Genomic DNA, 51,905 nt, shown 5'->3' on the forward strand with positions numbered 1-51,905 from the left:
CCCCAAGGCCGGTGTCAGGCGCCGTCGGTGGGCTTGGTCAGCCAGTGGGCGGCGGCCGCGAGGAGGGTCGTCACGCCGATCTCCAGGGTCGGCTCCGGTACGGGCGCGAAGTACGGGGAGTGGTTGGCCGGGACGGTGTCCGGGATGCCGTTCTCCAGCACGGTCGCGGGGTCGATGTCCCGGTAGAGGGCCGGGTCGGCGCCGCCGAAGTGCCAGAAGACGGAGGGCACGTCGAGCGCCGTGCCGAAGGTGCCGAAGTCCTCGCTGCCGGTGACGGGCTGCGGCAGCGTGCCGACCATGGTCGTCTATCGCGCCTGCGTCCCGTACGCGCATCTGGAGGCGACCGGGAACGCGTTGGCGCGGATGGACCAGGTCCGGATGTGCGTCTCGGTGAGCGGGCCGCACAACCTCCTGGTCCTGGTGTGGCTGCGCGGCCTCGACGCGATCGACCCCTTCGAGGCCCTGCTCGCGGAGCGTTTCCCGGCGCTGGAGGTCAAGGACCGGACCGTCGCGCTCCACACTCCCAAGCGCATGGGCCGGCTCCTCGACGCGCAGGGCCGCGCGATCGGCCGCGTGCCGCTGGGGATGACCTGGGGCGGGACGCCGCCGGACGAGCGGCCCGGGTCAGGCCGTCACGCCGAGAACGGCTCCGGGGCACCCGCCGGTTCGAAGTAGCGGGCGACGGCCTCGTCCGTGACCTCGGCGAGCGTGGGCGGGGACCAGTGGGGGTCGCGGTCCTTGTCGACGACCTGTGCGCGGATGCCCTCGACGAGGTCCGCGGAGGACAGGGCGGCGCAGGAGAGCCGGAACTCCATGTTCAGGACCGCTTCCAGGGAGCCGAGGTGCCGGGCGCGTCGGAGCGCCGCAAGGGTCGTCTTGAGGGCGACGGGCGAGCGGCCGAGGAGTGTGGTGGCCGTCTCCTTCGCCTCGGGGACGCCGGAGTCGATCAGCCGGTCGATGACGGCCTCGACGGTCTCCGCCGCGTAGCAGGCGTCGATCCACTCGCGCCGGGCGGCCAGTTCGCCGGGCGGGGCCGGCTGGGCGAACCGCCGCACGGCCTCGTGAGCGGGGGCCCGCGTGAGCTCCTCGGCCAGCCGGGGCAGTTCGTGCGACGGTACGAAGTGGTCGGCGAGCCCGGTCAGGAGCGCGTCGGCGGCGCCGGCCTGGGCGCCGGTCAGGGCGAGATGGGTACCCAGCTCGCCGGGCGCCCGGCTGAGCAGATACGTACCGCCGACGTCGGGCACGAAGCCGATGCCGGTCTCGGGCATCGCCAGCCGCGAGCGTTCCGTGACGAGGCGGACCGAGCCGTGGGCGGAGACACCGATGCCGCCGCCCATGACGATGCCGTCCATGAACGCGACATAGGGCTTGGGGTAGCGGGCGATACGGGCGTTGAGCCGGTACTCGTCGCGCCAGAAGTCGATTGTGGCGCGGCCGCCGGCGCGGGCGTCGTCGTGGATCGCCCGGATGTCGCCGCCGGCGCACAGCCCCCGCTCACCGGCGCCCTGGATGACGACGGTCTCGATCGCCGGATCGCCCTCCCACGCGGTCAGGGCCTCGTCGATGCGGCGCACCATGGCGTGGGTGAGCGCGTTGATGGCCTTGGGCCGGTTCAGCGTGAGGAACCCGGCCCGCCCTTCGTTACGCACCAGGACGTGCGGGCTGTCGGTCGCGGTCATCGCAGGGGCTCCGCGGGGCCGGGGGCCGCCAAGAGTCGCATGATCCCGTCACTTCCCTCCAGGACGATCTTCCGACCACCGTATCCGGTGCGAGCTGCCGGGCGAAGCGCTGGGCTGAGGTGCCCGCGGCGGTTTCCTGCCCGCCGTAAGCCGAGCCGTCCGCGGAGGGTTCACGGCTGCCCTGGGCTGAGCCCCCGCGGCGGTTCCCGCCCGCCCGAGCCGAGCCGCCCGTGGCGGATTCCGCGCCGCCCCGGACCGCGTCTCCCCACCAGCCAACAGGGGCTTTCCCTCACGGGAGATGAGTACGCGCACTCAGGACGCCCGCCGCGATCCGCTCGTAGCCTCCGTGGCATGGAAAGTCATGATGCCGTCGCCGACGGCTCCCTCCGTGTCGGGATCACCGGGACCGGCTCCTGCCTGCCCGAGCAGGTGGTGGACTCGGAGCAGCTGCGGCAGCGGGTGGTCGCCGGCAGTGGGTTCACGCTGCCGGACGGGGTGTTCGAGCGGGCCACCGGGATCCTCACCCGTCGGGTCGCCCGGCCCGACGAGTACGCCTCCACCCTCGCGGTCGGGGCCGCCCGCCAGGCGCTGGCGCGGGCCGGCCTCGGGCCCGCCGACATCGACCTGCTGGTGTTCGCGTCCGCCACGCGCGACATGGTGGAGCCTGCCACCGCGCACATCGTGCAGGCCGAACTCGGCTCCCGGGCGCACGCCCTGGACGTCACCAACGCCTGCAACAGCTTCGTCAACGGCATCGACCTCGCCCGCACCATGGTCCTCGCGGGGCGCGCCCGGCGGGCCCTCGTCGTCACCGGTGAGACGCCGAGCCGGGCCGTACGGCACGACCCGGCCGATCTGGCCCAGTTCCGCGACGGCTTCGCCGGCTACACCTTCGGCGACGCGGGCGCGGCGGTGGTCCTCGAATCGGTGGACCGCGGCGGGATCCTCGACGTGGACAGCGAGACCCACTCCGAGCACTGGCGCGTCGGCGGGATATTCGGCGGCGGTTCACGCCATCCGCGCGGCGACGAGCACACGTACTTCCACGGCGACGGCAGCGAGTTGCGCGAGGTGTTCGAGAAGGTCGGCACGTCGGTGATCGACCGGGTCCGGCATCGTACGGGTCTCGAGTGGCGTCACTTCCGGTACGTCCTGGTCCATCAGGTCACCATGCCGTACCTGGAGCGCTTCGTGGAGATCACCGGCGTCCCCAGGGACCGGCTCGTGGTCACCGTCCCCGAGCTCGGGAACATCGCCAGCGCGAGCCTGGGCGTGCAACTCGACCGGATACACGACGGGTTGCGCCCGGGAGACCGCGTTCTGTTCGTCGGTCTCGGCGGTGGCGTCAGCATCATGACGATGGTCTGGGAGAAGGCGTGAGCGCGCTGTGGGTGGTGGTGCCCGCGCATCAGGAGGCCGCGCGCATCGGTGACACGCTGGCGGCGCTCGCCGCGCAGACGGACCGGGACTTCCAGCTGGTCGTGGTGGACAACGCCTCCGAGGACGACACCGCGGCGATCGCCCGCGCCTTCGCCGAGCGGGCCCCGTTCCCCGTGCACGTGCTCGACGAGCGGGACAAGGGGGTGGGCTGCGCCGTCGACACCGGGTTCCGGTACGCGATCGGGCGCGGGGCCACGCTGCTCGCGCGCACGGACGCCGACTGTCTGCCGCACCCCGGCTGGACGGCGGCGGCCCGGGGCGCGCTGCGGAGCGGCGCCGGCCTGGTGTGCGGACGGATCGACGCCCGCAGGGACGAGCACGGCCCCCTGGGCCGCGCCGTGTTCCGTACGCTCGTGCGGGTCGCGGCGTTCTTCGGCCGGGTGCGCCCCGCGCACCGGCGAGGGAACGGCTATCTGGCGCCGTACCGGATGCATGCCGGCAACAACATGGCCATCACCGCGCGCCTGTACGAGGCCGTCGGCGGGATGCCCCGCCGCCCCTCCCCCACCGACCGGCTCTTCCTGAACCGGGTGCGGCGCCGGACGACCGCCATCGTCCACGCCCGCGACATGGTGGTGGAGAACTCCACCCGGCGCCTGCGCGCCTACGGAGTCGTCGGAACCGCCCGCTGGTACCTGGACAAGGGCCCGGGCCGTCACGGGGAGGACCCGCGCTGATGCTGGAGGCTCTCGCCCACACCCTGCGGTCGCGCCCCGACCGGCCGGCCGTTCTCGGCACCTCGCGCACCGGCGCCGTCCGCACGAAGGCCAGCTGCGGGGAGCTCGCCGATCTCGCCGACGCGTACGCCGCCGCCCTGCATGCGCGCGGAATCGCGCGCGGCGGCACGGTCGGTGTCGCGGTGCGGCCCGGGCCGCGCGCGCTGGCCGTGATGCTCGCCGTACACCGGCTGGGGCTGCGCGCCGCGGTCCTCGACCCCTCGGCGGGGCCGGACGTCCTGCGCGCCCGGCTCGCGCTGGCCCGCCCGGACGTGGTCCTCGCCGACGCGACGGCACAGGCGGTGGCCGGATGGGCGAGGCCGCTGGCGCGCCGGGCCCGTCTCGCGCTGCCGGACCTCGCCGAGCTCGGACCGGTGGCCACGGTCGGCCCGCGGCTGCCGGGCAGCGCCCCCGCACTGCGCACCGGCGTCGGTACGGCGGTGCTGCCGCGCCCGGTGGACGGGGACGGCGACGCGGTGATCGTCTTCACCTCGGGCACCACTTCGCGGCCCCGCGCGGTGGTCCACACCCGTTCCTCGCTGGCCGCCGGCATGGCCACCGTGACCGACCTCGTGGCGCCCGAGCCCGGTCGCCCGGTCCTCGGCGGTACGTTCTTCGTCCTCGTACCGTCGCTGGCGAGCGGTGCGCCGGTCGCGCTGCCCGCCCGGTCGCCTGGCGTCCTGGCGCGGCAGATGCGCCGACTGGCGCCGCAGGCCACCTATCTGACACCTCCTCAGCTCCGGGCGGCGCTGGCCGAGGAGGCACGGTTCACGGGGCGGGTGTGGACCGGCTCCGCGCCGGCGAGCGCCGAGCTGCTCACGCGGGTGAAGGGGGCGGGAGCGGACGAGGCCTGGGGTGTGTACGCGCTCACGGAACTGTTCCCGGCGGCCGCCGTCGAGCAGGCGGACAAGGCCGCGTTCGGCGGCGAGGGCGATCTGGTGGGCGCGCCGCTGCCGGGGGTCGAGGCCAAGACCGGGCCGACCGGGGAGTTGTTGCTGTCCGGTCCGGCCGCCCGGGATCGGTACCTCGGCGAGGAGCCGGCGCCCTGGGTCGACACCGGCGACCGGGCACGGCTCGGCGCGGACGGCCGGATCGTGCTCGAGGGCCGCTGCAAGGACATGATCCTGCGGCGGGCGGAGAACATCTACCCGGGTCTCTACGAGCCCGCGCTGCACGTGGCCGGTGTCGAGCTGGCCGTGCTGGTGGGCGTTCCGGCCGGGGACGGGGACGAGCGTCTCGTCGCCGTCGTCCAGCCTCGCCGGGCGGCGGACCACGGCCGGGTGCGTGCCGCGCTGGCCGGGCCGCTGGAGCGGATGGGCGCGGCGCGCCCGGACGCGCTGCTGCTCGCCGACATCCCGCTGTCCGGCCGCTCGTCGAAGCCCGACCGGGCGGCGACGGCGCGACTGGCGGCCGCCCGCACCAGTGGTGCCGCCCGATGACGGCGGCACCGGAGGCGGCTCTGTGGGCGGTGGTGCCCGCCTTCGACGAGGAGGCCTCGCTCGGCGCGACGCTCGCCGCGCTCGCGGCGCAGTCCGACACCCGGTTCACCCTCGTCGTCGTCGACAACGCCTCCACCGATGGGACCCCCGGGATCGTCCGGCGCTTCGCCGCCGCCGCGCCCTTCCCCGTCCATCTCGTCGAGGAGCGCGAACCGGGCGCGGGCGCTGCCGCCGACACCGGGTTCCGGTACGCCATCGCCCGGGGCGCCGCGCTGTTGGTGCGTACGGACGCCGACTGTCTGCCGGCCCGCGACTGGATCGCCGCGGCGAAGGCGGCGTTCGCCGGGGGCGCGGAGATGGCCTGCGGACGCAGCGTCCCGCGCCCCGACGAGTCCCCGTCCGTCGCGGAGCGGTACGTCCTGCCGATGGTGGTCCGGGTGACGGCGGTCTACGGGCGCCTGCGCAAGGAGCACCGGGATCCGCGCTACCGCACCCCGTACGTCCTGTGCCACGGGCACAACATCGCCGTCACCGCCGATCTGTACGTACGGTGCGGCGGCGCGCCGAGGGTCCCGCTGGAGGGGCCGCCCGAGGACGTCGTGCTGCTCAACCGGGCGCGCCTGCACAGCGATCGGATCGCGCGGGCCGAACGGATGGTGGTGCGGGCGAGCCTGCGCAGGCTGCGGGCGTGGGGCGCCCGTCGGACCCTGCTGTGGTCCTGGGACCGCCGCTACCGGCCGAGCGACCCGCGGAAGGTGCACGTCCGGTGACCGGCTTCCCGACGACGTCCGCCGTCCGCGCGGCGCGGCGCCGCGACCGGCGGGTGTACACGCGCTCACACCCGCTGCTGTTCGCCCTGCTCGCGGCGGTCCGGCGCAGGCCCGTGGTCCGCGTGGGCCGGGCCGTGCTGGTGAGCGGCGCGGAGCCGTACCGTCAGGCCCTCACCCGGATCCCGCTGGACCGCGCGGCGGCCGGCACCACCGGGGGCGCGGCACGTGAACTGTCCCGGGGCGGGCTGCTGTTCGACCAGGACGGCGCGGGGCACCGCGACACCCGGCGGGCCGTGGCCGGAGGTCTGGGCGCGGACGGTGTGGCGCGGCTGCGGCCGGTCTGGCAGGCCGTCCTGGCGCGTCGGCTCGCCCCGCTCGGTGCGGGTGTCGCGGTCGATCTCGTCCCGCTGGCGCGCGAGTTGTCCGGTGCGACGGTCCGTGCCCTGCTGGACACCACCGCCGACCCGTCGTCCATTGCCTATGCAGCCGACGACTCGGCGGCGGCCGCGGTCAGGGACCATCTGCCGGGCCCTCGGCTGCCGGGCGCCGCCCGTGCGGCGGCCGGGGCGACGGCCCGTCTGGAGGCGTTGCTCGCGGGCGGGGAGGACGACGACGCGGGGCTGCGGGCGATGCTCGCCGTCGCCGCCGTCAACACGACCGTCGCCGCGCTGCCGCGCGCGGTCGCGTGGTGTGCGGACGGTGGGCTGTGGGAGCAGGCCGGCGACGAACGTCTGCGGCCGGCCCTGGTGACCGAGCTGCTCCGGGTCGTCGCGCCCTCCCCGCTGCTGCCGCGCGTGGCGGCGGCCGACGCCACGCTCGGCGGGTGCCCGGTCCGGGCCGGGGACCGGCTGGTGCTGGTGGCGCGCAACGCCGTGGGCGCGCACAGCACTCCGCCGGACGCCCACCACCCCGCGCCGCCCGCCGTCGCCCAGCTCGTCTTCGGCGCCGGCTCCCACGCCTGCCCGGGCGCCCGCCTGGCCCGCGCGCAGCTGGACGACCTCCTGGCCGCGCTCGCCCCGCACCGACCGTCCGTCGTCCGCGCCCGGGTCGACCGCCGGGCGGCACTCCCCGGCTGGCGCGAGCTGACGATCCGCGCGACGACGGCGGACGTCCGTAGGGAGACCCGAGCATGACGACGGACACCGTCACGGGCGTCGGCAATGCCGGCGTCCACGTCGCGCGAGTCCGCACCAGGGGTGGGCCGACGGGTCAGACGGGGCCGGCCATCCACGCGCGACCACCGGCCCCGGTACAGAGACCCGAGCATGACCACGATCGCCGTCGGCAGCACCGATTGCCTCGTCGCGCGAGCCCGCACCAGGGGCGGGCCGACGGGTCGGGCGGGGCCGGCCATCCACGCGCGGCCACCGGCCTCGGTACAGAGACGCGAGCATGACGACGAACGCAGGCCGACGGTGCCGCTGACCAGCAACGGGACCGCCGACCACGCACACCCGGAGAACCGAACATGACCACGATCGCCGTCACCGGAGCCAGTGGCTTCTGTGGCTCCCATGTCGCCGCCCTCGCCGCCACGCGCGGGGCCGACGTGCTGTGTGTGGGGCGGCGGCCCGGACCCGTCGGCCGGCATGTGCGCTGGGACGCCGAGAGCGGGCCGCCCGACCTGGGCGGCGCCGATCTCGTCGTGCACTGCGCCGCGGCCGTCGGCGACCCGGTGCCCGGTTCGCCGGCCGAGGCCACGATGCGGGCCGTGAACGTCGACGGCACCGCCCGCCTCCTGGCGGCGGCCGCCGGGCGGCCGGTGGTCTGGGTGAGCAGCGCCAGCGTGTACGCCCCCGGGCCCGGGCGGGCCCGGATCACGGAGGACCATCCCGTGCGCGGTCAGTTGAACGCCTACGGCCGTACGAAGGCCGCCGGCGAGGCCCTCGCGCTCGCGGCCGGGGCGGTGGTGCTCCGACCCCGCGCGGTCTACGGCCCCGGCGACCCCCATCTCGTGCCGCGCCTGCTGGCCCGCGTCCGTGCCGGGCTGCTGCTCCTGCCCGGCCGCGACGTGCTCCTGAGCCTGACGGCCGTGGAGAACCTCGCCGACGCGTGTCTCTCAGCCGCCGACTGGCCGCCGGGCGCGTACAACATCGCCGACCCGGTGCCGTACCACCGCGACGAGGCGGTACGGACCGTCCTGCGCGCCCATGGCGTACACGCGCGGATCGGCCGGCTCCCCCTGCCCCTGGCGCGCGCCGCGGCCGCCACCGCGGAGTCCCTGTCCCGTCTTCGGCCGCGCACCGAGCCCCCGCTGACCCGGTACGCCGTGGACCAGCTGGCCCACACGGTCGTCCTCGACGTCTCCAGGGCCGAGGGCCAGGGCTGGCGGGCCCAACGCACCCTCGCCGACTTCACGGCGGCCGTGTCCCGAGGCTGACGCGGAACGGCGCGCATCGGCCGGCACCTGCCGCGAACCGCCTCCGACCTCACCGATCGCCCGACGGCGTCCCCCGCATGCCCGGAAGAGCGCCGCGCCGGAATGCCCGGCAACAGGACATGCCCCACCACCTGCGGTATGCCTTTTCCATGGATCCCCGGCCGCGAGGCATCTCTCCCCGCCTCTCCCGGCGCGGTGGGCGGCTGCTTCTGGTTGCTCCCTTCGCGCTGATCGCGACGGTCACGGTGGTGGACATCCTGTTGCCGCCGGAGGTCCATCTCGGGCCGTTCCTGATCGCCGCGCCTGCGGTGACGGCGTCGTTCGCGGGACCTCGGATGACGGCCTTCGTGGGCGCGGTCGCGGTCCTCGCGCAGGCCGTGGTGGCGATCGTGCGGACGAGCCTGACGGACCTCAACCACACGTATCAGATCGCCGCTCTGATCCTGATCTCGATCATCGTCACCTTCTTCGCCTACCTGCGCGAGGCCCACGAGCGCAAAGTGACTCAACTGCGCTCCATCGCGCAGGCCGCGCAGAGCGTCGTCCTGCGTCCGCTCCCCAGCCGGTCGGGTCCGCTGCGGATCGCCTCGATCTATCTGGCGGCGGAGGAGGAGGCGCAGATGGGCGGCGATCTGTACGCGGCCGCCCGTACGGAGTCGGGGACGCGGCTGCTGATCGGCGACGCGCGTGGCAAGGGGCTCGACGCGATCAGCGAGGCCTCGCTCGTGCTCGGCGCCTTCCGCGTCACCGCCCGCCGGGAGCGGGAGCTTCCCGAGCTGATCAGGCACCTGGAGGCCGGTGTCGGTTCGGCCGAGGGGGACGAGCGCGGGGACCAGGTCGGGATGTCCGTGGTCGACGAGGAGGCCCAGGAGGCGTTCGTCACCGCGCTGGTCCTGGACATCCCCGATGACGAGCCGGTCGTCCGCCTCGTCAACTGCGGGCATCCCCCGCCGCTGCTCCTTCGGAAGGGACAGATCGTCGCTCTCGACAGCGCCGAACCGAGCCCGCCTCTGGGGCTCGCGGACGTGCTCTCCCCCATGGTGGCCGTGGAGTCCTTCCCCTTCGGCGTCGGGGACGTGCTGCTGCTCTACACCGACGGTGTCGTCGAGGCGCGCGGCCACGACCGGGTCTTCTACCCCTTGGTCGAGCGGCTCGCGGCATGGGCGGGGGACGACCCGCAGACCTTGCTCGGCCATCTCCGGGACGACCTCCACGCGTACGCGGGCGGCCACCTCGGCGACGACGCGGCACTGGTCGCGGTCGAGCGGCTGGCACCGGAGCCGTAGGGCCTCGATGCCCCCTAGGGGGCGGGGGCCAGTGCCCGGGCCAGCGCCGTGAGGAGGGCGGCGCCGTCGTGGGTCGCGATCGCGAGGCGTTCGCCCCGGCACGTGCTGACGACCACGCTGTCCATGCCCATCGGCACGGCCCAGCCGCCTCCCACCAGCCGCGGCGCGCCGTGGTCGGCCGCCTGCAGGCCGGAGAGGGGGCTCTGCACCGCACCGGCCGTCGCCGCGTACCGCCGGGCCGGGCGGGGCTTCACGAGCCGCAGCGCCGCGTGGACGGAGGCCGGGTCCACCTCGGCGAGGGGGATGCGCTCGCGGCCGACGCGGAGCAGGCCGCTGCCCGGGTCGACGCGGACGCGGTGGTAGATCGCCTTCGAGATCGGGACCGCGATGCAGGGCACCAGAACGAGCAGGTAGGCCGCCGACACGAGCAGCCAGACACCGGTGTCCTCGGGCAGCGCGTCCACTGCCAGCCGGACGACCATCGCCAGATAGACGGCGACACAGAAGACGGTCCAGGTCTTGGGCAGCTTCTCGACGTACATGCGGGTTCCTCGATCTTCGACGGCTCGGTCCCATCCTCGGCACTCCACGGGCCGCCGTCCTGAGTACCCGTACTCACTTCGCGGAGGTCGACGGCCGGGCGGCGCATGGCCGGGGGCCGGGCGGGCACGCGCGGGGCAGGAGCCCCTTCGGGAGGGAGTGCGCCATGCCCGCGGACGCGCACATCGGTACCTCGTACTGGATGCACGGCACGCCTTCTCCCGACCGCCCCGCCCTCGCCGACGACCTGACGGCCGACGTCGTCGTCATCGGGGGCGGGATCGCCGGTCTGTGTACGGCACACGAGCTGGTCCGCGCAGGACGTGAGGTCGTGCTGCTGGAGGCCGAGCGGGTCGCCGGCGGGGTCTCCGGCCACACCACGGGCAAGCTCACCGCCCTGCACGGCCTCACCTACGCGCGGCTGCGCGACACCCACGGCCTCCTCGCCGCCGGCCGGTACGCCCGTGCGCAGCAGGAGGCGCTCGATCACGTGGTGAGCCTGTGCGCGGAGCTGGGCATCGACGCCGAGCTGGAGCGGGCGCCGGCCTTCACCTACGTCACGGACGAGGAACGGGCCGGGGAGATCCGTGCGGAGGCGGCCGCGGCACTGGAGGCCGGGCTCGACGCCGCGTACGTGACGGAGACCGACCTGCCCTTCCCGGTGGCGGCCGCCGTCCGGCTGGACGGCCAGCTCCTCTTCCACCCGCGCAGGTTCGTGCTGGGTCTCGCCGACGATCTGGTCGCCCGGGGCGGCGTCGTGCACGAGCACACCCGGGTCACCGAACTGCGGGAGCTCGCGGAGTGCAGGCTGGTCACGGAGGGCGGCGCTACCGTCCACGCCGAGGACGTGGTCGTGGCGACGAACTTCCCGCTGATCGTGCACACTTCGCTGATCACCAGACTGACGGTCCGCCGGGAACTGGTGGTCGCCGCCCCTGTCCCCGCGGCGACGGCGCCCGAGGGCATGTACCTGACGCCCGAGGACCGCACCCGGTCGGTGCGCACCGCCCCGTACGACGACGGCCGCCGGCTGCTCATCGTCACCGGCGAAGCGTTCGAGCCCGGTACCAATCACGCGGGCGACCGGCTCGAGCGGCTGACCGCGTGGGCCCGCCGGACCTTCCCGGCCTTCGGCGAGTCCCGGACCGTCTTCCGGTGGGCCGCGCAGGACGTGCGGTCCGCGGACCGTCTTCCGTACGTGGGTCATGAGCACCCGGACACACAGCATGTCTTCATCGCCACCGGGTTCGGCGGCTGGGGCATGAGCAACGGGGTGATGGCCGGCCGTCTGCTGGCCGCCCATGTGACGGGCGCGCCGCGCCCCGACTGGACCGAGCTCTTCGATCCGCGCCGTCATCTGCCCCTGCGGGAGTTCCCGGACGTGGTGCGGGCGCAGGCGTCCGTGGCCCGGCACTACCTGATCGCGCGGGCACCGCGCTGCACCCACATGGGCTGCGAGCTCGGCTTCAACGAGCTGGAGGACGCCTGGGAGTGCCCCTGCCACGGTTCGCGCTTCGCGGCGGCCGACGGGCGGGTGCTTCAGGGGCCCGCGACCCGCCCCCTGGAGGAGGCGGGTCCGGCCCTGGAGGGTGTGGGCGGGGTCAGCGGCGCAGCGGACCCTCACACGTGAAGCCGGCCGTTCCGGCCCGGCCGCCGGTCCAGATCTCCACCGGGCCGAAGGAGCAGTTCATGTCGTTGAAGTTGTCTCCGCCGCTCCGGCTCCGGTCGAGGACGAAGTAGTCGACGGTCTCGGACATGTCCTTGAAGACCTGGTCGGGGTCGGTGGCGTCGGCGAGGTTGGCGGTGATCCTGCCGTTGCACACGAAGCGCGGCAGCAGGGGGTCGCCGGTTCCGGTGCAGCCGGGCGTGTTGCCGGTGGCGGCCGCGAAGGCGGACCGTATCTGGTCGGGCGTGGCGTGCCGCAGGCCGGCGGTCGGCTCGTGGGTGGTGTCGGGCACGAACAGCTCGTCGACCCGGGCGATCTGCCGGTCGAGGAAGGCGTCGTAGGCGGCTTGTGTCCCCGGGTCCTTGCCGACGGTGTCGCGCCAGGTGTCGTAGCCCCGGACGTCTCCCGCGCGGAGGTAGCCGTACATGGCGCGCAGCAGCGCGGGGCGCTCGGTCCACAGGTACTCGAAGAACGTGCCCGCGTAGCTGTAGAAGCGGAAGCCGTCGCCGTCGTAGGTGGCATGCAGGATCTGGTCGACGGTCATGCGCGGGCCGCCCGAGGCGGTGTCCCTGATGACGCTCTCGACGAGTGACTTGCGGACGGCGATGCCGTCGTCGCGGGTGGCGCCGTCGAAGAACTCCGCGGTGCCCTCGTCCATGGCGGTGGTGCGGTCGTTCTCGTACCACGGTCCCTCGCCGAAGAAGCCGGGGACGGCGTAGCGGCCGTTGAGGTAGTGGACGTACTCGTGCCGGAAGAGTTCTTCGAGCGTGAGGCTGGAGTCCTGCGGCACCCGCCGCTGGTACGTGTAGAAGGTCGCGCCGCGCTCGATGTAGATGCCGCCGTTCTCGGTGCCCATCCCGGTGAGGATCGGGTGGTACGTCTCGTAGTCCTGGCGCGAGGCGTAGAGCACGATGTTCAGGGCGGTGTTCGGGTCTCCGGCGAGCGGCTGCTCCGTGCCGAGCACCCGGTGGAACTGGGCTTTGACCTGCTTGCTCGCGTAGTAGAGCTGGTCGACGGTGGCGCGGTCGAGGCCGGTGCGGACCTTGATCGCCCCGTTGTCGTAGCGGTACGTGTGCGGGAAGATCCGCGCCTCGATGTCGGCCTTGCAGACCTTGTACGGGGCGCAGGCGTCGTAGAAGTTGAGCCAGCCGACGAGCGAGGCCCAGGGGGCGCTTCCCATGCCGAAACCGGTCTCGACCGGGCCGAGGAGCCCGCCGAGGTCGGCGACGATCCTGGTCTTGAGGCTGTCGATCTGGCCGAAGCGGCCGTACTCGCCGAGGGCGTCGCGGACGACCCAGGCGTTGGCGGTGTTCTTGAGGTGCGTGTGGGTGGAGAAGTCCTTGAACGCCGCCCGGTAGCCCGCGTTCTGGGCGATGGCGGCACGGAACGCGGTGTCCTGGTTGCCGGGGTAGACGCCGAGGTAGTTGACCGAGAGCGCGGCGAGGGCCGCGCCGCCCCAGCCGGGGTCGCCGGAGGTCTGCGGGTGGCCGGCGCCCATGCGGGCGAGGACCTGGGCGATCAGACCGAGTTGGTGCTGTCGCAGGCCGGGGGCGCTGCCGGTGTAGAGGGCCTCGCGGAGCGTCTGGGCGTTCTCCGGGGTGACGTCGAAGGTGTGCGAGGCGTAGGCGTAGGCCGCGGTGGCCGCGCGCATGGTCTCGACGGTGGGGGCGTCGGTGATGTCTATCTCGGACCGGCTGAAGTCGTGGTAGGCCACCGCGTGGAGGTAGGTGAACATCTCCAGGAGATGGGTGGAGTTCGTTCCGTCGTGGTCGGGGCTGAGGCCCTTGATCCGCTGGGCGACGGCCTGCACGTGCGCGTCCGACATCACGGGGGCGAGGCGGGCGTCCCAGGTCCAGATCAGTCCGCGCAGGCAGCCGTCGGCCTCGACGGCGGGATCGGCGAGGAAGTCGGCGAGCTGGGCGGGGGTCAGTCCGGTGATGCCGTCGAGCGTGCAGGGCACGCCGGCCAGGGTGTTCGCCGCTCGTGCGGTGCGGTCCCGGTCCTGGAGGCTCGGGCCGCTCTGCGGACCGGGGACCCGTCCGGCGGTGACGCCGCGGGGTGCGGCGGCGGGTCCCGTCTTCGCCGCGGGCGCCTCGGCGAGGCGGTCGACCTCGTCGTGCGGGTTCGGGGCGTAGGCCGCCGGGGCGGTCGGGCCGGTGTTCCGGGGCGCGAAGGTGGCCGGTGTCGGGGCGGCGGCCTGGGCCGCGTACGCGAGCGGGGCGGTGAGGCCGGTCGCGAGCACTGCGGCGAGAAGGGTCGTGCGCACGGCTCTGTGCTGGGACACGAAGTCTCCTGTGATGGGGGGGTGAACTTCCCTTGGGGGCAGGGCCGTTGAGATGACGCTGCCCTGAACATGACATGTAACATAGCAATGTGAAATTGCACTGAGAAGCCTTGTGCGTCGTCAGTTTCCGTGGCCTGCGGGCCACTTGAGGGCCGAGCGAACGAAAGCGCAGGACCGAGTCGCATGCGAAAGCCGTTGCAGACAGGGCGTGTTGGTCCTCTTGGCAAGCTCAGTGGCGTGTGAAATATTACTGCCGTGCCCACGAGACACCTCTCCGCGGCGACCGACGTCATCATCGTCGGCGCCGGAATGATCGGCGCGGCCTGCGCGTACTACGCCGTACGCGCGGGCCTCTCCGTCACCGTCCTGGACCGCGGCCCCGTCGCGGGCGGCACGACAGGCGCCGGTGAGGGCAACCTCCTGGTCTCCGACAAGGAGCCGGGGCCCGAGCTGGACCTCGCGCTCCTCTCGAACCGCCTGTGGCGCGAACTCACCCCCGCTCTGCGGACGGAGGCCGAGTTCGAGCCCAAGGGCGGCCTGGTGGTCGCCTCGGACGAGAGCGGCCTGGACGCCCTGCGTCGGTTCGCGAAGGCGCAGGGCGCGGCGGGCGTCGAGGCGTACGAGATCCCCGGTGACGGGCTCCACGACCTGGAGCCCCATCTCGCACCGGGCCTCGCGGGCGCGTTCCACTACCCCCAGGACGCGCAGGTGCAACCGGCGCTGGCGGCGTCCCGGCTGCTGCGCGCCACCTGCGCCACCGTCCGCACCGGCACGGAGGTCACCTCCGTCCTCACCGGTGCGGACGGTTCCGTGCGCGGGGTACGGACCTCCGGCGGCGGCGCGCTGTACGCCCCGTACGTGGTGAACGCGGCCGGGAGCTGGGGCGGCGCACTCGCCCGACTGGCCGGCACGGAGCTGCCGGTCCTTCCCCGCCGCGGCTTCGTGCTGGTCACCGAACCGCTGCCGCGCGTGGTGCGGCACAAGGTGTACGCGGCGGACTACGTCGCCGACGTCGCGAGCGACTCCGCCGCTCTGCAGACCTCGCCGGTCGTCGAGGGAACTCCGGCGGGGCCGGTCCTGATCGGCGCGAGCCGGGAGCGCGTCGGCTTCGACCGTACGCTCTCCACACCGGCCCTGAGCCGGCTGGCCCGGGGCGCCGCGCGGTTGTTCCCGGTGCTCGCCGGCGTGCGGGTGACGCGGGCGTACGCGGGCTTCCGCCCGTATCTGCCGGACCATCTTCCGGCGATCGGCCCGGACCCACGCGTTCCCGGGCTCCTGCATGCCTGCGGACACGAAGGCGCCGGGATCGGACTGGCCCCGGCGACGGGCCTGTTGATCTCCCGCTTCCTGACCGGGACCGCGCCGCCGATGGACGCCCGCCCCTTCCGCCCGGAGCGGTTCTCCGACGCGGCGGGGCGCGCCGGCCGGCCGGCCGGGGAGGCGACATGACCCGGGACGACCCGTCCACCGTTCCCCTTCGGCTGGGAGTGCGCATGATCCGTCGCTTCAGGCACCGCGTGAGCCGTGCCCGTACCCCGCGTTCGCTCGTCGGCGCCCGGCCCGGGCCGGAGATCACGTTCACGTTCGACGGGCGGCCCGTCACCGCGCTGCCGGGGCAGTCGCTCGCCGCCGCGCTGTGGGCGGCGGGGATCCTCTCCTGGCGGACGACGCGCGTCGGCGGGAAGCCGCGCGGGGTGTTCTGCGGGATCGGCCAGTGCTTCGACTGTCTGGTCACGGTCGACGGCCGCCCGAATCGGCGTGCCTGTCTCGTGCCGGCCGGTCCGGGCGACGTCGTCACCACCCAGGAGGGACACGGCCGTGCCGAACTCGACGCCCGCTAGCGGCCACCCGGACCTGCCGACCGCATCGGGGACGTACGACGTGGTGGTCGTCGGTGCCGGGCCCGCCGGGCTCGCGGGGGCCGTCGCCACCGCCGAGCGCGGTCTGTCGGTGGCGCTGCTCGACGGTGACGACGGGCTCGGCGGCCAGTTCTACCGGCAGCCCGCGGCCTCGCTGGGGGCCGCCCGGCCGGAGGCGCTGCACCACGACTGGGCGGCGTTCGACACGTTGCGCCGGCGGTGGGAGGCGAGCGGCGGCGTCCATCTCCCCCGGCACCACGTCTGGACCGTGGCCTCGGAGCGGACCGCCTCTCCGGGGGCGGGCGCGGACGGCGCTTCCTGGGCCGTGCATGCCGTCACCGGACCCGACGGGGACGGCGACCGGCCCGCGCTGGTGCGGGGCCGCGCCGTCCTGCTGGCGACCGGTGCGGCCGAGCGCCAACTGCCCTTCCCCGGCTGGACCCTGCCGGGCGTGATCGGAGCGGGCGGTGCGCAGGCGATGCTCAAGTCCGGGCTCGTGCTGCCCGGCGGCCGGGTCGTGGTCGCGGGCAGTGGCCCGCTGCTGCTCGCCGTGGCCTCCTCCCTGGTGGCGGCGGGAGCCCGGGTACCCGCCGTGGTCGAGGCGTCGGGCTACCTCGGCTACGCCCGGCGGCCCGGTGTACTGGCCGCGGGTCCGGGCAAGTTGGCGGAGGCCGTCGGGCACGTGGCGCCGCTGGCGCTGAGCGGTGTGCGTCCCTACGCACGGCATGCCGTCGTCCGCGCGCACGGCGCCGAGCGGGTGGAGGCGGTGACCGTCGCCCGCCTGGACGGCGACTGGCGTCCGGTGCCCGGCACCGAGCGGCGGATCGCCTGCGACGCGGTTGCCGTCGGCCACGGTCTCGTTCCCCGGATCGACCTGGGCACGGCCCTCGGCTGCGCCACCCGCACCACGCCGGACGGCGCGACGGCCCTCGTGGTCGACGCCGGGCAGCGGACCACGGTCGCGGGCCTGTGGTCGGCGGGCGAGACGGCCGGCGTCGGCGGCGCCCGACTGGCGATGGTCGAGGGCGAGTTGGCCGGTGCGGCGATCGCCGCCCGCCTGCGCGGAGCGTCCGCCGGGGGGCCGTCGGCGCGGACGCGGTCGCTGCTGCGCGCACGTGCCCGGCTGCGGGCCTTCGCCTCGCTGATGGCCGCCGCGCACGCACCGGGCGACGGCTGGTACGGCCCGGGCGGCTGGCTCGACGACGACACGGAGGTGTGCCGTTGCGAGGAGGTCGACGCGGGGCGCGTCCGCGAAGCGGTCGACCGCCTGGGCGCGGGCGACGCCCGTACGGTGAAGCTGCTGACCCGGGCGGGCATGGGCTGGTGCCAGGGGCGGGTGTGCGGACCCGCCGTCGCCTGCCTCGCGCGCGGAGGGCCGGCGCGGGACGCCTCACTCCCCGCCTCCGCCGAACGCCGGCCGTTGGCCGTCCCGGTGACGCTCGGCGCGCTCGCGGCGCTCGAACACGACCCGGACCGCACACGGGACGGCGACTGAACCCGTACCGACAGAGACGTAACTGACGATCCATCAGTACCATGTCACATCTCACTGACGAAGGGCTCCACGTGACCGTCACCCCCGCCCCCGCCGACTGGACCACCACCCGCCCCTGGCGCGGCATCATGGTCGCCACCGCCCTCCCCTTCCGTGACGACGACCTCACCGTCGACCACGACGCCTACGCCGCGCACGTCCGATGGCTCCTCGACAACGGCTGCGACGGCGTCGTCCCGAACGGTTCGCTCGGCGAGTACCAGACCCTCACCGACGAGGAGCGCGCCCGGGTCGTCCGTACGGCCGTGGAGGCGGCCGGTGACGGGGCGCGGGTGATGCCCGGGGTCGCGGCCTACGGCAGCGCCGAGGCGCGCCGCTGGACCGAACAGGCCGCCGAGGCGGGCTGCGGATCAGTCCTGCTGCTCCCGCCCAACGCCTACAGGTGTGACGCCCCCGCCGTGCGCGCCCACTACGCCGAGGCCGCCGGTGTCGGACTGCCGGTCGTCGCGTACAACAATCCGCACGACACCAAGGTGGACCTGACCCCCGAGCTGCTCGCCACGCTGCATGCGGACGGCCACATCGTCGCGGTGAAGGAGTTCAGCGGCGATGTCCGCCGGGCGTACGAGATCGCCGAACGCGCCCCGGAGCTCGACCTGTTGATCGGCGCTGACGACGTCCTGCTCGAACTGGCCGTCGCGGGTGCGGTCGGCTGGGTCGCCGGATACCCCAACGCCTTCCCGGCCTCCTGCGCGGAGCTGTACCGCGCCGCCGTCGCCGGCGATCTCGAGCGCGCCCTGCCGCTCTACCGCGCGCTGCACCCGCTGCTGCGCTGGGACTCGAAGACGGAGTTCGTCCAGTCGATCAAGCTGTCCATGGACATCGCGGGCCGGCGCGGCGGCCCTTGCCGCCCGCCGCGCTCGCCGCTCGCCGGCATCACCGAGGCCGAGGTCCGCGCCGCCACCGAGAAGGCCGTCGCCGACGGCCGGCACTGAGAGGAGCCCCGTCGTGCGCACCCGTCATGTGTTCCACGCCGTCGACTCGCACACCGAGGGAATGCCCACCCGTGTCATCACCGGCGGGGTCGCGCCGATCCCCGGCGCCACCATGGCCGAACGCCGGCTCCACTTCATCGAGCACATGGACCGTCTCCGTACGCTGCTGATGTACGAACCCCGCGGTCACGCCTCCATGAGCGGGGCGATCCTGCAGCCGCCGACCAGGCCGGACGCCGATGTCGGCGTCCTGTTCATCGAGGTGTCCGGCCTGCTGCCGATGTGCGGGCACGGCACGATCGGGGTGGCGACCGTGCTGGTGGAGACCGGGATGGTGCCGGTGGTCGAACCGGTGACCACCGTCCGCCTCGACACCCCCGCCGGCCTGGTGCGTGCGGAGGTACGGGTCGAGGGCGGCGCCGCGAAGTCGGTGACGCTGACCAACGTGCCCGCGTTCTGCGCCGCCCTGGACCGGGAGGTGAAGGTGCCCGGCTTCGGCACGGTCCCCTACGACCTGGCCTTCGGCGGCAACTTCTACGCGTTCGTCGATCTGGACGCGCTCGGGCTGCCGTTCGACCGGGACCGCAAGGACGAGCTGCTCAGGGCCGGGCTCGCGATCATGGAGGCGATCAACGCCGACGACCGGCCCGTCCACCCGGTCCGGCCGGAGATCGGCGGCGTCAAGCACGTCCATCTCACCGCGCCCGGCTCGGACGCGCGCCACTCGCGCCACGCCATGGCCATCCATCCCGGCTGGTTCGACCGCTCCCCCTGCGGCACGGGAACCTCCGCGCGCATGGCGCAACTCCATGCCCGCGGGGAGCTCCCGCTGCACCAGGACTTCGTCAACGAGTCCTTCATCGGCACCCGGTTCACCGGTCGGCTGGTCGAGGAGACCGAGGTGGGTGGCGTGCCCGCGGTGGTGCCGACCATCACGGGGCGCGCGTGGCTCACGGGCACCGCGCAGTACTTCCTCGACCCGGAGGACCCGTTCCCCGGCGGGTTCCTGCTGTGAGCTGTCACGCGCCGTGAAAACGTGAAATTGTACGGTGGTGCGGCGCCACGCCCCGGCGGCCGGACGGCGCGACAAGCGGAAGTCGGAGAACGGCACATGGGCCATCTGAAGCAGAGTCATCTGATCACCACCCGGGAGCGCCTGCGCGACCAGGTGGCCCACGCTCTGCGGGCGGCGCTGATCTCCGGCGAGCTCAAGCCCGGCGAGGTGTACTCGGCGCCGGGTCTGGCCGAGGACTTCGGGATCTCGGCGACGCCGGTACGGGAGGCGAGGCTCGACCTGGCCCGTGAGGGCCTGGTCGAGCCGGTGCGCAACAAGGGCTTCCGGGTCACCGAGGTCAATGAACGCGACCTCGACCAGTACACGGACATCCGGCTGCTCATCGAGGTGCCGACGGTGGGCCGGGTGACGCTGACGGCGGACCGCGACGAGCTCCGGGCGCTGCGGCCGATCGCCGAGGAGATCGTGGCGGCGGCCCGCGCCCACGACCTCATCGGCTATCTGGAGTCCGACCGCCGGTTCCATCTCACGCTGCTCGGCCTCTCCGGCAACGAACGCCTGGTCGAGACGGTCGGCGACCTGCGCAAACGGTCCCGTCTCTACGGTCTGACGGCGCTGGACGAGCGGGGTGAGCTGTTGCCCTCGGCGGAGGAGCATCTGGAGTTGCTCGACTTCATGCTGGCGGGTGACGCGATGGGCGCGGAGGCCTGCATGGTCCGGCATCTCAGCCACGTACGGTCCCTGTGGGCGCGGGACGACGCCCGTACGGCGTCGGCCGCCGTGACGCCCGCTCCGCGCAGCGCGACCGGTTGAGGTCGAGGTCCTGGGCAAAACGGCCGATAATGGACCTCATGAGCCGTAAGGCAGCAGCTCCGCCTCATGCCCCGTCGACCCTGTCCTACAAGGGCCGGGACATGCGTCTGCGCACGATCGCCATCGTGGTCCTCACAGGTCTCGCGATCTGGTTCATCGCCGCGAACACGGGGTCGGTCACGATCAGACTGTGGATCCCGACCGTCACCCTGCCCCTCTGGAGCGTCCTCACGGTCACGCTCCTCGTCGGGGTCGTTCTCGGCCTGTACATCGCCCGTCGGCGCGCACGGCGCTGACCGGACCGCGCATGGGCGACACGGAACCGCGGCTGGACCGCGGCGAGGCGCTCGCCGTCACAGGCGTGGGCTGTTTCCTGTGGGTGCCGGCCACCGGTCGGCTGATCCTCGACCCCGTGGGCCGCGACGCGCTCGATCTGCTGCCCGGGGAGTACCACGGGCTGGCCACCGACCTCCGGCCGAAGATCCTCCGGGACGACTGGACGCTGCTGTCGGGTCTCGCCGCGCAGCTGCGGGGCGGCCGCAAGGACGCGTACAGCGCCTACTTCCGCGTCGCCCTGCACGACGGTCGCAGCCGCTGGACGCACGTTCGGGGGAACGTCGTGCGCGCGGGCGCGAACGGGCCCACGCGGGTGGTGGGGGTGGTCCGTGACGCCACCCTGGATCTGTCGCCCTCCTCGGTGCGCCCCCCGGCCGACGAGGACAGCGACCACCTGCACACTCTGGGCGAGGCGGCGATCGCACTGGCCCGGGCGATGAGCGTGCACGAGGTCGCCGCGGTCCTCGGCGACGAGCCGTCTCTGCGCAGGCTCGGGGTGAAGGCCATGTCACTCGCCGTACTCGAGCAGGGACGGCTCCGGCTCGTCCGCTCGGTACTGTCCCTGGACGACGCCGAGCCCCCGCAGAAGTCCCGGCTCGCCGACTCCTGGCCGCTGAACGACGTCGTACGCTCCGCCAGGCCGCTCTTCTTCACCTCCGTGCCCGACTTCCTCGAACGCTACCCGCGGCTGGCGCCGCACCAGCACGGCTTCCACGCGACGGCCGCCGCGTTCCTGCCGCTGGTCGAGCAAGGACAGCCGCTCGGCGCCATGGGCATGTTCTACGACAACACGAACTCGTTCTCCCTCGCGGACCACACCCTGATGACCGCGTGGTCGAAGGCGGTGGCCCGCGCCCTGCACCGGGTCACGATGCTCGACCGTTCGAGGGAGATCGCAGCCGGTCTGCAGAACGCCATGCTGCCGCGCAGGATCCCCGAGACCCCCGGCGGGCGGATCACCGTGCGGTACCGGACCGCGCGGCAGGGGGTGCGGGTCGGCGGGGACTGGTACGACGCGGTGACGCTGCCCGACGGCGGGGTGGGCGTGGCCATCGGGGACGTGCAGGGTCATGACACCGAGGCGGCGGCGCTCATGGGGCAGTTGCGCGTGGCCATGAGCGCGTACGCGGCGGAGGGCCATCCGTGCGAGTGGGTCCTCGCCAAGGCGTCGGCGTTCCTCGCCGAGCTGGGCGCCGACCGCTTCGCCACCTGCCAGTACCTGCGGATCGCTCTCGCCACCGGCGCGGTCGAGGCGGCCAACGCGGGCCATCCACCGCCGCTGCTTCGTCATGCCGACGGCACGGTGGACCGACTGGAGCTGGCCGGCGGGCCGCCCCTGGGACTCCCCGCCGAGTGGGGCCTCACGCCGTACGCGCCGACGACGGCGCGGCTCGCTCCGGGCGAGACCCTGCTGCTGTACAGCGACGGTCTGGTCGAGCGGCCGGGCGAGGACATCGACGGCGGCCTGGGCCGGCTGACCGCCGCGTTCTCGGCAGGCCCGGCCGATCTGGAGGAGCTCGCCGACCACCTCCTCGACACGCTCACCCCGGGCCCGCACGCGGAGGACGACGCCGCGCTGCTGATGCTGCGCCGAGACGGGCCGTGACCGCTGCGGCTCGGGTGGCGGGGAGGCCGTACTTCAGGCGGGGACGCCGTGGCGGCGGGCTTCCTTGGGGGTCAGGCCCCACCATCGGCGGCAGCAGCGGTTGAGGGCCGACTGTTCGGAGAGGGCGAGCAGGCCCGCGATCTGGCCGAAGGGAAGGTCGGTGGCGGTGAGATAGCGGCGGGCGGCGCGCCGCCGTTCCTCGTCGAGGAGGGCGGCGAACGTGGTGTCCTGCTCGGCTAGCCTGCGCTGGAGCGTGCGGGGATGGAGGTTCAGCAGGTCGGCGACGGTCGCGATCGTGGGTGCCGAGGTGCCCAGTGACTGGCGGACGGCGGCGCGGACGCGGGTGGGGAGGTCGGGGCTCCCGCCGGGGGTGTGCTCGGCGAGGAACGCGACCGCCAGATCCCGCAGATGGCTGTCACCGCCGGCGAGCGGACGGCTTTCGAGCGTGTGCGGCACGCGCAGCAGGGCGGCGGGCCGACCCGTGCGTACGGGTACGCCGTAGAAGTCCTCGTACGCGGACAGCGGCGCGGCCGGTACGTGCGGCAGCTCCACCGTGCACAGCCCGTACGGTCCGGTCAGGAACATGATCGAGCGGTGGATGAAGCCGAGGCTCAGTTCCAGTGCCTGCGGCGGGAACTCCCGCCCGGGCGCGACACCCAGGCCGAGCGCCACGATGCCCGGTGTTCCGTACGGATCCGGCTCCAGACCGAACCGCATGGATTCGGTGTGGACGAAGAGATAGCGGACGGTGCATGCGAGGGCGTCGCCGAGGGTGGGCGAGTTCTGGATGGCGAGCGCCAGGGCGCCGAGCATCCCGAGTTCCTGACGTGCCGCCATGCGCAGGCCGAGGTCGGGGCAGCCGAGTTCGGCCGCGGCGAGCTCCAGGACGGTGGCGACGGCTTCGTCCTCGACCAGGAGGTCGTCGGAGTCGAGGGCCGCGAGGGGCAGATTCACCCTTCGCACGAATTCCTCGGCGTCGCCGCCTAGCTCCGCGACGGTCGCGCGGAAGCCCCGCAAACCGGCCGACCTGATCACTGGCATGTCGCCCAGGGTCAAGAATCTGTCGTCCGGAGTCAATTCCTGCTCCGTGTTGCTTCCGACACTAGGTACATGACGACGAGCACCGGTCCATCGACCACGCCCACTCCTTCCGACGCACTGCCCGAGCACATCGACGTCGTGATCGTCGGCGCCGGCCTGTCCGGTGTCGGTGCGGGCTACCGGCTCCGGACGGAGTGCCCCGACCGCTCCTACGCGATCCTCGAAGCCCGGCAGAGCATGGGCGGGACGTGGGACCTGTTCCGCTACCCGGGCGTGCGCTCCGACTCGGACATGTTCACGCTGGGGTACCCGTTCAAGCCGTGGCGGGACTCCAAGGTGCTCGCCGACGGCGCGTCCATCCTCGGCTACATCAAGGAGACGGCCGCCGAGTTCGGCATCGACCGGCACATCCACTACGGCACGCGCGTCCTGGCCGCCGACTGGTCCTCGCCGACCGCCCGGTGGACACTCACGCTGGAGCGCACCGACACCGGCGGCCAGGTCACACGGCAGACCCTGACCTGCGATTTCCTCTACACCTGCGCGGGTTACTACAACTACGAGCGGGGCCACTCCCCCGACTTCCCGGGGATCGATTCGTTCGAGGGGCGGGTCGTGCACCCGCAGTTCTGGCCCGCGGACCTCGACCACACCGGCAAGCGCGTCGTCGTCATCGGCTCCGGGGCGACCGCGGTCACTCTCGTGCCCGCCATGGCCGGCCGGGCCGCGCACGTGACGATGCTCCAGCGCACCCCCACCTGGATCAGCTCGCTCCCGTCGAGGGACGTGGTGGCCGACGCCGTACGGGCGGTGCTGCCGGCGAAGGCGGCGCACCGGGTGGTCCGTACGAAGAACATCCTGTTCACGATCGGCGTGTACCAGTTCTGTCGGCGCGCGCCCAGGACGGCACGGCGCGTCCTGAGCGGGCTGAACCAGCGGGTCCTGCGGGACAAGGGGCTGATCCGGGAACATCTGACGCCCAGCTACGACCCTTGGGACCAGCGGCTCTGCGCCGTTCCGGACGCCGATCTCTTCCACGCCCTGAAGAAGGGCGAGGCCGAGATCGTCACCGACCGCATCGACCGTTTCGTGCCGGAGGGGATCCGGCTGACATCGGGCCGGGTGCTGGAGGCGGACGTCGTCGTGACGGCCACCGGACTCGAACTGCAGGCCTTCGGCGGCATCGAACCGACGGTGGACGGCCGACCGGTGAAGCTGTCGGACCAGTTCGTGTGGCAGGGCACGATGCTCACCTCGGTCCCCAACTTCGCCTTCTGCATCGGCTACACGAACGCCTCCTGGACGCTGCGCGCCGACCTCACCTCGCGCCTCGTCTGCAAGGTGCTCAACCACATGGGCGGGCGGCGGTACGCGGCGGTGGTGCCGAAGCCGGAGGGCACGCTACGCGAGCGCCCCCTGCTCGACCTGGCCTCGGGCTACGTCCGGCGCTCGATCGACGCTTTCCCTCGCCAGGGCGACCGGAGCCCGTGGAAGGTCCGCCAGAACTACGTCCTGGACGCGGCGACCACGATGCGCACGAACCTGGACCGCACTCTGGCACCGACCCCACTGGCGCGGGTGCTCGCGGCCCGAACGGCCGAGGAGCAAGTCATTGGTCTGGGCAGTCACCAATCATAGAGGGAGCACTGACCACTCCTCGGAAGTTCACCCAAGAATTACCGCACGGATCTATACCTTTAGGCCGCCCTCCCCCATCCTTTCCTCGGTGTGCCGCTGGGGCACGCAGTGACGCGAGAGGCGGGGCATGACTCCCATCAGCCGCAGGGGATTCGTCGGGATCGGGGCAGGTCTCATGGCGGGCGCCGCCCTCCCCCCGGGCACGGCATCGGCCACCGCCGCGGCCGCCACCGGCACGCTCACCGACGTCAAGCATGTCGTGATCCTCATGCAGGAGAACCGCAGCTTCGACCACTACTTCGGCAGGATGCGTGGTGTCCGCGGCTTCGGTGACCGGGCCGCGGGCAACATCCCGGGCGGCTGGGGCACGTTCAACCAGCCCAACTGGGGCGGCCGTCAGTACCCGTGGAAGCTGAGCGCCACCCCGCCCGCCGGGGGCGTCGACGGCGAGACCCTGGCCCAGTGCAACGGCGACCTTCCGCACAGCTGGACCTCGCAGCACGCGGCGTGGAACAAGGGCCGGATGGACAACTGGGTGACCGGCGTCGGCAACACCCGCACCCTCGGCTATCTCGACCGCGGCGACATCCCCTTCCACTACGCCCTCGCGGACAACTACACGATCTGCGACGCGTACTTCTGCTCGGCGCTCAGCGCCACGGGCCCGAACCGCACCTTCTTGTGGAGCGGCAGGATCGACGCCTCCAGCAAGGACGGGGGCGACGAGTCCGGGCTCACCTGGGAGACGTACGCCGAGGCGCTCCAGCGCGCCGGGGTGAGCTGGAAGGTCTACCAGAACGCGCAGGACAACTACGGCGACAACGGCCTCGCGTACTTCAAGAAGTTCACCGACGCGCGACCGGGCGACCCGCTGTACGACCGCGGTATGGGGTCGGTCCCCAAGGTCACCGGCTCGACCCCGGACGACATCGCCGCCGCGATCCGCGCCGACGTCGTCGCCGGCACGCTGCCCCAGGTCTCCTGGGTCGTGGCGAACGAGGCCTTCTCCGAGCACCCGTACGCCCCGCCCGGCGACGGCGCGCACTTCGTGGACCTCGTCTACCGCGCGCTCGCCGCGAACCCCGAGGTGTTCGACGGGACGGCCCTCTTCCTCAACTACGACGAGAACGACGGCTTCTTCGACCATGTGCCGCCGCCGGTCGCCCCGCCCGGCACCCCGGGCGAGTACCTCGACGGTGTCCCGATCGGCCTCGGTTTCAGGGTCCCGATGCTCGTCATGTCCCCGTGGACGCGCGGCGGGTGGGTCAGCTCCGAGGTCTTCGACCACACCTCCGTCCTGCGGTTCATGGAGACCTGGACGGCCGCCCTCGGCACCCCCGCCGCCTGCCCGAACATCAGCGCCTGGCGGCGCAAGGTCACGGGTGACCTGACCGGGGTCTTCGACTTCGCGCACCCCGTCTTCGGCGTCCCCTCGGGGCTCCCGTCCACCGCCAGGGTGATCGGGCAGTCGACCTGCGGCCCGCTGCCCAACCCGGTCCCGCAGGACAACGCCCTGCCCGCGCAGGAGACCGGCACACGGCCGGCGCGCGCCCTGCCGTACCAGGTGAACGGAAACCTCGACCGGTTCGAGTTCGGCGCGGCCGGCAAGATCCTGGCCTGGTTCTCCATGACGAACCAGGGCGCGCAGGCGACGCGCGCCGCGCACTTCACGATCCACCCGCACCAGCACCGGGACACGGCGGCCTGGCAGTACACCGTGGACCCGGGCGCGACGTCCACGGACTACTTCAACATCGGGCTCGGCTCGGGGTCGGGCAAGTACGACATCTCGATGATGGGCCCCAACCGCTTCCTGCGCCGCTTCATCGGCGACGCCTCGAAGCCGGGCAAGGCCGTCGAGGTCGCGGCGCGCTTCGCGACCGAGCCGGGCACGGGGAAGACGGCGATCTACTTCAAGATGACCAACAGCTCCGCCGGACCGGTGACCTTCACGATCCGCTCGAATGCCTACCGGTCCGACGGGCCGTGGACGTACACGGTGGCGGCGAACTCCTCGCGCGAGGACTACTTCAACGCCGTGGCATACCACAACGGCTGGTACGACTTCACGATCCTCGCCGACATCGACGGCACCTGGTCGCGCCGCTACACGGGCCACATCGAGACCGGCGCCGCGAGCATCACCGGCTGACACGACCACACTTCCCACCAAAAGGGACACAAGGGGTTTTATTCGCCCTTGTGTCCCTTTTCTCAGCTCAACTGAATTTACCGTAATGACCGATTTGATGCCCCTGGTGACATGAATCACCAAAGGGTCTTCAATGATCTTCTCGCGCCTTCCGTCCCCTTGCCCTTCAAGGAAGTTCAGCGCGGTGGACGCGGCGAAGAACCCCTTCGCGAATTACCTACGTACGAGACGTCTTGTTTCTGTCGACATTTCTCGCCTACGGTCACCTCGACTCGGACGGATCGCCTAATCCTGCCACCGTCCGAAAAGACCGATCATTCACCCGAAGGCAGGAGCGGGGGACCCACTATTCGCCGGTCCGGATTCTCCGGAGCGGCTCGGGGTGAAGTCGCACGTGTGCGGCCGGGCATCTCCAGCCCGAACCCGACAGCTCACCCCGCAGGCGCCGGAGAGGAATGCATCATGCCCGCACACGGTAAGCACCGGCGCCCCAAGCGACGTCCCCTGACCCGCGGTATCGCCCTCGCGAGCACGGGTGGCGCCGCACTGGCCCTGCCCCTGGTCGCCACGGCCACCGCCCACGCGACGCCCCAGGCCGCCCCCGCGGCCGCTCCCGTCGAGAAGACGGTCTTCAGCGCCCCCGCGAAGATCGCGGAATCAATTCCGGCCGCTCAGAATTCCGCCGCCAAGACCTATAAGGTCGTCCGCGGCGACTCCCTTTCCGTGATCGCGCACGAGCAGGACGTCCAGGGCGGCTGGAAGGCCCTGTACCGCGCGAATCGCAGCGCCGTGGGTGACAACCCGTCACTTATCCACCCCGGGCTCGAACTGACGCTCAGCGGGAATTCCGCCACCGCTCCGAAGCAGCCCAAGCAGTCGAAGTCCTCGGCTCGTTCGGACGCCGACCGGGCCGACCGCTCGCAGCAGCGGAGCGCCGCTCCCGCCAAGGCCGCTCCCGCGAAGCCCGCCGCCGCGGCTTCCGCGAAGGCCGCCGCCGCGGCGCCCAAGACCCAGGCCGCCCCGGCGAAGAGCTACGCCGACAACCTCGACGGCTGGATCCGCGAGTCGCTGGACGTCATGGCGCGCTACGGCATCCCGGGCTCGTACGAGGGCATACACCGCAACATCATGCGCGAGTCCTCGGGCAACCCGCAGGCCATCAACCTCTGGGACTCGAACGCCGTCAAGGGCACCCCGTCCAAGGGTCTCCTCCAGGTCATCGAGCCGACGTTCCTCGCCTACCACGTACCGGGCACGTCGATGGACCTCTTCGACCCCGTCGCCAACATCACCGCGGCCTGCAACTACGCCGCGGACCGCTACGGCTCCATCGACAACGTCAACGGGGCGTACTGACCCCGCTCCGCGTCGACTCCACGCCCCGGCCCCAATTCCTCACGGGCCGGGGCTTCGGCGTTCCCACCAAGCGGCATGGGGCATTCCGTACCCATGCCGCGTTCTTGGCGTGCAGCATGGGCGACTGATGATCCGCGGCCGGGGATCGCGGATCCCGTCCCTGGGGGGAACGACGCATGAAGAGAACGCTTGCCGTGTGCGCGGCCGCCGCCGCGCTGGCCGGGCTGCTCACGGCCGCCGGTCCGGCCGTGGCACAGACGCCGGGCACCGCATCCGACAGCGCGTCCGGCGCCGCGCTGTGCGCGCCCGGCCCGACCGTACTGCCCTCGCTCCCGCCGGACGCCCGTGGCGGGATCTCCACCGAGGGCGTGCACGATCTCGGCCCGCGCGGCCTGGCCGTGGGCGCGAGCGGCGGCCTGCCGGTGTACTGGAGGGGTGAGCGGCTCCACCGGGTGCCGCTGCCCGAGGGTTACGACGAGGGCGCGGTCCGGGCCGTCAACCGGCACGGGCTCATGGCCGGCTGGGTGGGCCGCCGCTCCGACGGTTCGACCGCCCTGTTCAGCTACCGCCCCGGCGCCGCGTCGGTGCGGCTGTTCTCCGTGGGCGTGGCGCGGGCCGCGTCCGATGTGGACGTCGACGACGCCGGGCGGATCGCTGCCGTCGACACGGACGGCACGGCGAAGGTGTGGCGGGACGGGAAGGTCACGCGGATCCTGGCGCTGCCGCCGGACGCGGGGCCGGGCACGGTCGTGACGCGGGTCACCGGTGTCAACGCGCGCGGCGATGTGATCGGCGCGGCCGAGCAGTCGTACGACGGCCCCGACGGGTTCACCTGGAGCTCCTTCCCGGTCCTGTGGCCCGCGGACGGCGGGCCGGCACGCGCGCTGCCGGTCGCGCGCGCGGAGTATCTGGTCCACAACCTGGCCGAGGGCATCGACGACGCGGGGCGGGTCGTCGGGTCCGTGTCGGTCAGCGACCGGTTCGACCCGGAGGGCGAGCCGTGGACCTGGACGCCCCCGTACCAGGATCACGGCTCGTCCCCGGGCGTCCTGGCCGGGCGGGAGGAGGGCGAGTTCGGGGCGATCAGTCCGACGACCGGCGTCGCGGTCGGCACGGCGATGACCCACGGGGAGGATGCCCCGGTCCTGCCCTACCAGGCCCAGTTGTGGCCGGGCCACGGCCCGGTCCTCGCGCTGCCGTCGCTCGCCGCGGACCGCGACGCGACGGCCCGAGCAGTGTCCGACGACGACCGGGTGGGCGGAGTCGCCGTGGACGCGTCGTGGGTCGCGCATCCGGTCATCTGGCACTGCGCGAGCCGTCAGGCGTACGTACCCCAGGGCTCGTAGCGGGGCCGGCGGCATGATGGGCGCGGACGGCTCGTGACGGGTCCGCGCCCTGACCGGTCAGGCGTCGAGCCGGGGCCGGGCGGAGTCCGGCACGGAGGTCGTGGCGCCCGTGGGGTGGGGGGGGCGCCCAGGCACCCCCCCGCGCGCGGCGGGCCCCGGCCCCGCCCCCCACCCCCCCCGCACGCCGCGCGCGGCGCCGGGCCGGGGCGGAGCCCGGCCGGGTGCTCGTGGCCCCGTTGTGCACGGCGCGCCCCCCCCCCCCCCGGCGCCCCCCCGCGGCCGCGGCCCCGGCCACCAGGCCCCAGGTCACGGCGGCCGGGACGCCGCCGCCGAGGACGGCGGACGCGTGCAGGAGCCCCCAGCGCAGGCCGGACCATTCCGTCGCGATCCGCAGCAGCTGGCTCACCAGCAGAGCGAGGACGGTCGCGCAGACCGCGCCCGCCGCCATCGCCGGAACGGTGGCGCGGGTCAGCAGCACGGGCAGCCGCCGCAGCGCCCACCACACGACGACGAGAATCAGCACGTCGGCGGCCCGGTACAGGAGCCAGTCGCCGAGCTGCACGCCCGCCGGGCCGTCCCAGGCGCCGAGCAGCAGCCATGTGCGCAGGAGATCACCCGGTTCGGAGAACAGCCCGCCGTCCGGGGAGACCGTCTGGATGGCGGCGGCGACCGGCTGGTACGACAGGACCACCAGGGACAGGGCGATCGCACCGGTCCCGACGGTGGCGGCCAGGCGGGCGGCCCGTGCCGGGACCACCTCCTGCGGCAGCGGTCCGGCACCCTTCGCGGTGATCCGCGCGACGAGCACGGTCACGAGCGCCGTGACCAGTGCGGTCGCGACCAGGGCCTGCCGCCCGGTGGAGATCACGCTCGCCAGCTGGGGCAGGATGCGGTAACTGCCGCGCCCGTGCGAGGCGATCAGCCACGGTGCGGAGACGGTGACCGCCAGCGTCCCGGCCACCAGACCCCAGGCCCACAGCGCGAGCAGCGCGGCGGTCAGCCTGCCCCGTACCGGCGGCAGCCTGCGGACCAGGAGGAGCGCTCCGGGCACGAAGAAGGCGAAGACCGCGAAGAACCGGATCTGCATCGCGGTGGAGTACAGGCCGAGATAGCGGCCGGCGTCGGCCGCGGCGGTGTCCCCGATCGCGCCGGATTCGGCGTCGAACCGGACCGAGGCCGGAGGGTCGTACGACCAGGGAAGCAGCCAGCGCTCGAGCTCGGCGGCGGCCTGACCGCCGAGGACGTCGCCGGAGCCCGGCAGGCGCAGTGCCTGCGCACTCGCTCCCGCCCACCACAGCAAGGCCGTGAGCAGCAGCCCTCCCACCAGTGCCGGTATCGCCGCGCATCGATATGCCATGTCCGTCCCCCGCCTTGCTCGAACCCCGTGCTTCCCCTTGTCGGGTGGAGGTTACGGGTTGTTGATCACGCACGCATCACGCCGCACTCAGCCGAACAGCTCGCCGAGCAGCTCGGGACCGATGGCGATGGGGGCCGGGCGGTACGCAGGGGGCTGCGCACCCATCAGCTCGCGCACCAGGTAGTCCCAGCAGCGGGTGCGGACGTGGGCCAGGCAGTCGATGAACGTGTGCTCGGCGCCGGGCACGATGTGCAGCTCGAAGTCCTTGCCGGCGGCGAGGAGCCGGTCGGCGAGCCGCAGCGTCTGCTCCGGGTGGACCTGGTCGTCCATCTCGCCGTGGATGAGCAGCAGCTTGCCCGCCAGCCGGTCCGCCAGGTCCAGGTTGGAGGTGCGGGCCCAGGCCTCGGGATTGTCCGCGCCGTCGTAGGTCTCCACGAAGCCCAGGTTGAAGTGGGGGGCGTCGTGCGAGCCGGAGAGGGCGACTCCGACCTTGTACACCTCGGGGAAGTCCAGCATCGCCCGCGCCGCGGCGAACCCGCCTCCGGAGTGGCCGAGCACTCCCGTCCGGTCCAGGTCCATCCAGGGCCGGGTCTCGGCCAGCTGCCGCAGCGCGGCTGCGTGGTCGGCCAGACAACCCGCGTCGGCCAGGTGACCGTACGAGGCGTCGTGGAAGGCCTTGCTCCGCCCCGGCGTGCCTCGCCCGTCCAGCGCCACCACGACGAAGCCCAGTGCCGCGAGGGGTTCCGCGTCGAGGCCCATGCCGCCCGGATCGAAGCACGGGGCGACCCGGGTGACCTGCGGGCCGGGGTAGACGTTGTCGACCACCGGGTAGCGCTCCGCGGGGTCGAACCCCCGCGGCCGGTACAGCACCCCGTAGATGTCCGTCACGCCGTCGGCCGCCTTGACGCGGAAGCGCTCGGGCGCCGTCCAGCCGGTGGCGACGAGCTTGCCGATGTCGGCACGTTCCAGCTCGACGAGGACCCGCCCGCTCCAGTCACGGACGCTGGTCACCGGCGCGGTGTCGACGGTGGACGCGGAGTCGATGAAGAACTCCTGGTCGTCCCCCATGGTGACGATGTGGTCCAGCTCGTCGTCCGTGACCTTGGCGAAGCCGGAGCCGTCCAGGCCGACACGGCACACGGTGCGCCGGTACGGATCCTCGTCCACCAGACCGGTGGCGGTGAAGTACACCACCCGCTCGGTCTCGTCGACGCGCAGGATCTGCCGTACCGCCCACTGCCCGGAGGTGACCTGCCCGAGCAGCACGCCGGTGCGCAGGTCGTACCGGTACAGGTGGCCCCAGCCGTCCCGCTGCGAGTACCACAGGACTTCGTCGGCGCGGACGTGCACGATCGGCGGCTCGTACATCGACTGGTTGGGCTCCACCCGGGTGGCCCCGGTCTCGCTGAGCACCGTGGCGACCTCGCCGGTGACCGGGTCGAGGCGGTACAGGGTGAGCGTGCGCAGGTCGCGGGGCCGGCCGAGGTAGTACACCGCGGAGCCGTCCGCAGCCCACCACGCCCACTTGGCCATGATCGGCGACATCACCGGCATGAGCAGCGGGTCGGCCTGCGCGCGAACCACGGTGCCCTCGGCGACGTCCAGCACGACCAGTTCCGCCTGCGGCATGTTCTCGTCCCCGGCGTAGGCGAACCGCTGGGTGTGCAGGCGGGGCGCGCCACCGTCGGCGGGCCGGGCCTCCACGAGGTGGGTCCGCCGGACGCTGCGCTCGTCGGTCCGGTGCGCGAGGACCTTCGTCGAGTCGGGCGACCACGCCACCGCCGGCGGCAGGTACGGCAGGCCTATCTTGCGCAGCAGGGTGCCGTTGCTCGTGCAGTCCGGGCCGTAGCCGTACCCGTGGTCGGGCTCGCCGTCGGTGGTCAGCGCCCACTCACGCCCGTCGGACAGCGAACGCGCCCACAGGTCGTGCCCCCGCCTGGACACCGCGAACTTCCCGTCGGGCGACGATACTTCGAGAGGGCTGCCCGGCGGGGTGAACTCGGCCCGCTCGCAGTTATATCCGTCCAGGTCGCAGCGCCAGTACTCGCCGAGCGCGAAGAACTCCACGGCGTTCCCGGCCAGTTCGATGCCCATGAACGGCAGGGCTTCCGGGTCGACCTGCTGCCCTGATGCGTCGGCCAGCGCGGCGGCGAGCAGGGCGTGGTCGAAGGCCGGCTCGCGCGTGCCCGCCGCCGGGTCGACCAGCACGAACCGCCTTCCGACACCATTGCTCACCGCGTACCAGAAGCGGGTGCCTCCGTCGATCCACTGCGGCCTGACCTTGTCGCCGACGACGAGCTCGCCGGGGCGGGCGGGGCGGCGAAGGAGCTGCTCCGCGGCCTGGTAGTCCTGAGTGGTGCTCATACTTCTTGTCCGTCCTTGGTGTTGATCGGTGACCGCCTCGACGCGGGAGCAGGCCGGCAGCTGGACGGCCGGCATGGTGCTCTCCTCGTTCAGCGGCGGGCGTTCCGTCGGCCCGTCGTTTCTGATGACGGAAAGCTACGTTGCGTTCATTGATCTGGCAACAGATTCGTTGCGCATTATCGGAATCATTGCAGGTGGAGGCAGGGAAATCGTTGCAACGTCTTCGAGCTTAACGCAACGATCCGGGCACCCGGTCGTTGCAATGCATGGAGGTGAACGCTATGCGGGAGACACCACAGGACTCCGGAGCCGTTCAGAAGTGGTCATCGAACCAGCCGGCCGCGAGTTCACCGACGCGCTCCAGCGTGCCCGGCTCCTCGAAGAGATGGCTGGCGCCGGGGACGACGACGAGCTCGTTCTCGCAGCGCAGTTGGCGTTGGGCCTGTTCGTTCAGGTCCACGACGAGCGGGTCGTGGCCGCCCACGATGAGGAGAGTGGGGGCGCGTACGACGGCGAGGCGTGGGCCGGCGAGGTCGGGGCGTCCGCCGCGTGAGACCACGGCGGCCACGGTGGCGGTGGGGTCGGCCGCGGCCCAGAGGGCGGCCGCGGCGCCGGTGCTGGCGCCGAAGTAGCCGGTACGCAGCCCGCCGATTCCGGGCTGGTCGCCGAGCCATGCCGTGGCCCGGGCCAGGCGGTCGGCCAGGAGTTCGGTGTCGAACACGTTGGTCCGGTCGGCCGCCTCCTCCTCGGTGAGCAGGTCGAAGAGGAGCGTGCCGAGACCGGCTCGGTTCAGGTCCTCCGCGACGGCACGGTTGCGCGGACTGTGCCGGCTGCTGCCACTGCCGTGGGCGAACAGGACGACCCCTGCGGCGCCCTGGGGCACCACCAGATGCCCTGCCACCTCCAACTCCCCCACTTGGATGCGCACTTCCGCGTCCTGGGCGCCCGATCCGCGGGCTGCGCGGTTGCGTGCCAGACAGGCCAGGACCTCCTCGTCGGCGGTCTGCGAGAAGTCCTCGTAGAACTGTCCGATCGCGTAGAAGAACTCCGGCTCGTGCACGCTGGCCGTCTCGTCCGCCTCCCCGCCGATCCGGGCCGGCCAGCCGGCCGGCGCGACCGGCACCGCGAGCACGATCCGCGCGGCCCCCCGCGCGCGGACGACCCGGCAGGCGGCCAAGGCCGTGGCGCCCGTCGCCAGTCCGTCGTCGACCACCACGGCCGTGCGGCCGTCGAGACGGGCCGGTGGCGTCGTCCCGCGGTAGCGCTCGGCCCGCTGCCGCAGCACCACCCGTTCCCGTTCCTCGACCGCGGCGACGTCACGGTCGGAGACGCCGGTCTCGACCAGCACGTTGTCGTTGAGCACCCGCACGCCTCCCTCCCCGATGGCTCCCATGGCCAGCTCGGGCTGGAAGGGCACCCCCAACTTGCGTACGAGACAGACGTCGAGCGGGGCCCCGAGGGCGTCGGCGACCTGCTCGGCGACCGGCACGCCGCCTCGCGGAAGGCCCAGGACCACGACGTCGTGGCCCTTGAGGTGGTCCAGGCGGGCGGCGAGTTGCCGTCCGGCGTCCGTACGATCGGTGAAGTACATGTCCCGCTCGTCTCCCTGGTCCGGAGCGTGCGCGCGGTCGGCGCCGTGCCGTGTCCCGTCAGACGGGGCGCGCGACGAGGGTTCCGTCCTCGTCGAGGGCGACCTGCGTGCCGTAGGGCCGGCTCGTCCGGCCGAGTACGTCGTGGAGCCACCGCGCATCCCGGCCGGGGGCGTGCTCCAGCCTCATGCGCCGGGCCCGCAGGGGAATGATGCGCACCTCCTGGAGTCCGCCGTCTTCGGGCCTCACCGAGGCGACGGGGAGCAGCCGCAGATCGTCGCGGTACTGCTCGTAGCCCGTGATGCCCTCGTAGTCGTTGATCAGGTCGCCGCAGCCGTGCAGGACGAGTCTGCCCCGGTACACCTCCACGGGCCTGGGGTGGTGCGAGGAGTGCCCGTGCACGATGTCGGCGCCGCTGTCGATCAGGGCGTGCGCGAAGTCGACGTCGGCGTGGGAGAGCGCGTAACCCCAGTTCGAACCCCAGTGGACCGACACCACGACGATGTCGCCCGGCCTCTTGCTCTCCCGTATCCGGCGGGTGAGGCGGGTGGCGGTGGCGTCGGCCGGCCCGGCGGCGAAGTGGACGCCGCCGAGTTCGTCCGTTGCGGCCCAGTGTCGTGGGATGCCGCTGGAGGCCATGCCCAGGGCGTGGACGACGATCCGTGCGCCGCCGGGGAGGTCGACGACCACGGGCCGACCGGCCTCCTCGGCGTTCCCGCCCGCTCCCACCGCGCGCAGTCCGCTCCCGGCCAGGGCCTTGAGGGTGTCGTCGAGGCCGGCCCGCCCGTAGTCCAGGACGTGGTTGTTGGCCAGGACGCACGCATCGGGGCGGACGGCTGCCAGGCTCGGCAGGTTCTCCGGGTGCATCCGGTAGTGGACCGCCTTGCCGGGGGCGAGGTCGCCGTTCGTGGTGACGGCCGTCTCCAGGTTGGTGATCCGGACGTCGGGCGCGGCGTCCTCGAGGGCGCCGAGAGCGACGCCCCAGGGATAGGCGAAGTCCACGCGGTGCGGAATGGGCCCGTTGACCTCCTCCGCGAGCGCCACATAGGACCGTGCATCATGCACATACCGCTCGCGGAGCGCCGGATCGCCTGGATGAGGAAGGATCTGGTCGACCCCGCGGCCGAGCATCACATCGCCGCAGAGGAACAGTCCGACCAGGTCACTGCCCATACACCCAGGGTAGACGCGGTGCGGCGGGGACGGTCGGGGCTCAGGATCCGCCCAGCAGGACGACCTCCAGGGTGCGCGGGCCGTGCACTCCTTCCACCCGGTCGAGTTCGATGTCGCTGGTCGCGGACGGGCCGGAGATCCAGGTGAGGGGGCGGGTGGGGTCGAGGCGTTCGAGGGCCTGGGGCACGGAGGAGACGACCTGGTCGGGGACGCGTACGACGCAGATGTGGTGGTCGGGGACGAGGGTGATGCGGCGGCGGCCCTGGTCGGGACTGCCGTCCAGGACGAGGGTCCCGGTCTCGGCGATCGCCACGGCGCAGCCGGTGACGACGCTCTCCACCCGGTCGAGCTCGTGCGAGGTGCTCGCGGCCCGGTCATGGACCCGGGTGGGATCCGCGGCCGACATCCACTCGGGCGGCAGCCCGGGAGGCACGAGGACGTACTGCGGGCCCCGCGCGGCGAGCAGCCTCATGATCAGATACGGCAGCTCCTCCGCGTCCGTGCGGTGCACGATCGCCCGGTAGTCGGCGAGGTTCTCGGCCAGAAGGTCGACCATCCGCTCCGTCGTCCGTGACCCGTGCTCGCGCAGATATCGGCGGTCGACAGCATGCTCGGGGGCCTGCTCGGGCGCGCCGGGGGCCCCGTGCGGGCCGAGCGCGCGCCGAATCCGCCCCAGGATGACGTCCCTGCCACTCATCGTCCGTTCTCCTTCGCTCCCGCGCCCTGCGTCCGCTGCCACCAGTCCCGGAACGACTCGGCCGGCACGGTCGGCAGGTCCCTCGTCGCCGTCCAGGCACGGCCCGGACCCGGCACCGTACGGGGATGGAAGCGGCGGGTGCGCGCCGCAAGGCGCTGGCCGGCGGCGAGCACGCCGGGGTGACGGAACGCCCACTGTGCGGCGCGCATGGCAGCGCGCTCGGCAGCGTGGCCCTTGGCGGGTTTGAGTGTCACCTTGGTGCCGTCGCGGGTGGCCGCGCCTCCTTGGGCGATGCGTTCGCGGAGGTGGACGAGGACTTCGGGGATGTCGATGGCGACGGGACAGACGTCGTAGCAGGCTCCGCACAGAGTGGAGGCGTACGGCAGTGAGGCATCGATCTCGCTTGCCGTGCCGCGGAGTTGGGGGCTGAGGATCGCGCCGATGGGGCCGGGGTAGACGGAGCCGTAGGCATGACCCCCGGCCCTCTCGTAGACGGGGCAGACATTGAGGCAGGCGGAGCAGCGGATGCAGCGCAGGGCCTGGCGGCCGACGTCGTCGGCGAGGGTGTCGGTGCGGCCGTTGTCGAGAAGGACCAGGTGGAAGGCCCGCGGGCCGTCGCCGTCGGTGGTGCCGGTCCACATCGACGTGTACGGATTCATCCGCTCCGCGGTCGACGAACGCGGCAGCGTCTGCAGGAACACCTCCAGATCGCGCCAGGTCGGCACGGTCTTTTCGATACCCACCACCGAGATCAGGGTCTCGGGCAGCGTCAGGCACATGCGGCCGTTGCCTTCGGACTCGACGACGACGAGGGTGCCGGTCTCGGCGACCATGAAGTTGGCACCGGAGACACCGACCTTCGCCCGCAGGAACTTCTCCCGGAGGTGCAGCCGGGCCGCCTCCGCCAGCTCGGCGGGAGTGTCGGTCAGCCCTTCCGGCGCCGGACGGCCCCAACGCCCCATCTCCCGGGCGAAGATGTCACGGATCTCGCCGCGGTTGCGGTGGATGGCGGGTACGAGGATGTGGGAGGGGCGGTCGTTGCCGAGCTGGACGATGAGCTCCGCCAGGTCGGTCTCGTAGGCGGTGATGCCCTCGGCCTCCAGCGCCTCGTTCAGACCGATCTCCTGCGTGGCCATCGACTTGACCTTGACGACCTCGCTCTCGCCGGTCGCCTTCACCAGGCCGGCGACGATCCGGTTCGCCTCGTCGGCATCGGCCGCCCAGTGCACGGTGCCGCCCGCCGCCGTGACGGACTCCTCCAACTGGACCAGATACGTGTCCAGATGACGGAGCGTGTGGTCCTTGATCTGCTTGCCGGCCTCCCGCAGCTCCGCCCAGTCGTCCAGTTCGGCGACCGCCTTGGTCCGCCGGTCACGGATGGTGTGGGTGGCGTGCCGCAGGTTCGCCCGCAGGGTGGTGTTGCGTACGGCTTCGTGCGCGGCCTCGGGGAAGGACGGCATCCCCACGAACGTTCCGCTCATGCCACCGGCTCCGCTTCCGTGCTCGCCAGGATCTCCGCGATGTGCACCGGCCGCATCCCCACGTCGAGGCGGGTCATCGTCCCGCCGATGTGCATCAGACAGGAGTTGTCCGCCGCGCACAGCACCTCCGCGCCGGTCGAGACGGCGTTCCGGACCTTGTCGGCGCCCATCGCCGCCGAGACGTCCGCGTTCTTCACGGCGAAGGTGCCACCGAAACCGCAGCATTCCTCCGCGCCCGGCAGCTCCACCAGCTCCAGGCCCTTGACCGCCGTCAGGAGCCGCAGGGGCCGGTCGCCGAGTCCGAGACCGCGCAGGCCGTGGCACGTCGGGTGGTAGGTGACCTTGTGCGGGTAGTACGCGCCGACGTCCGTCACACCCAGCACATCCACCAGGAACTCCGTCAGCTCGTACGTCTTCGGCACCACCGGCGCCACCGCCAGCGCGAGCCCCTCCCCACGCCCTTCCGCCCGCGCCCGCTCGCCCATCCGCGGATACAGCTCCCGCACCATCGCCCCGCACGACCCCGACGGCGTCACGATCGCGTCGTACCCACCGAACACCTCCGCGAAGCGGTGAGCCAGCGGCTCCGCCTCATGGCGGTAACCGGTGTTGTAGTGAGCCTGACCGCAACACGTCTGACCCAGCGGAAAGTCCACATCCACACCGAGCCGCCCCAGAAGCCTCACCACCGCCCGCCCGGTGTCCGGATAGAGCGTGTCGTTCACGCAGGTCAGGAACAGTGCGACACGCATCGGGCTCCTTCGTATCGGTCGGACGGCCTCCTCCGAGGTTCATACCGCACCGGCGGCCGGATGCGGAACTGCGGCTCAGGACGTGGACGGTGGCTTCGACGTCGGGGGCGGCTGGACCACCGGGATGTTGAAGACGTGCTCCGGGCTCACGATGCGGGTGATCGCCTGGCCGAAGAGCGTGCTCGGTTCCTGTCCGTCGTGATCGACGTCCGTGTTCAGCATCACGACCATCGTGGCCTTCGCTTCGGGCAGGTAGACCACCAGTGACTCGTATCCGGGCAGCGAGCCGTTGTGGCCGATCCATCCCTGGACGTTGAAGATGCCCAGCCCGTATCCCGCGCCGGCCAGGCCGGTCGGGACGACGTCGAGGCGTTGTGCCTGGGTCTCGGGGGTGAGCAGGGTGCCGGTGGCGAGGATGCGTGCCCAGGTGCGCAGGTCCCCGAGCTGGGAGATCATGGCTCCCGCCGCCCAGCCCCAGGAAGGGTCCCAGTTCGTGGAGTCCTCGATCTTCCCGGACGCCGTCTGGTTGGTGTAGCCGTGGGCGTGGGGGCTGGGGAACTCGGCGCCCGTCGGGAAGAGGGTGTGGCGCAGCCCGGCCGGCTCGATGACGTTCTCCTGGATGAACTCGTTCAGGGGCTGACCGCCGGCCTTCTCCACGACGAGGCCGAGCAGGATCAGATTGGTGTTGCAGTACTCGAACTGCGCGCCCGGCTGGAAGTTCACGGGGTGCTTGAAGGCGATGTCGAGCAGTTCCTGTGGCGTCCAGGGCCGGTCCGGGTTGGACGTCAGGGCCTTGTAGAACCCCTCGTCCGCGGAGTAGTTGAACAACCCGCTGCGCATTTCGGCGAGTTGGCGCAGTGTGATCTTGTCGCCGTTCGGGACGCCGTCGACGTACTTGTCGATCGTGTCGTCCAGACCGACCTCGCCCTGGTCGACCAGTTCGAGCATGGCGGTCACGGTGAACGTCTTCGTGACGCTGCCGATCCGCATGTAGAGGTCGGTGTTCATGGGGGCTTGGGTGGCCTTGTCGGCGATGCCGAAGGTCTTGACGTACTCCCCCTTGCCGGGAGCGGAGAGCGAGACCATCACTCCCGGAATCCGGGCTTCCCGCATGACGTCGCGGATCGCGGTGTCCAGGCGTGCCTCCACGGCCGGGGTGAGTTCGACGAACTCGCCGTTCGAGGCGGAAGGAGCGAGCTGCGCGGCGCTGTACGCGGCGGCGGGGGCGGGCCCGGAGAACGCCGCCGCCCCTGCCGAGGCGGGGACGGCCAGCATGCCGGTCGCGGCGAGAACCACGCAGACCCGGCGCCATCGCGCCTGCGACGGCGAGTGCGCTTGCGAGTACCTCACGGCAGGCCTCCTGCCAGACGAGGGCGAGAACCCCCTCATTCAGGCTAGGCCGGACGTGCGGACCGTGCACGGTGAGTGCTGTCGGCCCGATTTGACGAACCCCTCCGCGATGCTGGGGGCTCGTGCGGGTGGACAGGGGCCACTGGCCCATGTTCTCCCAGCCGCACGAGCCAACCGGCCCGGGCCTAGAAGTTGCCGTAGTTGACCTGCCAGGTCGGCAGGCCCATGTGGCGCCAGAGGGCGACCACGCGGTCGCGGTCGTCGAGCGAGACCCGTACCGCGAACCGGTGACGTACATGCGCGTCGAAGAGCTCGGCCTTCACGATGTCGTCGCTGCGCCCGTCGTCCGCGGCCCGCATCCACAGCTCGTCGTACGGGACTCCGTGCTGCGCGAGCCACGCCTCGGTCATCGCCCGGTGGTCCTCGCTGCGGCCGGAGACCAGGACGATCGTGTCGTTCTCGGCGCTGCGGAAGGCCCGCAGGGCCTGCCGTACCGAGACGTTGATCAGGTCGAGGTCGCAGCGCGTGAAGTCGTACGGGCCTCGGTCGCCTCGCAGCGCAAGCGTGCCGTCGATGTCGCACATCACCGCGGACGGCAGCTCCGGGTCGGGGACGTAGGGGGCTGCGGAGGGCCGCTTGCTCAGCCACTCGGCGGTCAGCCGCCAGCCGCCGCGGGTGGCCTTGGCGTGCTTGTCGGCAAGGATGCGGATGATCTCCTCGCCGACGGATCGCTCGCGCGCGGCATCGCGTCGTACGCACTCCTCCACGGGCACGTCGGTGAAGTCGTGCACGACGAAGCCGGCGTCGAGGCCGGTCACGGCGGCCATGAGCCGCTTGGGGATGTGCGGGGTCAGATGCGTGTTGTCGACGACCACGTCGAAGCCGCCCTCGACGGCTGAGCGGACCGCGGCGTCCTGGATGTCGAGGACGGTCCGCTCGTGCGCGTGCGAGCGGCCGCGCTCGGGGGCCGGGACGTCGAGCATCGTGCGCAGGTCGTCGAGGTTGACGCGGCGCATCCGGCCCTCGGACTCCGCCTGCAGCCGCCGGGCGGCCGTGGTCTTCCCCGAGGCGGGGAGTCCCGTCATGACGTGTACTACGGGCACGGTCAGTTCTCCTCGTCGGTGGTGAACGGGTCGGCCGCCTCCGGCCTGACGGAGCGCCAGACGACCAGGTCGGTCGGTCGTCCGTCGAGGCGCAGGAACAGGGCCGACCGGATCTCCGGGGCGACCGGCAGCGCCTTGACCGCCCGGGCGAAGGCACCCCGGTCCGCGGCCAGGTGGGTGACGCGCTTGTACGCCTCGTCGATGGCCTGCTCGCGCGCTGCCGCCTCGTCCTCCAGCCGGGCGATGACCCCGCGGACCCAGGCGTCGAACTCGTCCGGCACCTGTTCCAGCAGCGCGTCCAGCGGCCGGCCGCCCGAGGCCCTGATGCCGCCGAGTTCGGCGACCGAGCACCCCAGGCCCGACGCCAGCCGCTTGACGGCCATTCCGGCGAAGCGCTGGATGCCGTGGCTGCGCCAGATGTCCCGCTCGGTGACCCCGGTCAGCACCTTGTGCAGCCGTACGTACTCGCTCAGCTTGGCCTTCGCCCGCACGCCCGAGGCGTACCGCAGGACGAAGCCCTCGGCGTCGGTGCCGGTGGCGGTGCGGCCGCCGGGCAGCGTGTTCGACTCGGTGAGCGCGATCAGTTCGGTGAGGGACATCGCGGGCCAGGTCCGTACGACGGTTCCGATCTCCGTCCACGCGGTCGCGGCCTCGGCCAGGGGCACCTCGGTGCCGTCCGGGCCGAAGGCGGCGAGGAGGACCAGGTCCCGGCGGTCGCCGTAGTCCACGACGATGCGGTTCTGCGGGTAGAGGATCTCGGCGAGGTAGGTGACTCCGGGAGTCAGCGCGCCGGTGTCCCGGGCGTCGAGCCGGCGCTGCGCCCAGGTCGCCTGGGCGCTGATGAAGGAGCCCTTGGAGGCCACCTGCCACCGGCCCGCGTAGTGGAAGATCACCGCGAGGCTGCCGTCGACCTTGTCGTAGACGTCGAAGGGCTCGTCGGGCAGCGCGGGCGCGTAGGGCTGACCGGTCTCGTGCTCACCGATGTTGAAGAACTTCGGCAGGGGCAGCGCGACGATCTCGCCGGTGGCGTCGTCGGCGACCAGTCCACGGCAGCGCGTGGTCACCCGGTTCCAGATCCGCTCGTACTGGCAGGCGCGGGTGTACGTGTAGATCGACAGCGGCAGCTCGGGGTGTGCCTTGCGGGTGACGTGCCCGGCGTCGATGGCCGCGGTCAGCTCCTGCGGCGGCAGCAGCTCCTGGAGAGTCAGGTATGCCTGGCTCATGGGTTCCTCCTGGTCGGTGACGGCCCATTCTCACCTGCGAAGAACCCGGTCGGACAATGCTTTTCGTGGTGGCACGAGAGGAGAGGCGCCCGTCGGCCGGGCGTCCCTCCTCTGCACTCGCACGAACCCTCGGCTCACTTGAGCTCTCGGCTCGGTCGAGCCGTCAGGGTCAGCCCGGGAAGGGGACGTTGTCCTCGTCCGAGATCGGGTTGTTCATCACGCGCGTGGTGTGGCAGTACGAGACGGCGCCGTTGCTCACCTTGACCTTGCAGACCTCGAAGTACGCGTAGCTGATCCAGCCGCCGGGGGCCGCGTACGTCGTCCACGAGGCGGTGTCCTGGCCGGACGGGATGGTCCGCATCCGCCACGTGATCTTGCCGTTCGCGCCGCCGGTGACCAGCCGCGCGCCGACCGCGTAGCCGTCGGCCCGCTGGTCCCGAAGCGTGATCTTGACGGGGTCCAGCTTGTTCGCACGCCACCCGATCTCGAAGCTTCCGGAGAAGGAGAAGTCCCCCGCCTCCACGGAGTCGCCCGTGGTCGGGACGGCGGCAGCGGCGGGCGTGGCCGCGAGCGGCACGATCAGGGCGGCCATGGCCGCCGCGCAGGCGGCGGCCAGAGTGTGCTTGAAACGCACGAATCCCCCAAAAGAATGAACAGAGTTGGTCGTAGGTGATCACTTTAGCGGCACTTAACGGGTCATCCGTTCGGATGACCCCGCCGTCCACCGGACGGTTCCCCACGGAGATCCACCGGGTCGACCGGCGGTGGCCGTCGGCGGACGCACGATGGTGAGGAGAGCGGACCGACCGCCTGCGCCGTCCACCGGAAAGGGGCGACGTCCGTGCTGCCGACAGCCGTGAGAAGGAGAACGTCCATGGATCCGAACGACCGGCTGCTGCTCGCGGCCGCCCACCGCGGGGACACCACCGGGATCGCTGCCGCGCTCGGTGCCGGAGCGGACGTCGAGTGCCGTGACGCGGAGCGTCGCACCCCCTTGCTGCGGGCCGCGCGGGCGGACCAGGTGGACGCCGCCGCCCTGTTGGTCGAGGCGGGCGCCGATCCCGACGCGCCCGACAGCCGGGCGGACACGCCGTGGCTGGTCACCGGAGTGACGGGCAGCGTGTCGATGATGCGCGTGCTCCTCCGCGCGAACCCCGATCTGTCGCTGACCAACCGCTTCGGCGGGACCTCGCTCATCCCCGCCGCGGAGTGCGGCCACGTGGCGTACGTACGGGCCGTGCTGCGCGAGACCGACATGGACGTCGACCACGTCAACCGGCTCGGCTGGACCGCTCTGCTGGAGGCGGTCATCCTCGGCGACGGCGGTCGCCGGCACGAGGAGATCGTCGAGCTGCTGATCACCGCCGGGGCGGATCCCCTGCTCGCGGACCACGACGGTACGACTCCTCTCGACCACGCGCGGCGCCGCGGCTTCGCCGGCATCGCCGGCCTCCTCGAGGCCGCGTCGGCGCGCTCCGGACGGAGGACCGCCCGATGACCTCCCTCCGCCCGGGGCGCGCCGCGCGCGTCCTCGTACCCGCCGCCGCGGTCGCGGCCGTCCTCGCCGGCTGCGCGCCCGGCCAGGGCGCCGACGCCACGGCACGCGACACCTCCGCGCCCGCCTCGTCCCGCTCGACGCCTCCCGCGGCGGCTCCCACGCCCACCCCGGCCGGCACCCTCCTCGTCGCCGACTTCGGCTCCGACACCGTCACCTTCGTCGACCCGAAGCGCGGCGCGCTCGGCTCGGTCGAGGTGGGGACCGCGCCGTACGGCCTGGTCGTCGGTGCCGACGGGCGCGCCTGGGTGGCCACCGCCGAGGGTGTCGCCGTCGTCGACACCCGCACCCGCCAACGCCTCGCCCTCATCCCGTACGAGACCGACACCGGCCCCGTCACCACCGGCGAGTACCGCGGCGGCGGTATGGGCATCGCGCTGGCTCCCGACGGCAAGCGGGTCTACGTCGGCGTCAACGTCCCCGACGGGAACGGCACCCTGGAGGTCATCGACACCGCGAGCCGCGAGGTGACCGCCACCGTCCCCGTCGGCCGGCGACCCTTCGACGTCGACGTCTCGCGGGACGGCTCCGAGGTGTACGCGACGAACCACGACTCCTTCGATGTGACGGTGGTCCGGGCGGACACGCTCGATCCGCGCCGCATCGAGGTCGCCCCGTACGGCACCGAAGGCGGTCTCGGCTCCTGGCTCAAGCCGCACTACACCGCCGTCCGCCCCTCCGACGGCAGGCTGCTGCTCCCCTTCGAGGGCGAGCGGCTCGCGGTCGTCGATCCGCGGACCGGCCGCACGGAGATCGAGACGATGACCGCCGACACCCACCAGCACGGTGCCGCGATCACCCCCGGCGGCACCCTCCTCGTCGTCGGCACGGGCCCCATCGACCCCGACGAGGACCAGGGCCCGTCGCTCACGGTCCGCGCGCCCGACAGCACCGAGAAGGTCCACCCGCTCGAAGGCCCCCACGAGGACGTCACGGTGTCGGAGGACGGCCGCACCGCGTACGTCACGGGCGGCTTCACCCGGGACGGCTACTGGAACGGCATCACCGTGATCGACCTGCGGACCGGGGACACCCGGCGCCTCGCCGTCGGGGAGCGACCGCTCGGCATCGCGGTCATGCGGCCGGCCGGGCCGTCGGCCGGTCCCTGACCCACCGAAGCCGACTGCCCGCGACGCGCACCGTCCCTGACCACGGAGAATGCCCCCGGCACGGGAACTGGTTCCGTCCGAACCACGTCCTCACCCCGGGAGGCATGCGATGGAAGCGATCAGAGGGACGCGGGGGCTGGTCACCGGGGCGGTGCTGGCCGTCGCCGGAGGACTGCTGCTGTTCGCCTCCTCCGTGCCCCGCCTGCCGGGGAACGTGATGAGCCTGGTCGAGACCTTCCTGCCGTGGCTGGGCCTCGCCGTGCCGGTCGGGCTGGTGGTGGCCGTCGTCCGCCGGTCGGCCGTCGCGGCGGTGGCGTCCCTGGTGCTCGCCGCCGTCTGGCTGGTCGTCTTCCGGGCGGCGCTGCCGCCGTCCTCGGAGCCCGGCGCGCGGGGCGCGGACGAGATGACCGTGGTCCAGCACAACGTGAGCGACGAGAACACCAGCCCGTCCCGAGTCGCGAGGATCCTCCTCGGTCCGGACCCCGATGTCGTCGCGCTCGAGGAGCTGACGGAGTCGAGCCTCCCCGCGTACCGGATCGCCCTCGGCCGGACGCATCCGCATCACGCCGCCGTGGGCACGGTCGGGCTGTGGTCGAAGTATCCGCTGACGGACGTCGCCCGGGTCGACATCAAACCGCGTGAGGTGGACGACGGTTGGGACCGCGGGCTCCGCGCCGTCGTGAACGGCCCGCGCGGGAAGGTGGCGACGTACGTGGCCCACCTGCCGTCCGTCAGGGTGCGGGCTATTGAGGGGTACGCCACGCAGTGGCGCGACGAGAGCGCGGGGCGGCTCGGCCGCGCCCTCGCTTCGGAGCGGGCCGTCGCGGTGCTGGTCCTCGGCGACCTCAACGGCACCGCCGCCGACCGGGGGCTCGGTCCTGTCATGGACCAGGTGCGCGGCAGCCGCGGCGAGTTCGCCTTCAGCTGGCCCGCCGACGTGCCCCTCGCGCGCATCGACCACGTGCTGGCCCGGGGCGCCGAGGTCACCACGACGTGGACGCTGCCCTCCACCGGCAGCGACCATCTGCCGGTGGCGGCGCGGGTGCGGTTCTGACGAAGGACGTACGCCGACCCGCCGTCATCCGGTCGGTCGCCCCGGGATGGCCGGTCCGGCCCCGGGTGGAGAGGCTGGTGAGGGTGTCGCGCCACGGCGGTGCCCTCAGCTCCCACGCCCCGCGAGGAGACGGCCGATGTCCGAGACTCCGTACCGCTACGCCGATCTGCGCGCCCTGTACGTCAACTGCACGCTCAAGCGCTCCCCCGAGGTCAGCAACACCGAGGGGCTGATCGACCGCAGCAGGGCCGTGATGGAGCGGCAGGGAGTGGCGACCGACCTCGTGCGGGCCGTCGACCACGACATCGCGACCGGGGTGTGGCCGGACATGACCGAGCACGGGTGGGAGTCGGACGCGTGGCCCGAGCTGTACGAGCGGGTCATGCGGGCGGACATCCTCGTACTGTGCGGTCCGATCTGATTCGGCGATACATGTCATGACTGTGAGGCCACGCGGGTGATTGGGCAGACGACTTCGTCAGCACTGCCGTGGCGTTCGGTCATGCCGTCCCACGAGGCGAGAGAGTAGACGGGATTTTCGGCCGGCCCAACCCGGAGCCCCATCGACGTCGGCAACCGGGCGTGTTTCGCCGCCCGACCCGCCCACTCGTCCGCAGGGGAACACATCCATGACCGACACTGGCACGTCCTACCGTGGCCTCCGCGCCCTGGTGATCAATTGCACGCTCAAGCGTTCGCCGGAGCGGAGCCACACTCAGGGGCTGATCGACATCAGTAGCGGGATCATGGAGCGCCAGGGCGTCGAGGTTGAGGTGCTGCGAGCGGTGGATCTCGACATCGCGACCGGGGTGTGGCCCGACATGACGGAGCACGGCTGGGAGACCGACGAGTGGCCCGTCATCTACTCGAAGGTGATGGCCGCGGACATCCTTACCTTGGCTGGACCTGTATGGCTGGGAGACAACTCCTCAGTCATGAAGAAGGTGATCGAGCGCCTGTACGCCTGCTCGTCGATCCTCAACGAGCGCGGCCAGTACGCCTACTACGGTCGTGTGGGCGGCTGCCTGATCACCGGCAACGAGGACGGCGCCAAGCACTGCGCGATGAACGTCCTCTACAGCCTCCAGCACCTCGGATACGTCATTCCGCCGCAGGCGGACGCGGGCTGGGTCGGCGAGGCGGGCCCGGGCCCGTCGTACCTCGACCCCGGCTCCGGCGGGCCGGACAACGACTTCACGAACCGCAACGCGACCTTCATGACCTGGAACCAGCTCCACCTGGCGAGGATGCTCAAGGACACTGGTGGCATCCCCGCCCACGGAAACCAGCGCTCCGAGTGGGACGCCGGCTGCCGCTTCGACTTCGAGAACCCCGAGCACCGCTGAGTGCAGTCCAGGGGCGGAGGTACGAACGTCCCAGCTGCCGAATACGAGACCGCCTACTACCTCACAGCCGCAAACCCCAGGTCAAAACCACAACCTGAGAGGGCCGTTCGTGAGTTGTGTGAAATTACGCCGGCCGGGTTCGTGCCCCGCCTCGGGACCAGGCCGATGCCTGGCATGCGATGGCTTACCTGCTGCGCACGGTCCACGGGTCCGGCTTTCGCTCGAACGGCGCCGGGGTCCCCAAGTCGTCCCGTCAGTGCTTCCGTTCGCTCTTCAAGCCGGCACGGCATCCGCGAACAGGGCCCACCCCAGCGCGGTTCCCATCATGTCGGGGGCGGGGGACGAGCAGCGAGGCCCCCCACCTGTCTTGGTAGGGGGTCTCGTCCAGTAGCGGGCGCGGGCGGAGTTGCCGGCCTTCGCAGGCTCAACGGCTCTTGTACATCGTGACCGTGAAGCTGACCTTCTTACCGTTGTGGTAGTCGGTGCTGTCCCACACCGAGATGTGAGACCTGTCCTGCATCCGCAGGTGCAGCACCTCATTGGCGTTGCTCCAGTTGTATCCGACGAACTGGAAGTTCGGCTCGGGGCTGTCTCCCATTCTCCTGTTTCCCCAGCTGCAGATACGCGACGAGTCGTGCTCGCAGACGGACCAGGCTCTGGCGTACAGGTGGCAGTCCTCTCCCTGCCATACGTCGATACGCTTCAGCCTCGCGTCGGACGAGCGCCACGTTCCGTTGAACCGGTTGGCCGAGCACAAGGCAGCTGCTTCTTTCGTCGAGGTGACGGTGAGCACCACCGAGAGGGAGAACGTCAGGGCGGCCGTCAAGAGCACGGCCATGATCTGGCGTAGTGGAATGCGGGCAGCAGAGACCTGTGTCATCGTGAACCTCCGATAGCGGGCCGCAGCGCGGGGAATCCCGTCGTCACACGACGTGTTGTTCCCCCTACTTCGGCTGAACGCCACTCATTCGGGCCCGGATCATTTCGCCCTTTACCCCCTGCCTATTCCAGAGCAGCACTCCGCAATCCTGATCGCAAGTCGGCAGGATTCTCGCATTTCGCGCACGATTCAATGATGAATGCGATCCAAAGTGGATCGGTCAATGAAAGCGAATGCGTGGGTGAGATTCCATGCCCGGTCGAGCGAGTCAACGCCGGGCCGGGGCCGTGGTCAACCGGCGCCAGAGACGTACCAGGCGCTCTGCGAGCAGGGTGAGGGCGTGTCCGACGTCCAGATCTTCGAGGCGTCGCTCTGGCCCGGACACCGCACAGAGCGCCGTACGCGGCCAGCGGCGGACGCGCCCCCAGCCGTTGCAGACACGTAGCCGTGGAGAGATTCTGAACGTATCCGCTCGGAGCTTGTCGCAGCGGGATTCATCATGACATCAATGCCGAACTCGTTGTCGACGGACTGCGCACCGCGGAGGACTCCGCACACCTTGGACTGCTGGCCAAGCGGATCTGGGACGCCAGCAAACCGTTCGGCCACCCTTCTGACTGGGCCACATTCATACTCACCGGCATCTGACGATACGGCAGTGCCTGTTCCCGGAATCGCTACGGGGCGGGGCGGCCGCTCCTGTCGGCGTTCACGCAATTATGCTCTGATGCTGATGTTGTGATGGGAACTCAGCTTGTCCTATGACCTCGGCGTGGCGGTTCGATGGCAAGCAGGCGCTCACTCCCGCCGCAGCCGACGCTGCGACTTGCCGCTGCCCCGATGAGACCCTTGCCCCGTTCTCCCCCGGCAATAGCCATCCTGGGATCTCGGCCGGCGTCTCGCAGATGCCGGACGTCCGTCCGGTCGGGCACTCGCTGGCCAGATAGGGCGCCAGAGTGTTCCGCAGATCTGGCTCGGCGACAACAGCTCGGTGATGAAGCAGGTGATCGAGCGGCTGTACGCCTGCTCCAGCCTCCTCAACAGCGAGGGGCAGTACGCCTATTACGGCCGGGTGGGCGGCTGTCTGATCACGGGGAACGAGGACGGGGTCAAGCACTGCGCGATGAACGTGCTCTACAGCCTCCAGCACCTGGGCTATGTGATCCCGCCGCAGGCGGACGCGGGCTGGATCGGCGAGGCGGGCCCCGGGCCGTCGTATCTGGACCCGGGTTCGGGCGGCCCCGAGAACGACTTCACCAACCGCAACACCTCCTTCGTGGCGTGGAACCTGATGCATCTGGCGGGGATGCTCAAGCGCGCGGGCGGCATTCCGCCGCACGGCAACCAGCGCACGGCCTGGGACGCCGGCTGCCGCGCGGACTTCCCGAACCCGGAACACCGCTAGCGCCGGCGGATCCGGCCCTGATCCGCCGGACACGCCCCGGCGCCGTCGGGGCGCGGGCCGCGCCCGGATGTCCGTCGGAGCGCGCCGGCTCACCGTGCGCGGACAGCCCCTCAGGAGTCCGCCCACGGCGTCGTTTTGGATTGTCGGACGATCATCCCTACGATCCGGCAGATGATCACGAGAAAACGGCTGGCGACCGGAGCCTGCGCGCTGCTCGCCGCCCTGGCCGTCGGGCTCGTCCCGACCGGCGCCGCCGCCGACGAACCGGCGGCCAAGGAACCCCCCAAGGTCGAGCTGGTCCTCGACGTCAGCGGCTCGATGCGGGCCCGCGACATCGACGGCCAGTCCCGGATGGCCGCTGCCAAGCAGGCCTTCAACGAGGTGCTCGACGCAGTGCCCGAGGAGGTGCAGCTCGGCATACGCACCCTCGGCGCCAACTATCCGGGACCGGACCGGAAGAAGGGCTGCGAGGACACCAAGCAGCTCTATCCCGTCGGCCCCCTCGACCGGACCGAGGCGAAGACGGCGGTGGCCACGCTGGCCCCCACCGGCTGGACCCCGATCGGCCCCGCCCTGCTCGGGGCGGCCGAGGACCTCAAGGGCGGTGAGGCCACCCGCCGGATCGTGCTCATCACGGACGGGGAGGACACCTGCGCCCCGCTCGACCCCTGCGAGGTGGCGCGGGACATCGCCGCCAAGGGCATCCATCTGACCATCGACACGCTGGGCCTGGTGCCGAACGCCAAGATCCGGCAGCAGCTCACCTGCATCGCCGAGGCGACCGGCGGTACGTACACCTCGGTCCGGCACACCGAGGAACTCTCCAAGAGGGTCCGCCAGCTGGTCGACCGGGCGGCGGACCCGGTGGTCACCCCGGTGGCCACCGAGGGCGCCGAGCGCTGTGCCGACGCCCCGCAGCTCAAGGCCGGGCTCTACACCGACCGCCAGGTCTTCGGCCGCCACCGCTGGTACCGGGTGGACGTGCTGCCCGGACAGGAGCTGCGCGCCTCGGTGAGCGTGGCCGCCGACCGCGCCGTCAACGACGACTACGGCGTCCTGCTGCGCGCGGTGACCGTGCACGGCCGTGAGGTCGTGCGGGGCTCCGAGGCCGGTGACGGACGTACGGACGTCATCTCGACCGGGCTGCGCTATCCCAAGCCGCCGCTCGACGACATCGACGCGGACACCAAGCCCGCGGCGGAGACCGTCTGCCTCCAGGTCAGCAACTCCTTCTCCGCGCCGCCGTCGGTGAAGACGACCCCCGGGATGCCGATCGAGCTGACCGTCGACCTGGTCGACGCGCCCGACGAGGCGTCCGACGTGGCCGCCTTCGGCCTCGGCCGCGGCTGGTGGCTGCTCGGCGTGCTGGTACTGGCCGGTTTCGTGGGTGGTCTGCTGTGGGGCTGGCTGTCCCGCTGGCGCGTCGCCGTCTGGAGGACCAACTGATGCGTACCGTACGCACGCTGACCACCGTCCTCCTCGCGGCCGCCGGGCTCCTCGGCCCCGCCGGGGGGCCCCCCCCCCGGGCCCCCCCGCCCCCCGCGGGCGCGGGGGGGCCGCCGCCGCGGCCCGGGCCCCCGGGGCGGGGACCACCAGCACGACCCCCCCCCCCGGG

43 protein-coding genes, 2 pseudogenes and 1 riboswitch are annotated in these 51,905 nt (G+C 72.2%); of the genes and pseudogenes, 28 read left to right on the plus strand and 17 right to left on the minus strand.

From position 1 onward, the window contains the following. Positions 1 to 14: 14 nt before the first annotated feature. The gene (locus ACFVZW_RS03320) at positions 15 to 299 is read right to left on the minus strand and encodes a hypothetical protein (RefSeq protein ID WP_384516040.1); all 285 of its coding nucleotides are present in this window, start codon (positions 297 to 299) and stop codon (positions 15 to 17) included. On the opposite strand from ACFVZW_RS03320, the gene ACFVZW_RS03325 reads away from it, so the two are divergent. After that, complete coding sequence (locus ACFVZW_RS03325; RefSeq protein ID WP_384516042.1) at positions 298 to 675, plus strand: hypothetical protein; 378 nt, start codon at positions 298 to 300, stop codon at positions 673 to 675. The two genes, ACFVZW_RS03320 and ACFVZW_RS03325, sit on opposite strands and share 2 nt — an antisense overlap. Here the strand turns inward: ACFVZW_RS03325 and ACFVZW_RS03330 are convergent. Next, complete coding sequence (locus ACFVZW_RS03330) at positions 633 to 1,679, minus strand: enoyl-CoA hydratase/isomerase family protein (RefSeq protein ID WP_384516045.1); 1,047 nt, start codon at positions 1,677 to 1,679, stop codon at positions 633 to 635. The two genes, ACFVZW_RS03325 and ACFVZW_RS03330, sit on opposite strands and share 43 nt — an antisense overlap. A gap of 351 nt (positions 1,680 to 2,030) precedes the next feature. Between ACFVZW_RS03330 and ACFVZW_RS03335 the strand changes: the two genes are divergently transcribed. The 7 genes from ACFVZW_RS03335 (at position 2,031) to ACFVZW_RS03365 (ending at position 9,710) form a co-directional block, all read left to right on the plus strand. After that, entirely contained in the window at positions 2,031 to 3,059 is a 1,029-nt protein-coding gene (locus ACFVZW_RS03335; RefSeq protein WP_384516048.1) for a 3-oxoacyl-ACP synthase III family protein, read from the plus strand. Next, a complete protein-coding gene (locus tag ACFVZW_RS03340; protein WP_384516050.1) occupies positions 3,056 to 3,796 on the plus strand; it encodes a glycosyltransferase family A protein in 741 nt (246 codons plus the stop codon). Before ACFVZW_RS03335 ends, ACFVZW_RS03340 begins: the two co-directional genes overlap by 4 nt. Beyond that, positions 3,796 to 5,274, plus strand: a complete 1,479-nt coding sequence (locus ACFVZW_RS03345; protein ID WP_384516053.1) for a class I adenylate-forming enzyme family protein — start codon at positions 3,796 to 3,798, stop codon at positions 5,272 to 5,274. The genes ACFVZW_RS03340 and ACFVZW_RS03345 overlap by 1 nt, the downstream gene beginning before the upstream one ends. Beyond that, on the plus strand, positions 5,271 to 6,044 hold the full coding sequence (locus tag ACFVZW_RS03350) for a glycosyltransferase family A protein (RefSeq protein WP_384516056.1): 774 nt from the start codon (positions 5,271 to 5,273) through the stop codon (positions 6,042 to 6,044). The genes ACFVZW_RS03345 and ACFVZW_RS03350 overlap by 4 nt, the downstream gene beginning before the upstream one ends. Continuing rightward, positions 6,041 to 7,177 (plus strand): cytochrome P450, encoded by a 1,137-nt coding sequence (locus ACFVZW_RS03355; RefSeq protein ID WP_384516059.1) that lies wholly within the window; start codon positions 6,041 to 6,043, stop codon positions 7,175 to 7,177. Before ACFVZW_RS03350 ends, ACFVZW_RS03355 begins: the two co-directional genes overlap by 4 nt. Before the next feature lie 335 nt (positions 7,178 to 7,512). After that, positions 7,513 to 8,424 (plus strand): NAD-dependent epimerase/dehydratase family protein, encoded by a 912-nt coding sequence (locus ACFVZW_RS03360; protein ID WP_384516061.1) that lies wholly within the window; start codon positions 7,513 to 7,515, stop codon positions 8,422 to 8,424. A 149-nt stretch (positions 8,425 to 8,573) separates the two neighbouring features. Continuing rightward, a complete protein-coding gene (locus ACFVZW_RS03365) occupies positions 8,574 to 9,710 on the plus strand; it encodes a PP2C family protein-serine/threonine phosphatase (protein WP_384516064.1) in 1,137 nt (378 codons plus the stop codon). A 14-nt stretch (positions 9,711 to 9,724) separates the two neighbouring features. Here the strand turns inward: ACFVZW_RS03365 and ACFVZW_RS03370 are convergent, their stop codons facing one another. Beyond that, complete coding sequence (locus ACFVZW_RS03370) at positions 9,725 to 10,252, minus strand: DUF3093 family protein (protein ID WP_384516067.1); 528 nt, start codon at positions 10,250 to 10,252, stop codon at positions 9,725 to 9,727. A 164-nt stretch (positions 10,253 to 10,416) separates the two neighbouring features. Between ACFVZW_RS03370 and ACFVZW_RS03375 the strand changes: the two genes are divergently transcribed. Beyond that, a complete protein-coding gene (locus tag ACFVZW_RS03375; protein ID WP_384516070.1) occupies positions 10,417 to 11,880 on the plus strand; it encodes an FAD-dependent oxidoreductase in 1,464 nt (487 codons plus the stop codon). On the opposite strand, the gene ACFVZW_RS03380 is transcribed toward ACFVZW_RS03375, so the two are convergent. Further along, positions 11,852 to 14,200: a collagenase gene (locus tag ACFVZW_RS03380; protein WP_384516072.1), complete on the minus strand. Its 2,349-nt coding sequence runs from the start codon at positions 14,198 to 14,200 to the stop codon at positions 11,852 to 11,854. The genes ACFVZW_RS03375 and ACFVZW_RS03380 overlap by 29 nt on opposite strands. Positions 14,201 to 14,455: 255 nt before the next feature. On the opposite strand from ACFVZW_RS03380, the gene ACFVZW_RS03385 reads away from it, so the two are divergent. The 8 genes from ACFVZW_RS03385 (at position 14,456) to ACFVZW_RS03420 (ending at position 22,319) form a co-directional block, all read left to right on the plus strand. After that, on the plus strand, positions 14,456 to 15,649 hold the full coding sequence (locus tag ACFVZW_RS03385) for an NAD(P)/FAD-dependent oxidoreductase (RefSeq protein WP_384516075.1): 1,194 nt from the start codon (positions 14,456 to 14,458) through the stop codon (positions 15,647 to 15,649). Positions 15,650 to 15,693: 44 nt separating this feature from the next. Continuing rightward, the gene (locus ACFVZW_RS03390) at positions 15,694 to 16,041 is read left to right on the plus strand and encodes a (2Fe-2S)-binding protein (protein ID WP_384516077.1); all 348 of its coding nucleotides are present in this window, start codon (positions 15,694 to 15,696) and stop codon (positions 16,039 to 16,041) included. Then, entirely contained in the window at positions 16,019 to 17,554 is a 1,536-nt protein-coding gene (locus ACFVZW_RS03395) for an NAD(P)/FAD-dependent oxidoreductase (protein WP_384516080.1), read from the plus strand. The genes ACFVZW_RS03390 and ACFVZW_RS03395 overlap by 23 nt, the downstream gene beginning before the upstream one ends. A 41-nt stretch (positions 17,555 to 17,595) precedes the next feature. Next, positions 17,596 to 18,549 carry a dihydrodipicolinate synthase family protein gene (locus tag ACFVZW_RS03400; RefSeq protein WP_384516083.1) on the plus strand — a complete coding sequence of 318 codons (954 nt, stop codon included), beginning with the start codon at positions 17,596 to 17,598 and terminating at the stop codon, positions 18,547 to 18,549. 13 nt (positions 18,550 to 18,562) lie between these two features. Beyond that, positions 18,563 to 19,564: a proline racemase family protein gene (locus tag ACFVZW_RS03405; RefSeq protein ID WP_384516085.1), complete on the plus strand. Its 1,002-nt coding sequence runs from the start codon at positions 18,563 to 18,565 to the stop codon at positions 19,562 to 19,564. Between the two features lie 96 nt (positions 19,565 to 19,660). Next, positions 19,661 to 20,377 carry a GntR family transcriptional regulator gene (locus ACFVZW_RS03410; RefSeq protein WP_384516088.1) on the plus strand — a complete coding sequence of 239 codons (717 nt, stop codon included), beginning with the start codon at positions 19,661 to 19,663 and terminating at the stop codon, positions 20,375 to 20,377. A 38-nt stretch (positions 20,378 to 20,415) separates the two neighbouring features. Further along, complete coding sequence (locus ACFVZW_RS03415) at positions 20,416 to 20,673, plus strand: LapA family protein (protein ID WP_384516091.1); 258 nt, start codon at positions 20,416 to 20,418, stop codon at positions 20,671 to 20,673. Positions 20,674 to 20,684: 11 nt separating this feature from the next. Continuing rightward, positions 20,685 to 22,319: a SpoIIE family protein phosphatase gene (locus ACFVZW_RS03420; protein WP_384516093.1), complete on the plus strand. Its 1,635-nt coding sequence runs from the start codon at positions 20,685 to 20,687 to the stop codon at positions 22,317 to 22,319. Between the two features lie 33 nt (positions 22,320 to 22,352). Here ACFVZW_RS03420 and ACFVZW_RS03425 read toward each other — a convergent pair whose 3' ends face one another. Beyond that, positions 22,353 to 23,360 (minus strand): AraC family transcriptional regulator ligand-binding domain-containing protein, encoded by a 1,008-nt coding sequence (locus ACFVZW_RS03425; RefSeq protein WP_384516096.1) that lies wholly within the window; start codon positions 23,358 to 23,360, stop codon positions 22,353 to 22,355. Between the two features lie 69 nt (positions 23,361 to 23,429). Between ACFVZW_RS03425 and ACFVZW_RS03430 the strand changes: the two genes are divergently transcribed. The 4 genes from ACFVZW_RS03430 to ACFVZW_RS03445 all read left to right on the plus strand — a co-directional run bounded on the left by ACFVZW_RS03430 (position 23,430) and on the right by ACFVZW_RS03445 (position 29,852). Then, the gene (locus ACFVZW_RS03430) at positions 23,430 to 24,998 is read left to right on the plus strand and encodes a flavin-containing monooxygenase (protein ID WP_384516099.1); all 1,569 of its coding nucleotides are present in this window, start codon (positions 23,430 to 23,432) and stop codon (positions 24,996 to 24,998) included. Between the two features lie 127 nt (positions 24,999 to 25,125). Beyond that, positions 25,126 to 27,150, plus strand: coding sequence for a phosphocholine-specific phospholipase C (locus ACFVZW_RS03435; protein WP_384516101.1), 2,025 nt, complete (start codon positions 25,126 to 25,128; stop codon positions 27,148 to 27,150). Positions 27,151 to 27,424: 274 nt separating this feature from the next. Beyond that, a riboswitch (cyclic di-AMP (ydaO/yuaA leader) is annotated at positions 27,425 to 27,608 on the plus strand. A gap of 4 nt (positions 27,609 to 27,612) precedes the next feature. Beyond that, complete coding sequence (locus tag ACFVZW_RS03440) at positions 27,613 to 28,506, plus strand: transglycosylase SLT domain-containing protein (RefSeq protein ID WP_384516104.1); 894 nt, start codon at positions 27,613 to 27,615, stop codon at positions 28,504 to 28,506. Between the two features lie 176 nt (positions 28,507 to 28,682). Continuing rightward, the gene (locus ACFVZW_RS03445) at positions 28,683 to 29,852 is read left to right on the plus strand and encodes a hypothetical protein (RefSeq protein WP_384516106.1); all 1,170 of its coding nucleotides are present in this window, start codon (positions 28,683 to 28,685) and stop codon (positions 29,850 to 29,852) included. Here the strand turns inward: ACFVZW_RS03445 and ACFVZW_RS03450 are convergent. From ACFVZW_RS03450 to ACFVZW_RS03500, 11 genes are all read right to left on the minus strand, one after another. Next, positions 29,803 to 31,209, minus strand: a complete 1,407-nt coding sequence (locus ACFVZW_RS03450; RefSeq protein WP_384516109.1) for a hypothetical protein — start codon at positions 31,207 to 31,209, stop codon at positions 29,803 to 29,805. The genes ACFVZW_RS03445 and ACFVZW_RS03450 overlap by 50 nt on opposite strands. Before the next feature lie 87 nt (positions 31,210 to 31,296). Then, complete coding sequence (locus ACFVZW_RS03455; protein ID WP_384516111.1) at positions 31,297 to 33,573, minus strand: DPP IV N-terminal domain-containing protein; 2,277 nt, start codon at positions 33,571 to 33,573, stop codon at positions 31,297 to 31,299. Between the two features lie 313 nt (positions 33,574 to 33,886). Beyond that, complete coding sequence (locus ACFVZW_RS03460; protein ID WP_384516114.1) at positions 33,887 to 35,164, minus strand: phosphoribosyltransferase family protein; 1,278 nt, start codon at positions 35,162 to 35,164, stop codon at positions 33,887 to 33,889. A 58-nt stretch (positions 35,165 to 35,222) separates the two neighbouring features. Continuing rightward, entirely contained in the window at positions 35,223 to 36,335 is a 1,113-nt protein-coding gene (locus tag ACFVZW_RS03465; protein WP_384516117.1) for a CapA family protein, read from the minus strand. 40 nt (positions 36,336 to 36,375) lie between these two features. After that, positions 36,376 to 37,032: a lactate utilization protein C gene (locus tag ACFVZW_RS03470; RefSeq protein ID WP_384516119.1), complete on the minus strand. Its 657-nt coding sequence runs from the start codon at positions 37,030 to 37,032 to the stop codon at positions 36,376 to 36,378. Further along, positions 37,029 to 38,513: a lactate utilization protein B gene (locus ACFVZW_RS03475; protein WP_384516122.1), complete on the minus strand. Its 1,485-nt coding sequence runs from the start codon at positions 38,511 to 38,513 to the stop codon at positions 37,029 to 37,031. The genes ACFVZW_RS03470 and ACFVZW_RS03475 overlap by 4 nt, the downstream gene beginning before the upstream one ends. Next, positions 38,510 to 39,265: a (Fe-S)-binding protein gene (locus tag ACFVZW_RS03480; RefSeq protein WP_384516125.1), complete on the minus strand. Its 756-nt coding sequence runs from the start codon at positions 39,263 to 39,265 to the stop codon at positions 38,510 to 38,512. The genes ACFVZW_RS03475 and ACFVZW_RS03480 overlap by 4 nt, the downstream gene beginning before the upstream one ends. A 75-nt stretch (positions 39,266 to 39,340) precedes the next feature. Continuing rightward, complete coding sequence (locus ACFVZW_RS03485; protein ID WP_384516410.1) at positions 39,341 to 40,540, minus strand: serine hydrolase domain-containing protein; 1,200 nt, start codon at positions 40,538 to 40,540, stop codon at positions 39,341 to 39,343. Positions 40,541 to 40,800: 260 nt separating this feature from the next. Next, on the minus strand, positions 40,801 to 41,718 hold the full coding sequence (locus ACFVZW_RS03490) for an AAA family ATPase (RefSeq protein ID WP_384516128.1): 918 nt from the start codon (positions 41,716 to 41,718) through the stop codon (positions 40,801 to 40,803). Positions 41,719 to 41,720: 2 nt separating this feature from the next. Next, on the minus strand, positions 41,721 to 42,941 hold the full coding sequence (locus ACFVZW_RS03495; protein ID WP_384516130.1) for an RNA ligase: 1,221 nt from the start codon (positions 42,939 to 42,941) through the stop codon (positions 41,721 to 41,723). A 169-nt stretch (positions 42,942 to 43,110) separates the two neighbouring features. Further along, the gene (locus ACFVZW_RS03500; RefSeq protein ID WP_384516132.1) at positions 43,111 to 43,575 is read right to left on the minus strand and encodes a hypothetical protein; all 465 of its coding nucleotides are present in this window, start codon (positions 43,573 to 43,575) and stop codon (positions 43,111 to 43,113) included. A gap of 240 nt (positions 43,576 to 43,815) precedes the next feature. Here ACFVZW_RS03500 and ACFVZW_RS03505 point away from each other — a divergent pair, with 240 nt between their 5' ends. The 5 genes and pseudogenes from ACFVZW_RS03505 (at position 43,816) to ACFVZW_RS03525 (ending at position 48,005) form a co-directional block, all read left to right on the plus strand. Next, entirely contained in the window at positions 43,816 to 44,439 is a 624-nt protein-coding gene (locus ACFVZW_RS03505) for an ankyrin repeat domain-containing protein (protein WP_384516135.1), read from the plus strand. Continuing rightward, complete coding sequence (locus ACFVZW_RS03510; protein WP_384516138.1) at positions 44,436 to 45,605, plus strand: YncE family protein; 1,170 nt, start codon at positions 44,436 to 44,438, stop codon at positions 45,603 to 45,605. Before ACFVZW_RS03505 ends, ACFVZW_RS03510 begins: the two co-directional genes overlap by 4 nt. Before the next feature lie 109 nt (positions 45,606 to 45,714). Continuing rightward, entirely contained in the window at positions 45,715 to 46,659 is a 945-nt protein-coding gene (locus tag ACFVZW_RS03515; protein ID WP_384516140.1) for an endonuclease/exonuclease/phosphatase family protein, read from the plus strand. A 136-nt stretch (positions 46,660 to 46,795) separates the two neighbouring features. Next, positions 46,796 to 47,077 (plus strand): annotated as a pseudogene (locus ACFVZW_RS03520) (flavodoxin family protein); the annotation flags it as partial. A gap of 211 nt (positions 47,078 to 47,288) precedes the next feature. Beyond that, positions 47,289 to 48,005: a flavodoxin family protein gene (locus ACFVZW_RS03525; protein WP_384516143.1), complete on the plus strand. Its 717-nt coding sequence runs from the start codon at positions 47,289 to 47,291 to the stop codon at positions 48,003 to 48,005. A 424-nt stretch (positions 48,006 to 48,429) separates the two neighbouring features. On the opposite strand, the gene ACFVZW_RS03530 is transcribed toward ACFVZW_RS03525, so the two are convergent. Continuing rightward, positions 48,430 to 48,885 (minus strand): hypothetical protein, encoded by a 456-nt coding sequence (locus ACFVZW_RS03530; RefSeq protein WP_384516145.1) that lies wholly within the window; start codon positions 48,883 to 48,885, stop codon positions 48,430 to 48,432. A 967-nt stretch (positions 48,886 to 49,852) separates the two neighbouring features. Between ACFVZW_RS03530 and ACFVZW_RS03535 the strand changes: the two are divergent. Next, a pseudogene (locus ACFVZW_RS03535) lies at positions 49,853 to 50,290 on the plus strand (flavodoxin family protein); the annotation flags it as partial. Positions 50,291 to 50,461: 171 nt separating this feature from the next. Next, a complete protein-coding gene (locus tag ACFVZW_RS03540) occupies positions 50,462 to 51,736 on the plus strand; it encodes a VWA domain-containing protein (RefSeq protein WP_384516148.1) in 1,275 nt (424 codons plus the stop codon). Positions 51,737 to 51,905 lie beyond the last annotated feature (169 nt).

This window comes from Streptomyces sp. NPDC059567 (assembly GCF_042735655.1).
Lineage (GTDB): Bacteria > Actinomycetota > Actinomycetes > Streptomycetales > Streptomycetaceae > Streptomyces.

Excerpts from the sequence above, each read along its gene's own strand:
- ACFVZW_RS03540 (WP_384516148.1), top strand. The coding sequence starts at position 50,462 with ATGATCACGAGAAAACGGCTGGCGACCGGAGCCTGCGCGCTGCTCGCC.
- ACFVZW_RS03430 (WP_384516099.1), top strand. The coding sequence starts at position 23,430 with ATGACGACGAGCACCGGTCCATCGACCACGCCCACTCCTTCCGACGCA.
- ACFVZW_RS03350 (WP_384516056.1), top strand. The coding sequence starts at position 5,271 with ATGACGGCGGCACCGGAGGCGGCTCTGTGGGCGGTGGTGCCCGCCTTC.
- ACFVZW_RS03435 (WP_384516101.1), top strand. The coding sequence starts at position 25,126 with ATGACTCCCATCAGCCGCAGGGGATTCGTCGGGATCGGGGCAGGTCTC.
- ACFVZW_RS03345 (WP_384516053.1), top strand. The coding sequence starts at position 3,796 with ATGCTGGAGGCTCTCGCCCACACCCTGCGGTCGCGCCCCGACCGGCCG.
- ACFVZW_RS03420 (WP_384516093.1), top strand. The coding sequence starts at position 20,685 with ATGGGCGACACGGAACCGCGGCTGGACCGCGGCGAGGCGCTCGCCGTC.
- ACFVZW_RS03375 (WP_384516070.1), top strand. The coding sequence starts at position 10,417 with ATGCCCGCGGACGCGCACATCGGTACCTCGTACTGGATGCACGGCACG.
- ACFVZW_RS03465 (WP_384516117.1), bottom strand. The coding sequence starts at position 36,335 with ATGGGCAGTGACCTGGTCGGACTGTTCCTCTGCGGCGATGTGATGCTC.
- ACFVZW_RS03505 (WP_384516135.1), top strand. The coding sequence starts at position 43,816 with ATGGATCCGAACGACCGGCTGCTGCTCGCGGCCGCCCACCGCGGGGAC.
- ACFVZW_RS03530 (WP_384516145.1), bottom strand. The coding sequence starts at position 48,885 with ATGACACAGGTCTCTGCTGCCCGCATTCCACTACGCCAGATCATGGCC.
- ACFVZW_RS03360 (WP_384516061.1), top strand. The coding sequence starts at position 7,513 with ATGACCACGATCGCCGTCACCGGAGCCAGTGGCTTCTGTGGCTCCCAT.
- ACFVZW_RS03525 (WP_384516143.1), top strand. The coding sequence starts at position 47,289 with ATGACCGACACTGGCACGTCCTACCGTGGCCTCCGCGCCCTGGTGATC.
- ACFVZW_RS03455 (WP_384516111.1), bottom strand. The coding sequence starts at position 33,573 with ATGAGCACCACTCAGGACTACCAGGCCGCGGAGCAGCTCCTTCGCCGC.
- ACFVZW_RS03390 (WP_384516077.1), top strand. The coding sequence starts at position 15,694 with ATGATCCGTCGCTTCAGGCACCGCGTGAGCCGTGCCCGTACCCCGCGT.
- ACFVZW_RS03510 (WP_384516138.1), top strand. The coding sequence starts at position 44,436 with ATGACCTCCCTCCGCCCGGGGCGCGCCGCGCGCGTCCTCGTACCCGCC.
- ACFVZW_RS03495 (WP_384516130.1), bottom strand. The coding sequence starts at position 42,941 with ATGAGCCAGGCATACCTGACTCTCCAGGAGCTGCTGCCGCCGCAGGAG.
- ACFVZW_RS03370 (WP_384516067.1), bottom strand. The coding sequence starts at position 10,252 with ATGTACGTCGAGAAGCTGCCCAAGACCTGGACCGTCTTCTGTGTCGCC.
- ACFVZW_RS03445 (WP_384516106.1), top strand. The coding sequence starts at position 28,683 with ATGAAGAGAACGCTTGCCGTGTGCGCGGCCGCCGCCGCGCTGGCCGGG.
- ACFVZW_RS03330 (WP_384516045.1), bottom strand. The coding sequence starts at position 1,679 with ATGACCGCGACCGACAGCCCGCACGTCCTGGTGCGTAACGAAGGGCGG.
- ACFVZW_RS03410 (WP_384516088.1), top strand. The coding sequence starts at position 19,661 with ATGGGCCATCTGAAGCAGAGTCATCTGATCACCACCCGGGAGCGCCTG.
- ACFVZW_RS03335 (WP_384516048.1), top strand. The coding sequence starts at position 2,031 with ATGGAAAGTCATGATGCCGTCGCCGACGGCTCCCTCCGTGTCGGGATC.
- ACFVZW_RS03515 (WP_384516140.1), top strand. The coding sequence starts at position 45,715 with ATGGAAGCGATCAGAGGGACGCGGGGGCTGGTCACCGGGGCGGTGCTG.
- ACFVZW_RS03480 (WP_384516125.1), bottom strand. The coding sequence starts at position 39,265 with ATGCGTGTCGCACTGTTCCTGACCTGCGTGAACGACACGCTCTATCCG.
- ACFVZW_RS03450 (WP_384516109.1), bottom strand. The coding sequence starts at position 31,209 with ATGGCATATCGATGCGCGGCGATACCGGCACTGGTGGGAGGGCTGCTG.
- ACFVZW_RS03425 (WP_384516096.1), bottom strand. The coding sequence starts at position 23,360 with ATGCCAGTGATCAGGTCGGCCGGTTTGCGGGGCTTCCGCGCGACCGTC.
- ACFVZW_RS03440 (WP_384516104.1), top strand. The coding sequence starts at position 27,613 with ATGCCCGCACACGGTAAGCACCGGCGCCCCAAGCGACGTCCCCTGACC.
- ACFVZW_RS03325 (WP_384516042.1), top strand. The coding sequence starts at position 298 with ATGGTCGTCTATCGCGCCTGCGTCCCGTACGCGCATCTGGAGGCGACC.
- ACFVZW_RS03400 (WP_384516083.1), top strand. The coding sequence starts at position 17,596 with ATGTCACATCTCACTGACGAAGGGCTCCACGTGACCGTCACCCCCGCC.
- ACFVZW_RS03365 (WP_384516064.1), top strand. The coding sequence starts at position 8,574 with ATGGATCCCCGGCCGCGAGGCATCTCTCCCCGCCTCTCCCGGCGCGGT.
- ACFVZW_RS03415 (WP_384516091.1), top strand. The coding sequence starts at position 20,416 with ATGAGCCGTAAGGCAGCAGCTCCGCCTCATGCCCCGTCGACCCTGTCC.
- ACFVZW_RS03460 (WP_384516114.1), bottom strand. The coding sequence starts at position 35,164 with ATGTACTTCACCGATCGTACGGACGCCGGACGGCAACTCGCCGCCCGC.
- ACFVZW_RS03475 (WP_384516122.1), bottom strand. The coding sequence starts at position 38,513 with ATGAGCGGAACGTTCGTGGGGATGCCGTCCTTCCCCGAGGCCGCGCAC.
- ACFVZW_RS03320 (WP_384516040.1), bottom strand. The coding sequence starts at position 299 with ATGGTCGGCACGCTGCCGCAGCCCGTCACCGGCAGCGAGGACTTCGGC.
- ACFVZW_RS03485 (WP_384516410.1), bottom strand. The coding sequence starts at position 40,540 with ATGCTGGCCGTCCCCGCCTCGGCAGGGGCGGCGGCGTTCTCCGGGCCC.
- ACFVZW_RS03470 (WP_384516119.1), bottom strand. The coding sequence starts at position 37,032 with ATGAGTGGCAGGGACGTCATCCTGGGGCGGATTCGGCGCGCGCTCGGC.